Genomic DNA, 57,671 nt, shown 5'->3' with positions numbered 1-57,671 from the left:
CGAGTTTTGGCAAGGCGTCAATCACACGTTCGGGCGTTGCGCCAAACATTGTATCTGCCAATGCACGGGATACACGCCTGCGGGTATCAAGCAGCTTTTCACCCCAACGGCCATCCTTGCGGATTTTGAATTCGCGGGTAATGCGCACAAACTCGGATGCATACCAACGCGCAAGCGACAGAATGTGGGCTTCGTCCTTGCCAGTCACGACACCCTGTTCGATTTCGGTGACGGTTTCTGCCAGCAGATCAATGATCAGATCACCGGTTTCGGCAAGGTTGGTTTTCTCGATCGTGCGATCATCGGACTTGGTCGACAAGACACGGATCAGCTTGAACAACTCACTTGGCCGCAGCAAACGCGCAAGAACCGCAAGCAGAAACATCGGTTCGAAGCCCGGCTTGGCCTTTGAGATCGACATGAACAGATCACGCAGCCACGTCACGTCGTTCTTATCAAGCACCCTGATCGGGGCAGACGGGAAGCGTTCGCGCAATTGGGCGATTTCTTCGCCAACTGTCAGAATTTTACCAACTTCCGCAAAGGCCGTCATATGCACGCGCGACCCCAACCGGGTCGCAAGCGCGCGTTCATGTTTCACGCCAACGAGGGACTCTTCGATCTGTTGTTCAATCGTGCGCGCGCCCAGCTTCCAAAGCGTGCGTTCTGCAATGGCGAGCTTGGCCGTATCACGCGTGATTGCGGCCTTTTCGATTTCCTTCATGGCCTTTTCGAATTCGGGGCCACCAGATTCAACCACGACATTCCATATCGGCATCAATGAAGAACGGCTGATACGGATGCTTTTTTCATTCGGATCGCCAGATGTCAGCAAATCTTCAAACGGATCGCAGAACTGACGCATCGGTGTCGGAAAACGTTCCGGCTTGAGCGAGGCCAGACGCGGACGCAGGATCTGCAAAACGGTTTCGTGCGGGAGGGGCAGCTTGGGATCGGCACGATCGCTTTCGATTGCGCGTGTGAAACGGGCAATCTCGTTGCTACTAAGCGACTCAAACAACTGACCAAGCTGGGAAGCGCCAAGCTTTCCGGCATCTTCAATCTTCATGCCGACTGTCTCCTGAAGCGTTCGAGACGATCCATCACATCGGCGTCAATTTCCCCACTGCCAAGTTTACGCAATTCACCCGCCCAAAGCATCTGGTTCACGCGCACATCAACCCAGAACTGCTGCTCGGTCACGGCAATTTCCGATACCGGCAGAACCGGTGCAAAGCTTGCAACCTCTTCGACGGTTTCGCGCTGTTTGGCGCGATCTGTCAGGGATCGTTTATCCCAGACATCAATCAGTTCCTGCCAACCGTCAAGCAACCACCAAAGATATTCGATGGTCTGACCAATATCCTTCTTGGCGCGCTCCCAGTCGGTCAGAACCTTGCCAAGCTCACTGTTCCAGCTATCGACCTCGGCGATGCGCTTGAGCGCGTGGTCGCTGGTGGAGCGCGTTGCGCTGACGATACGTCCGGCCATAAAGCGGAAATCGGATTGCTCGGAATTTGCCCATTCCTCGATATCCTTGGCAAATTTCTTAAGCCCGTTGGCCAGAACACGCAACTGCCCCTGACAGCCTTCCAGATCGAGGCCAACCGGAGCGATCATCTTGCTCCATTCGCCGAGGCTATCAATGATGGTATCATTGGCAACCTTGTGCTCGGATGCGAAGCGGTTCAGCGCCTTTCGTGCGCGGATCTGCCCGTCAGTGGTCATCAGTTCTTCTTGCTTCATGTCCTTGACGGCAGCCCCGCCAAGTTGACGCAGGGCCTGATGCAGAACCGCCATCTGGCCAAGTTCGCGCGATGCCTTCTCATTCCAGTTGCGCCGCGCACAGACGCGGGCCAGCTCAACACCGCCAACGCCGGTGGCGCCAACCGTACGGCTGTGTTCAAGAACGGTTTGTGGCCGGATTTCTTCAAGCTCAAGCACGCGATCAAAAAACATGCGATCATGAACCGACAGATCAAACACTTCGCGCAAGGTATCAAGCGGCATTTCATAAGTGCCAAGGCCGCCTGAAAGGCCCGGCAGCATGATCATTTTCCGTCCACCCCTGCCAATCGACACGCGGGCATAGCGCAGCGTCTTGGTGGTAAAGGGCGTCCTCACCCCCCGCGCCTCAAAGGTTTGAGGCAAGCACGTCAAGGGGTCTTCCGGCACCTCATGTGGTTCAGGAGTCTTGTGGCTGACGGATTTTACGATCTTCTGCTTATTCATTATTGGCTTTGGTTAACCGTTATCGGCGCTGATGTCTAGCGGCCACCCTGATACCCCTTGAGATCAGGATGTCCGGCGTTAGGAAGTAAAACGTAATAAACGTCTTGTGAATGTACCCAAACTCGGACGGGGCGGTTCAAACCACCCCGACAAGTTGACGATTAGATTAACAACCTTCCGCGAAATTACCACCAACAACTCGCGGCGCCAAACTGCCATTTTTAGCTAAAACCCATCAAGTCCTTATAGCGTTTCTTCGGCCTTTTCCCACGTTTTGACATAAGACTTCCATTCTGCGCCGCCCGGGATCGACTCATCGATGTTCAAAAACACCCGACTGTCGATCATCACAGCCACTTCGTCAGTCTCAACCGGCGCCTTGACCATTTTGTTCTGATAGGCGCTTGGATGCGGTCCATGCGGGAAGCCACTTGGATGGAACGTCGCCATGCCGGCCTTGATATCTCCACGGCTGAAGAACTCGCCGCGATGATAGAAAATGAACTCATCGGCATCTTCATTGGAATGATAGAACGGCACCCGCATGACACCGGACTCACCTTCACCAACCTTCGGGATAAAGGTGCTCACCGCAAAAGTCTCAGTGACAAAGGTGCAATTGGCGGCCGGCGACGAGCGATGCCCATTGCCGCGACGCTTTGTCAGATCACGCCAATTCAGTTTCACGACACAAAGATCACCTTCCCAACCCACGGCATCAAGTGGATTAAACGGATAGGTCAGGGTCGAAACTTGGCCGCTGCGCTTGATATGGATCTCCCAAAAGGCATCATCCTGTTGGGCTACGAAGGCATCATCGATCTTTGGCAGGGTAAAAAGCATGGGATCAATTGCCCCTTCGCCACCAGATGACGGTTCGGGCAGCTTGAAGGCGTCTGAGGTGGCCTCCATCATCATGAATTCCGAAATTTCAGATGGCTCTATCCGCCAGGCGGTCCCACGCGGCAAAAGGATATAATCCCCGTCCCGATAGGGTAGATGTCCGTAGTCGCAAAACAACTCGCCCGCCCCTTCATGGACGAACATCAAGATATCCCCGTCAGCATTGCGTGCCAGTGCATGCATTTTGCTTTCCGTTTTCCAATAACGAAGTTCCATCCGCTCATTATGCAGAATTCGCCGCGCCTGAAGCGGGCAAGCCGGCCCTGATGACAGCTTCGCAAGGGAGAATGCGCGCGGCCTTAATGGCCCCTCAAACGTTGCCCAACCTGCTGGCGGGTGGCGGTGATAAATTTGTGCGGCCGGCCCCTGAAAACCCGCGCGTCCGACTTCGCGCTGATAGGTTTTTTGGTCCCCTTGCCCGTCCGGACGCGAAACGCATTGACCTTCACTGTTCGGAAGCCTGATCCAGCTCGTCATTTTATCCTCCCAGATCGTTTTATGGGGGGCTGCATCCATCATTAAAGTGCACCTCCCCTTTCTAGCGATATGAGAAAGATGCACTTGTTTTTCAAGCAAGACGGATCATCGGCAACGCAGGACAAATGCGTTATCAGAAAGCTTTGATCGCACTGAAGAAGAAAGAGAGATGGTGCGCCCGACAGGATTCGAACCTGTGGCCCCCAGATTAGGAATCTGGTGCTCTATCCTGCTGAGCTACGGGCGCAGTGCCGTTCGGCAGCATTCGATTAGCAGCAAATCCGATGGCGATCAATCCGCGAGGACACGGATATTCCCACCTTTCCGGACCAAACCGGGCCCCAAACGCAAATCAGCCGAGGATGCAATCACTCTCGGCCGATTAAAATCTTTGTCGATGATCGCCTTAGTCGAACAGGCGGTCAATCGGGAAGGAATAGGTCAGAGACAGAATTTCCGTACCCGGGTTCTCGTCGCCGATGCTGGCGTTCGAGATGTGCGAGATACCAAGGCTCAAACGTTCGTGGCTGTCAAAGCGGAAGCCAAGCTCAAGACCGGAACGGAATTCGATCCAGTGACCAAGGTCTTCGCCATTGCCCTGATGGTATGCACCAACAGACGTATAGACGCTGGACACGAAATGCTCGCCCCACAGAACGTCAACAGCAAGACCGCCATAGCCGTGAACGGCACCTTCGGAGGTCACCATCACACCACCAATCGGGCGGGTGACATCAAACATTGCGTGCTGGGCACGGTAGTTCAGACGAAACTCAGCTGCTTCTTCATCCTGAGTGATGTCGACCATACCGGTCGAAAATTCAAGCAGCCCGGAGGCATTATCGTTACCAAGAATTTGCTGCGCATGCGCCGTGCTTCCGAAAGCAAACAGAACGCAAACTGCGAGCAGCTTCCCCAATACCAACTTCATTAACCAAGTCCCCACTAGATCAATCGGTTCGCTATACTAGCCGATAGGTTTTCAAACTCAACAACACATTGCTGTTTGTCTGTTAATTTTACACGAACTTTTTGCCATCAAACCGATTGGTCGCACGCACAAGTTCCCGGATAATCCCCGGCTCACTTGCCGCATGCCCGGCATCATCAACAATCACCAATTCGGATCCGGACCAAGCATTATGCAGTGCCAGAGCCGATACCGGCGGGCAAACGACATCATAGCGGCCCTGCACGATAACGATTGGTGCGTGGGACACAAGCCCGACATTCTTGATCAACTGACCTTCTTCAAAGAAGCAGCGATGCACAAAGTAGTGATGCTCAAGTTTGGCCAATGCCAAGGCGATCTGATCACCTTCAAAATCCTCAACCAGACCATCATCGGGTAACAGCGTGCAGCACGTTGCTTCATAGGCCGACCAGACACGTGCGGCATCAATCGCAGCTTCTTCACCATCCTTGCCAGAAAAAATCTCGGCATAGCGGTCCAGCATCTTCTGGAAGCCCGGATTTTTATCAAACCCGGCGGCATCAAGGAAGCGACGCTCTGCCTCTGGGAAGAACTTCCCCATGCCTTCCATGAACCATTTGATCTCAGGCGTGCTGCCAAGGAAGATACCGCGCAGGACAAACCCGGTGACCCGCTCGGGACATGCCTGGCCATAGGCCAGCGACAAGGTCGAGCCCCATGAACCGCCAAACACCAGCCAACGCTCAATACCGCGTTCTTCACGCAGCGCTTCGATATCGCCAATCAAATGGTCGGTGGTGTTGTTTTCAAGACTGCCGAACGGGCGTGATTTCCCCGCCCCGCGCTGATCAAACAGAATGACGCGGTATTTTTCCGGATCAAAGAAGCGGCGGCTGTTCGGCGAAATGCCGGCCCCCGGACCGCCATGCAGGAAAATGACGGGAATACCGGCCGGATTGCCGACTTCTTCCCAATAGAGTTCGTGACCATCGTCACGCGACAGCCAACCTGATTGACGGGGCGAAATTTCGGGATAGAGCACGCGATGGACCTCTTTGTTTTGATAGCATTAACTCAACTTGGCCGGTGGTGGCGCAGACAAGAAGTCTCATAAACCAGACAAAAAGAACAAGCGTTATTAAAGCCGTCCTTCTTGCCACCGCCTAGCGGGCCATACACAGCCAGGATGGGTCGTGCAGCGCGATGTATGGCCCACCGCGGTTTTCAATCACGCCCCGCACCCGGACCTTTCGGCCAATCCAGTCCTGCATCGCGGCTTGGACGTCACCGTCTTGGCTGAAAACATCGCGCATCGTTGTATCGAGCGCGATGGTGAAATCTTCGCGCCAGTTTGCCCCGAAGTTCAGGTAACTGCGCCATTCCTGATGCTCGATGCTTCTGATCGTGCCATCAATCACAGCAAACCTGCCAATGGCATCTTTGGCCGACGAAATGGTTTCCGATTTTCCATGGTTGGCGTGCACATAATAGCCTGTATCCGGATCACGGTCCGACCACATCCCGACCCGGTTATCGATAGCGCCATCCTCAAGACGGATCAGATCATCGACATCCTGGCCGAGCTCCGGCAACAGCATTGCCAGTCCATCTTCCACAAGCATCCTGCGCCATGCATGGCCGTCGGTATCTTCAATGCGTACCGGCGTGCGGCCAAGAAAGTCAGGCTGATCGGAAAGGGCTTTTATCGTGACATTTTGTGCACTCAGTGCTGACAGCCTTGCCTTTGCCGCAGCCTCATATTCCGGGACAAAAGCGACATCTGCCAGTCGAAACAATGTGTCCGGGGCTTCTGGCGTGCTGAACGCATCAATTGCATCAATGCGAATATCCACGTTTCGCCAGACCTGACCGGGTTCCGATACGGTTGTGTTTACAGGCCCGACGATATGCTCTCCGCACCGCCATTCAGCGGCCTTTGCCGACACGCTTGCGGTAGCGCCAAGCCCGATAAGGATCAGCCACAGCGCACGTGTACCCACCGATGGCAAGGTGGCCCAAAAATCTCCCCATTTTAGAGGCTTGATCGGAACGTGCGAAAAGATTGAATGATCAGAAAACACGCGTTACCAATTCCCGGTTGGTTTCGCTGGAACGATGCTTGGCAGCTTACGCGGCCAAACGACACGAGGAAAGATAACAATGGGCTGGCTGAATTTCCGATCACATAAACATCTTGCCGGTGTGCTTGCTGCGATCGCGCTGAGCACTGCGGTCGCCGGATGTTCGACCAACCGGGCAACGGGTGAGGACAGCTTCACCGCCTTCATGTCGCCCGAGCAGGAAAAACAGATCGGCTCGCAAGAACATCCGAAAATGGTCAAGGAATTCGGTGGCCAATACACGGAAAAGGACCTGCAAAGTTATGTAACCAAAGTCGGAGAAAAGCTGGTCGCGGTTTCGGAAACTCCGAACGAAAAGTTCACATTTACCGTTCTTGATTCCCCGGTTGTCAACGCCTTCGCCCTGCCTGGTGGGTATGTCTATATCACGCGTGGTCTGGCCGCCCTTGCGACCAACGAGGCGGAATTGGCTGGCGTTGTTGCCCATGAAATCGGCCATGTGGTCGCCCGCCACTCTGCCCAGCGATACAGCCGCGGTGTTCTGACACAACTTCTCGCAGGAGGACTGGCCGTTGCAATCGGAAACGGGGCCGGCGATCTGATTGGCCAAGGGGCAAATGCCTATCTCAAAGCCTTCTCGCGCGAGCACGAATTTGAAGCCGACATGCTTGGCATTCGCTATATGACCAAGGCCGGATATGACCCAAAGGCCATGGCATCCTTCCTCAAGAAATTGCGGGCACATTCACGTTTGCAGGCAAAACTCGCGGGACGTTCGCCAGATGATGTTGACCAGTATGACTTCATGGCAACCCATCCGCGCACCCTTGACCGCATCGAGCAGGCACGCCAAAGCGCAAATATCACAGCGGTTGCCAACCCGGAAATTGGCACTGTGCGTTACATGACAGCTATTGACGGCATCCTTTATGGTGATGGCCCGGATCAGGGCTATGTCCGTGGACAGGAATTTGTCCATGTGCCGCTGAATTTCCGCTTTGAAGTGCCCGATGGCTTTACCATGACCAACCAGCCAACCGCCGTCATCGCGCGCGATGGCAAAGGGGCGCAGATCATTTTTGAAGGCGCACCGGGGGCCAAGGACATCCGCCTTGATCACTATTTGCAGAACGGTTTCTCCAAACAGATCGCCATTCGCAATATCGAGATGCTCGATATCGAAGGCCAGGAAGCCGCAACCGGCAGCGCCGATATTTCATTGCAATCCGGCCCGGCGCGCCTGCGCGTGGTGGTGATCCGCCATGGCAGCTCGGCCTATCAGTTCCTGTTTGTCACCCCGCTTGATCAGGCCGTTAGCTATAACCTGCCTCTGCGTCGCACGACCTATAGCTTCCGCCCGTTGACCGACCGGGAAAAGCAGATCTATACCCCGCTTCGCATCAAGGTGCGCGCGGTCAACCCGGAATACAGCCTGCAGACCTTCATTGATGACATGGACGTCGACAAGGCACCGGCAGACGTGTTTGCCACGATCAACGGCCTTGGCAGTGGCCAGCCGCCAGCGGTCGGGTCGCTGGTAAAAGTGGTGAAAAACTAACGCCACAATCAGACATGTTTCCCAAACGACAAAAGGCAGCATCGAAATGCTGCCTTTTGTATTTTTCAAACCGGCTTAGTGCTGATTAGCTACTGGTAAGTTGCTCGATGATGGCGCCCTGAGCATCAAGGGCCACAGCAATCAGATGCCCGCCGCGCCCGGCCCCGCCATCCAGCGACAGGGTAAATTCGCGTTCCTGCAGACCAACCTGCCCTTGGGACGCACCCCGGACAATGCGGGCGCAGTCGTAATAGCGTTCGGTAATGGCTTCAAACATCGACCCACCCCACCAGAAGGTATCGGTCTGACCGGTCAGCGGACGAGATCCATCAAGTCCGGTATGGACAAAGATCAGGCGACCATCCGTTGAATAGGCCGCATGCTTGAGATCGGACAGCAATGCGTTATGGCCGCTATGGCGTCGCACCGCGTCACCGAATGTCGATGTCCATTGTGAAATCGCATGTGCGCCCTGATGCATGGTCTTTTGCACACTGGCCGGATCAAAGCCATAGGCACGCACGGTTCCGGCAATGCCACGGGTTAGCATCCAGTCAAAGACCTCACCCGGATTCGGGGCAAACTGGATCTGTTGCAATTTGGACAGCATCTCTTCGGCCGCACCGCGCAGAAACGCGATGTCGGTAATATCGACACCATCCAGGGCGATGAAGAAGCGGCGGAACAGCAACAGCTCATTGATGGTGGCAACCACGTTTTCGGCGGTGCCATCGCCCCAATAGTTCCCGAGATAGACAAGCCTGTCGCCCGGCTTTACGCGTTGCGCAAGTTTCTGATGAACATCGCGCAGCGCGCCATGATCACCATTAATTGCGCCGACGACCCAGATTCTCTCTGCCGGTTTGATCGGCGCCAGAACTGTACTCATCGCTGTAACCTGCCCAAAACAAAAATAAAACCGGCCCAAGCGTATATCGCGGGCCGGTTTTTATAAATAGTTGTCTGAAGGGGCCTTCGCAATCAGGCAGCCTTCTGCAAAAGCTTTTCAAGTTTGCCAGACGCCTTGTCCTTGTCGATTTTTTCAATCGCGGCAAGCTCGTCTACAAGGCGCTCAAACGCGGCTTCGTAGATCTGACGCTCGGAGAAGGACTGTTCCGGCTGGGTCGCGCTGCGATGCAGATCGCGCACAACTTCAGCAATCGAAACCGGGTCACCGGAATTGATTTTTGCTTCATATTCCTGCGCACGGCGCGACCACATGGTGCGCTTGACACGTGCACGACCCTTAAGGGTTACGAGTGCGGAATCCATCTGCTTTTTCGAAGACAGCTTGCGCAGACCGGAGTTGCCAACCTTGTTCACCGGCACGCGCAAGGTCATGCGGCTGGAGTCAAAGGTAATCACATAAAGGCGTAATTCCTGCCCCGCGATTTCCTGGGTTTCCAGGCCATCAACACAGCCAACACCATGCGCGGGGTAAACAACGTAATCGCCAACAGCAAACGGCAACTTATCCGACATCAAGCATCCTTCCGGCCCAATCAGGCCTGGTCATTCAACTGCAACACTACAGAACCAGCGACGCAAAGAGCTGCACGCGACCAAGCTTTTTGGCAAAGTCGCGGTTCAGACAGGAATTTCAAATACGGAAATTCGACAATTCGGAATGAGCCTGTCGAGCCCTTAGCGCGAATTGTGAACAATAACACAACACGTCATCAGTTTACAGGTATTTTCCCGACACCCTGCTCAATGCTGCCATGCGCAAAACCCACTGGCAGGAGCCAGTGGGTCGAAAATCGCATAGAATTTCGGGAGTTAGTCCGAAAATCAGTCACCTTCACCCGGCGCTTCGGACAGCATTTCGGTCTTGCCGGTTTTGCCGTTCCATTCATCAGCGTCCGCCGGTGCGTCGCCTTTGCGGGTAATATTTGGCCAGACTTCTGCAAATTTCCGGTTGATTTCCAACCAGCTATCCAGATTCGGCTCGGTATCGGGAATAATCGCTTCAGCGGGGCATTCCGGTTCGCAGACACCGCAATCAATGCATTCATCAGGGTGAATTACGAGGAAGTTTTCACCTTCATAGAAGCAATCGACGGGGCAAACCTCGACGCAGTCCTGATACTTACACTTGATGCAGTTTTCCGTCACCACATAGGTCATGGTGTAACTCCGTACAGGTTGCGGGGCCAGATTGCGGCTGCACCCGCTTTCGGCCGTGTTCTCTCTCGGGAATTGGGTTATCATGCACAGCAGTTGTGTGCAACTCCAATAAAACCCTAATTTTTTGCGTAGTATATTCTTTGTGGCGCACCGACAGCTTGTCCGAGCCCTGACGTATCAGGTCCGTGCACGCTGCAATGCAGCGCAGACCATACAGATTTCTTGCCGCTTTTCCAGTTCCTAAATCCTGCGGACAATTGCTTTTGAATGGACAAAGCCATAATCTGCTGCCACGGGGTAACAACACAAGAAACTGTGGGGATCGGATTGCCAGAAAAAGGCCATGATCAACAAAGGCTTAGATGGCGCGACCGCTTGTCTGTCAAACAGGCAAGAATTGCGGTCGGGCTTACTTTGCTGATTGGCCTGCTGTTCAGTGGCATCCAGATTCTTTGGGACCTGCGCGAAGAGCAAAACCTGATTGACCGCACCGTGAACCAGGTTCTGGCGACCTTGCGCGAATCAGCCACCCAGGCGGCCTATGGGCTCGACGAAACACTGGCGGCCCGGGTCGTTTCGGGCATTTTCGAGTATGAACCGGTGTATGAGGCAGAGCTGCGCGACAATTTCAACAATGTCCTGGCGCGCAAATCCGAACAACCGATCAGCTCGAACCGGACCTTCTTGACCCAGATCATGTTTGGGGAAAACCAGGCATATGAAATCCCGCTTCAAACAGACGGGCCGAACGGGCTGGTCGGACATCTCAGTGTCAAAATTGATACCGACCTGATTGCAGATGGCTTTTTAAACCGTGCATCGCGCATTCTGTTATCGGGCATTGTGCGCAACCTTTTGCTTGGTCTGGTGCTGGTGGCATTTTTCTATACCACGCTGACCAAACCGCTTCTGGGGATTGCAGCCCAACTGCGCAAAATTGATCCCGAAAAGCCCGACTCTACTGCCATCGACATTCCAGCCCATCACGCCAGGAACGAACTGGGCATGATCATTCAGACCACCCGTGGCCTGATGGAACGGGTGTCCTCAACCCTCGACAGATTGCTTGAAAGTCAGCAAAAAGTTCGTGATCGCGAAAGCCGCCTCAGTGCCATCGTCCAGAATGTTGCAGACGGCATTCTGACCATCACGCCAAACGGTCGCATTGTCGAATACAATGCCGCGACCAAAGAGATCCTTGGCATGATGCGCGATGAAACGCCAAAGGGGCGGACACTTCATGAATTCCTGTTGCCACGCGCGGTACCACTTCTTGAACACAGTCTTGAAGAACTGGCCGAACATGCACCGGGCGGGGAAACCGTCGAAAAGCGCTTCACGCTGCCCATCGTCCGTGCCGACAAAAAGGAAATTGATGTTTCGATTGCGCTTCGCCTGATCCCCGACAGCGACACCCCACTGATGACCGCAGTGCTCAATGATATCACGGTGCGCAAGCGCTATGAGGAACAGCTGGTCTATATGGCCAACCATGACACGCTGACCAACCTGCCCAACCGCAGCATGCTCGAACACAGCCTGTCAGATGCGCTGCAAACCCACAAAGACAATGAAGCCGTGCGCAGCGGCGCCACCGCGATCCTGTTCATTGACCTTGATCGTTTCAAGCTGATCAATGACAGCCTTGGTCATGATGTCGGGGACCTGTTGCTCAAGGCGGTTGCGCTCAGACTGCAAAAGGTCATCGGTCGGCAAGAAGTTGTTGGCCGTTTGGGTGGGGATGAGTTCCTGATCATTATCCCCGATCTCAAAGAAACACAGGATGCCGTCATCCTGTCGCAAGCCGTTCTCGATGCGCTGAGCCCGGCCTTTGACATCAAGGGGCGCGTTCTGTTTGTCACACCGTCCATCGGGATTGCGCTTTATCCGTCAGACGGCGAAACCTTCCCTGCCCTGATGCGCAATGCCGACACTGCAATGTACAGCGCAAAATCCAGTGGCGGCGGCACCTATCACTTCTTTACCAAGACCATGAACGAAAGCGCGATGGCGCGGCTTGTGATCGAAAATGATCTGCGTGAAGCCCTGGAAAAGGATGAGTTCGAACTGCATTACCAGCCCAAGGTCGATTTGCGCACCAACAAGGTCTGCGGCCTCGAAGCGCTGATCCGCTGGAAACAGCCCGGACGGGGATATATCTCGCCCATGCAGTTTATTCCCGTTGCTGAGGAAACCGGTCTGATTGGCAAGATCGGCGAATGGGTATTCCGTGAAGTCTGCTGGCAGATTTCGCAATGGGATGAACAGTCAATTCCGGCAACGCCGATTGCGATCAACCTGTCGCCACGCCAATTGATCGAAGGCCGCATCACCGAAACCATTTCGCGCATCCTTGCCGAAACCAGCACACCGGCCGCACGGATCGTGCTTGAGGTCACCGAAACCGCGATGATGCAGGAAATCAAAAAGTCCGCGACCATCCTTGAAGAGCTGCGCCATCTTGGCTTGAAGATCGCGGTTGATGATTTTGGTACGGGTTATTCGTCGCTTGCTTATCTCAAGCGCCTGCCGATCAATACCATCAAGATTGATCGATCCTTTGTCCGCGACGTCACGATTGATACTGACGATGCCGCCATCACGCGCACGATCATCGCAATGGGTCATAACCTTGGCCTCAAGGTCGTGGCTGAAGGTGTCGAAACAAATGAACAGATGCAGTTCCTTCGGGAATGCAATTGTGACGAAGTTCAGGGCTTCCTGATTGCCACACCCCTGCCGCCCGGCGAGGTTGTCGAGTATGTTCGACGCCCCTCCGTCGATATCACAACCGAACTCTAACCCGCCGCGCATATCGCACTGATATGGCTTCGGCTCAGCCCCGCACAATCGAGAAGAAAATGCCAGATACCAAATCCGTTTTGCTCGTTGATGACAGCAAGTTCGCCCGCCTTCTAGTCAAGGCCTTCATTTCCAGCAACTTTACAGATTGGCAAATCGACGAGGCCGAAGACGCAAGCAAGGCGCTCGAAATGGTCGATGCCAAGACCTATGACTACATGCTGGTTGATTTCAACATGCCCGGCATGGACGGCCTTGAACTGGGCGAAAAGCTGCGTGCCCGTTTTCCCGGGGCTGTAATTGCGCTTCTGACTGCCAATATTCAACAGGAAATCCAGAACAAGGCCGAAAGCCTTGGACTTGATTTCATTCCGAAACCCCCAACCGAAGAGAAAATTCGCGACTACATCACGTCGCGGGAAGCTGCCCAATGATCGAACTCACCGAACTTGAACATGATACCATCAGTGAACTGATCAATATTGGTGTTGGGCGTGCCGCGTCTTCGCTTTCGGAAATGGTTGAGCAACCCGTCGAACTGACAGTCCCGGCGATATCCTTTGTTGAACGGTTCTCTGACAGTGAATTGGCCAACGCCCCGACCGAAGTTGTTTCTGCTGTCAGCCAAAGTTTCCATGGACCGTTCACCGGCGAAGCCATGCTGGTTTTCCCGGAAGTAAGAAGTCTGGAGCTTGTGCGCAGCCTGCTTAAGGTCGACGTGCCGCTTGATACGCTGACAGATCTTGAACAGGAAGCCCTGATGGAGGTTGGCAATATCATTTTGAACGCCTGCCTTGGCAGCATTTCCAACGTGCTGGGCGAGCCGATCAATTGTTCGATGCCGTCATTTCGCAAACGTGAAACGCGTGCCCTGCTCGATGACGATGCAACAGATGGCAGCGCAGGCACAAATCCCGTTCTGATGATTTTGCATGTACAATTCATGCTGCGTCAGAACGATATTGATGGCTATGTGCTGTTCGTCATGGACCTTGAATCTATCCAGATGTTGCGCGAACTGGTCCGCCGTTTCCTGGCCAACTCCTTTGGGTAACCGGTGAGGTGAATGACAAAACCGCAATCCGATAACAGGGCACAGCCCCAGTCCTTTGATCTGAACCGTGACAGTGATGCTGCCGATCTTTTCGCAGCCCTGCTTGATACGGCAGATACCGGGCTGATTGCGCTTGCGCCGGACGGCACGATTTGTCACTGGAACGAATGGATGCAAAGCCGGTCTGGCAAGGATGCCGATCAGGTGATGGGCAAGGCATTGCACGACGTTTTCCCCGATACCAAGCTTGGCCGTGTCAGTCTGGCGATCGAGGACTGTTTGAAATTTGGCATGCCCGCGGTGATTTCGCCCTCGCTCAATCAGGGCGCGCTGCCCTTGCGCCCCCTGCCGCAATTTGCAGCCAGTTTCGAGCGGATGGAACAATCCATCCGCGTGCATCCGATCAAGACCAAACGCAATGGCACGTTATGCTCGCTGATCATTCGTGATGTTACGCTGGCTGTGCAGCGCGACCGACTTTTGCGCCAACAGGCCTCGGAACTCGCCGACCTTGTCACCCAGTCCAAACGCAGCGAAGGTCGCACACGTGCCATCCTGCAAAACACCATCGATGCCATTCTTGTCGCATCTGATGATGGCAGTATCGAACCGCTGAATGCCCGCGCGCAGGAGCTTTGCGGTCCGACCGGCGATCCGGAACTGCGCAATATCATTCGTTTCCTGCTGCCCGATAGCGAACACACCCCGCTCACTCCGCCACCGCCGAACCGGCTTTTGACCGACCTTGGCACCGGTGTGATCGAAGTTCTGGCCTCCACACTCAGTGGCCGCAACGTGCCGCTAGAAGTCGCAATCAGCCATTTTTCAGCCGATCAGCGCTATCACTACATCATTACGCTGCGTGACATTTCCCAACGCAAACGCCACGAACGCGAAATCCAGCGCACCATGCAGGAGCTTGAGCGTTCAAACGCGGAACTCGAACAATTCGCATATGCCGCCTCGCATGACCTGCAGGAACCGCTGCGCATGGTTTCAAGCTATACCCAGCTGCTGGCACGGCGCTATGAAGGCCAGCTGGATGACACAGCTGACGAGTTCATTCATTACGCGGTTGATGGCACGCAACGCATGCAGCGCATGATTGACGACCTTTTGACCCTGTCGCGCGTTGGCCGCCATGGTAAACCGTTCAATCCCGTCCCGCTTGATAGCCTGTTTGATGCCATTGTCACCAACTTCAGACGTGCTGGCTCGGCGCCCGAAGGCAACATCATCCGCGACGGCGTCCTGCCAACTGTCATGGGTGATGCCAGCCAATTGCTGCTGCTGTTTCAGAACCTGGTGTCAAACGGTCTTAAATACAGTGACCCAAAAGACGGACAGGTCCGAATTTTTGCGTCCGAAACGCCCGACAGTTACCGGATTTTTGTTGCCGATAACGGGATCGGCATCGATCCGCAATATCACGAAACCATCTTCGAAATCTTCAAACGCCTGCATGGGTATGGCGATTATGCCGGTACCGGTATTGGCCTTGCGATCTGCAAAAAGATTGTCGATCGGCATGGTGGCAGCATTGATGTCACCAGCAAACCCGGTGAAGGCAGCACCTTCTGTGTTGAACTGCCAAAAGAATTGGCGATTGTCGCGACTGGCGAAAGCATGTAGCTTTCAGTTTACGTAAGCGTAAAGATGATTGAGCCACCATGAACGACAGCTACACCATCACCGACCTTGCCCGCGAATTCGAAGTCACCACCCGAACCATCCGGTTTTACGAGGATCAGGAACTGATCTCGCCCGAACGGCAAGGTCAGACCCGCATCTATAGCCAGCGTGACCGTGTGCGCCTGCGCCTGATCATGCGCGGCAAGCGGCTTGGATTTTCATTGAAGGAAATTCGCGACCTTCTGGATCTGTATGACGGGGATCGCAGCGAGATCACCCAGCTGACCACCCTCGTCGACAAGGTCAATGAACGGCGCGAAACCCTGCGCAAGCAGCGCGAAGACATTGACGCGACGCTTGATGAGCTCGATAAGCTCGAAGAAACCTGTCAGGAAGAATTGTCACGCAAGAAGGCCGGTTAAGCCCCCGGATTGGTTGGATTTTGCACCTTGGCCAGACGGGCTTCCGAGGGGCGCGACAGGATAAAACAACTGACCGGTATCGCGACGAGAAGCTGAATAAACGCGACCCAGCGGTTTTCAATCAACACCAGCGATGCCGTGATCACCACCAGAAACGCCACCATGGCAAGCATTTTGGCACGGCGGTTGATCACGCCATATTCGTTCCATTGACGGATCGACGTTCCAAAACGCGGATGATTGCATATCCAGTCATGCAGGCGCGGTGATCCCTTGGCAAAAAGCCAGGCCGCCAACAACATGAAGGGTGTGGTTGGCAAAAGCGGCAGGAAAATGCCGATCACGCCAAGACCAACAGAAAGCCACCCAAGGGCCAGATAGATATGCGAAAGGCGCAGCATTGATTTCCTGTTTACACTCGGTCCCGCCCCTGACAGGTTAGGTGAGAGCCGATTACGATGAGCTTGTACCATTTTGCCGAGAGCATTCCTCTGTCCAGCGAGGATAGGATCGCAGAGCGTAGCGGGGCTACGGTCGAGATCTTTGACGCTGCGGGGCAGAGGAATGCTCCGGCCCAAAGGGTTCGGTTTGGCGGTGTTTCGCGTCGTTACACCGCTTGAACGATGCACCACATCGTTCTGCGCGCTGTGCCTAGCCAAACAGTCCGCCGAACACGAACAAAATTGATACAAGCTCATCGTAATCGGCTCTGCGTAATGTAGGCATAGAAAACCGTAAATTCAATCAATAGCCGACCATTGCACTCAGTTAAGTCATCATCTTGAAACGCATCAAGAATCCACTCGGTTTGCCATGCTTGAAATTGAAAATGGCCTTTATCTGGATGAACGCCATCTGAACTTTCAGTTTGTCCGCGCCTCTGGCCCGGGCGGGCAGAACGTCAATAAGGTATCCAGTGCCGTTCAGATGCGTGTGCGCATTGATGATTTGACCGAACTGCCACAACGTGTGCGCAATCGCCTGCGCGAACTTGCTGGCAGCAAACTGACCAATGACGGCGAAATCATCTTTGACGCCCAGCGCCATCGCACCCAGGAACGTAACAAGCAGGATGCCGTCGAACGGTTTCTCGCCCTGCTGCGCAAGGCAGCTGAACGCAAGAAGTACCGCGTCAAAACCCGGCCCAGCCTGTCAGCCAAACGCAAACGCGTCGATTCCAAAAAGAAGCGCGGCGACACCAAAAAGATGCGCCAGAAGCCGTCATACTGACACGACCAACACCACCGCCGGTCTCCCCCAAACATAGGCCCCACCATGACCATTGACTGGAACCATATTTCAGAAGCCGAACTTCCCGCCAATTGCGGATGGAAGGGCACCTATCGTGTGCGCTATTCCGAAATCGGTGACAATGGCAAGGTCATGATGTCGGCACTGGCCGACTATATGCAAGATGCGGCAGGATGGGGCGCCCGTATCCTGAAACTGGCCTATGACGACACGGTTGATCACGGGATTGCCTGGGTGCTGGCACGCATGGTCATTCACATGCGCGACTATCCTGGCAATGGCGAGGATATTCTGGTTGAGACCTGGCCCTCAGGTGTTTCGCGCCGGGTCGCAACACGTGACTTTCGCCTGACCAACAGCAAGGGCGAGGTGATCGGTGTCGCGCAAAGTTTCTGGGTGATGTTTGACCTCATCACCCGCCGGGCAGCCCAATGGCCCGACTGGATCGAGGAACGCCTGCCCGATCCGCCCGGTCCCAAATTGATCGAACCGGCTTTACGGCCCGCCTTTACCAAGGATCATTTGCCCACGGTTGATAACATCAAGGCACGCCCGTCTGATCAGGACCTTTATGGGCATGTCAATAATGTGCGTTTGATGCAGTGGGTCATGGGAGTTGCCGGCCCGGATGGTCGGCCCGACTTCCATCCCGAAAGTCTGGATATCCAGTTTCGCACCGAATGCCGTGTCCATGAACGGGTTGCCATTCGCCACAAGGATGGCTTTGCCACCATCACCCGCGAGGAAGACGGCACCGATCTGGTCCGTGCCCATATCCTGCCGGTGAACCAGACGGCCGTGGCTTAGGCTCAGCGACCAGCCATCATCGCGTCAAACAGATCGGCAATCGGCTTGAAGCTTTTGCGGTGATGTGCCGTGGGGCCAACCTCGCCTAACCCAGCCATGTGTTTTTTAACGCCATAGCCTGCATTGCCTTCCCAGCCAAAGAAGGGATAACGCACGGCAAGGCGCGCCATGGCGCGGTCACGTACTACCTTGGCCACAATGGATGCCGCAGCAATCGATAGCGACTTGCTGTCCCCCTTCACGACCATCTCCACTGCACAGGGCAAACCGGGGTCACGGTTGCCATCAACCAGTGCCTGATCCGGCACATTATCAAGACGATCCACCGCACGGCGCATCGCGACATAGGTCGCCTGCAGGATATTGATCTGATCAATCTCGCGCACCGATGCCGCGCCAATACCAACCTCGGCACAGCTCATGATGATGTCATGGAGCCGGTCACGTTTCTTGGCAGACAGCTTTTTGGAATCATTGAGCTCAGCCACAAGCTCCACCGGCAACCGATCATCGCGGGGCAGGATAACGGCGGCGGCAACCACAGGCCCCGCCAAGGGCCCACGACCGACCTCGTCGATCCCGGCAATCCTGCCGTGATACTGATCTTCGATGGCAAAGTCTGGCATTCTGTTTGGTATCCCTCTCTGCTATTGGTCATAGCAAGCCAAGGGGCGTCGGACAATAAACGAGCTTGCCCCCTAGTCAGGAATTTCACGACACGCTTGCTGCGCCTGATACGCTTCACGCGTCATCACGTGACGCAAATAACCGTCGACCATCTGATCTGCCATCATACCCAGATTTTCGGCAAGCTTTCGCGAAGCTCTGTTGTCTGCATCGATATCAGCAACAATGCAGGGCAGCGCGAGACTGGAAAAGCCATGATCCAGAATGACTGATGCTGCTTCGCATGCAATGCCCTGCCCCCAGTGATCGGGATGCAAGCGCCAACCAATTTCGACCTCTGGCCCTGTGCCGTCCTCGGGGATCAACAATACCCACCCCAGAAACTGATCGGGCCGGGTCTTGTCAAAGATCGACCAATAGCCAAGCCCCTTTCCATAATCTTGCGCGATGCGGGCCTTGATAAAGGCCTTGTGCTGAATTTGATCGTCCCATGGGCCACGAAAAAAGTCGACAACGCCCGGCGCCATGTCCATCGCAAGACAGGCATCAAAATCGTCCATTGTTCTCGGACGCAAAACGAGACGCTTGGTTTCAAATATCATCACTTTGCGGAATCACCACGGTTGGAGTACCGACATCCTAACAAAAAACGGCACCGGTTTCCCGGTGCCGCTCATAAATCTCAAAAGGTAGACCTCAAAGGTCGTTCCCCTTTCAGGTTTCCTTTTCCTGATATTCCTCGCTCGGGTCATAACCCTCGGCCCCGATCGGATCGAATGTCGACCATCCTTCATCCTGATTGCTCGGCGGCAGTTCCGTATTCGGATCCACATTCAGCAGCATATAGGCCTTGGCAATCAGGTTGGCCGTAATCGGCGCTGTCAGGAAAATGAACAGCGTGATCAGCAATTCATGGATGGTGAAGCTTCCGCGTTCCACCCAGAAAAACAGCATCGAGGCAATCAGCGCCCCGCCAAGCCCGACGGTACTGGCCTTGGTCGGCGCATGCAGACGTGTCAGAAGATCACGCAGCTTGATCATCCCGAACGATCCGACCAACAGGAACACCCCGCTGATCACGATCAGAAGCGAGACGATGAGTTCAACAACAAACGGCATCTTATCGCTCCCTTATTCGATGATGTCGCCACGCAAGACGAACTTGCAATAGGCCACGGTTGAAACAAAGCCAAACATCGCAAACAGCAACGCACCTTCGAAATACATCGCCGTTCCCTGCCCGATCCCGTAAAGCACCAGAAGCGCAATGGCATTGATTGCCATCGTGTCCACTGCGAGAACCCTGTCAGCCGTGGTCGGCCCCGCCGTCAGGCGATACAGGTTCATCAGCAGTGCAAGTCCGACACAGATGAAGCCGAAATTCAGTGCATATTCGATCATTCGAAGATCTCCTTCAGACGGCGTTCATAACGGTCCTTGATGTCATCAACCACGCCCTGCGCATCGGGCGCATGCAGACAATGAACCAAAAGACTTTTGGCATCGGCACTAAGGTCAATCGTCACCGTGCCGGGCGTCATGGTAATCGTACCGGCAAGGGTCGTGATTGCCTCGCTCGAGGTCAGGTCAAGCGGAACAACAACACACTTGGACTCAAGGCTTTCCGTTTTGCGGAACAGGATCAGGCCGGCAACGATAACGTTGGCAACCAGAATGTCCCAAAGCACAATCAGCAAATACTCGCAAATCGCATAGACATTGCGAATGCGCGGGCGGCCCGGCCAGAAACTTGACGTGATCAACGGAATGACAATCGCGAGAAGCAGGCCAAAGATCACGGCACCGGCCGAAATCTCGTTCACCAGAAAGACCCAGACGACCAGAAGCGAAAGTGTCAGAAGCGGATGAGGCAGATAACGTTTCATCATGATGATCCTGTCCTTCCCCTTACTGGCCAATCTGTGCAAAGGCATTTTCGCCCAGCACCGCTTCGATATATTGCGATGTATCGAACAACTGTGCCGATACACCTTGCATATAGTCGCTGATCGGCCCGGCAAAGATCGTAAGCGCAATCAAGGCTGCCAACATGCCGCAGCTTGCCACAATCGGCAGAACCGGCCATTTGGCACCTTCAACCGTAATCTCGCCATCGACCGAGGCACTCTTCCAGAACAGGACACTGCCCGCCCGGCCAAAGCCAACGATACACATAAGCGACGTCACCAGGATAATCGACCAGATCCAGACCATCGCATCGCTGTCGCGCGCCGCATCCAGGATCTGCAACTTACCGATAAAGCCACTAAGCGGCGGCATCCCGGCCATCCCGATCGCACCGACAAAGAACAGCACCGCAAGGAAGCCCAACTGATGGAACTTCGGTGCAGTATGCAGGCTGTCGCCATACTGACCGCGGCGTGACACCACAAGATCCGCAATTAGGAACAGGGCAGCCGCCGAGAAGGTCGAATGCAGCAGATAATAAAGACCCGCCGAAATGCTTTCAGGCGTGAACAGCCCGATGGCAATCAACAAGGTCCCCATCGATCCGATCACGGAAAAGGCGATCAGACTGTTAAGGCGCTTTGCCGCCAAAACCCCGGTCATGCCCAGCACCAGTGTAATCAGGGCAGCGGGCAGGATATAGGGCTGCGCAAGCCACGCCATATCACCGGCGGCATCGCCAAAGGCCAGCGAGTAAACACGCAGAACCGAATAGGCCCCGACCTTGGTCATGATCGCAAACAGGGCTGCCACCGGTGCCGGTGCATTGGCATAGGTTCCCGGCAACCAGAAGTGAACCGGAACCAAAGCCGCCTTCACACAGAACACCAGAAGCAGGATCAGCGCACCTGCGCGCAGCAGGGCCGCATCACCAGACGCGACATTGGTCACCTGAATGGCAAGATCGGCCATGTTCAGTGTGCCGGTAACGGAATAGATCATCCCGACACCCACCAGGAACAGGGATGACCCCGTCAGGTTGATGACGACATATTGCATGCCCGCCTTCAGTCGATCCGCCCCCGCGCCATGCAGCATCAAGCCATAGGACGCGATCAGCAGAACTTCGAAGAAGACAAACAGGTTAAAGACGTCACCGGTCAGGAACGCACCATTGACCCCCATCAGCTGGAACTGGAACAGGGCATGGAAATGCTTGCCGCGCTGATCCCATTCGCTGGATGCGAACAGAACAACACCAAGACCCAACAGCGATGTCAGGAACACCATCATCGCTGACAGACGATCAAGCACCAGCACAATACCAAACGGTGCCGGCCAATTCGACAACGCATACATTTCCGGGCCATTGCCGCTGGCAAAGATCAAAAGCGACAGCGTGACCGCCACAAGGGCAACCGTCGCTGTAATCGAAAATACGCGCTGCAGGATAATGTCGTGACGTACCGCCAGAACAATCAGGGCGGCCATCACGGCGGGCAGCACTATGGGAACAACAATCCAGTCACCCATCAGTTTTTATCTCCTGCTTCGGATGGCTCACCAACCGGGCGACCGTCAACATGGTCATTGCCGATTTCAAGATAAGCCCTGATCGCAAGAACCACGATCAAGGCGGTCATGCCGAATGAAATCACAATCGCCGTCAGGACAAGGGCCTGGGGCAACGGATCGGTATATTCGGTCACACCATCACGAAGGATCGGCGGCATGTTGATGGTCAAACGGCCCATCGCGAAAAGGAAAACGTTCACGGCATAGGACAACAAAGCCAACCCGATCACCGCCGGGAAGGTCCGCCCGCGCAGCAACAGATACGTGCCACACGTTGTCAGAAGCCCGATACTACTTGCGACAAGAAATTCCATATCAGGCCTCCTTTTCCGGCGTTGCCACCGGTGCAGACGGATCGTGATCCATCGGCTCGGCATTTATGTCGACATGTTCTGCCATGCGTTCGATCTGTGAAAGCTTGGCCAGTGCCAGCATCACAGCCCCGACCACGGTCAGGAACACACCAAGGTCAAAGCCCATGGCAGATGCCAGTTCAAACTCGCCAACAATCGGCAGATGAACATGGGTAAAGCCACTGGTCAGGAACGGAAGCCCCGCAACCCAGGCTGATGCCCCGGTGATGGCTGCAGCAATCACACCAAGGCCGATCATGCCATGGTAATGCACCTTCATGCGGTTCTGGGCCCAGCCAAAGCCAGATGCCATATACTGCATGATGAGCGCCACAGACACGACCAGACCGGCGATAAAGCCACCGCCCGGCTCGTTATGCCCCCGCAGGAAGATGTAAACCCCCACCATCAGTGAAAGCGGCAACATCACGCGGGTCGCAACAACCATCATCATCGGATGGCGGTTCGGCGACCGGCGACGTTCGACCACCCAATCGGCCAGACGCCGTGCGGCATCGCCCTTGGTGACCGTTTCAACCAGCGCAAAGATCGAAAGCGCTGCGATCCCCAGAACGATGATCTCGCCAAAGGTATCAAAGCCACGGAAGTCAACGAGGATGACGTTCACAACGTTGGTCCCGCCGCCTTCGGTCTTTGAATTCGCCAGATGATAGGACGAGATCGTGTTGGGCAGATCACGTGTCATGATCGCCCAGATCGCCCCGCCAATACCAAGACCAGCCGCAATCGAAACAATACCGTCGCGCATTTTGCGCCCCGGCAGGCTTTCCTTCGGCGTTTCCTTTGGCAGGATGTTAAGGGCCAGCAGCATCAGAATGACCGTGACCACCTCGACCGAAATCTGCGTCAGCGCAAGGTCCGGTGCGGAAAGATAGATAAAGCCAAGCGATACGATCAGGCCAACCACACCGACCAGAAGCAAGGTCAGCAAACGGTTGTGATGCATGAAGACCGCCGCAACACAAGTCACGACCAGCAACAGCCAGCCAATCGCCGCCGGTGGGGAAACTTCAAGAAGTTCACGCGTGCCCGACTGGAAGTCCGGCTTGGCAAAGAAGCCCGAAAGCCCGATGCCAATCGAACCGATCACCATGATCGCAAGATAGCGCTGCAGCGATCCGTTATGCAGATTGTCCGAAACCAGTCGGCTTACTGCGACGGATTTGGCAATCGCGCAATCAAACATTGCCTTGGCATCCGGACGCGACAGGTTGGCGGTTGCCGACATCAGGCCACCATGGCGCATCAGCAACAGCGAACCACCAATCAGCGCAATCACACTCATGCCAAGCGCCGGTGTCAGGCCATGCCAAAGTGACAGATGATATTCCGGCAACTCATCCCCGGTAACAGCACCCGCAGTCGCCGCCACCAGCGGCCCTGCGATGGTTGCCGGGAACAGACCGATCAGAACCACCAGGATCGTCAAAAGCGCGGGCGGTGCCCACATGCCAAACGGTGGGTCATGCGGATGATGCGGAAGGTTTTCATCGCGCGGCTTGCCCAGCCAGACATGGAAGATAAACCGGAAAGAATAGGCAACCGAGAACAGGGCACCAACAGTTGCCAGAAGCGGCACGACCCAGTTTTGATCGAACCACATGGTGTGCCATGCTTCTTCAAGCATCATTTCCTTGGAAATGAACCCGTTGAACGGAATGACACCGGCCATCGAGGCCGCAGTGATGATCCCGATGGTGCCGGCAATCGGCATCAGGTTCAACAAACCGCCAAAGCGGCGAATATCACGGGTCCCGGTTTCATGATCAATGATACCGGCCGTCATGAACAGGGCCGCCTTGAAGGTCGCATGGTTAATGATGTGGAAGACACCGGCAACCGCAGCCATCGGCGTTCCAAAACCAAGCAGCATGGTCACAAGACCAAGATGACTGACCGTTGAGAAGGCCAGAAGCCCCTTAAGGTCATGCTTGAAGATCGCAATCCATGCGCCCAGCACCATTGTCACCAGACCGGCCGTCGCAACGATATAGAACCATTCCGGCGTGCCCGAAAGAACCGGCCACATGCGGGCCATCAGGAAGATGCCCGCCTTCACCATTGTGGCCGAGTGCAGATAAGCCGAAACCGGTGTCGGGGCCGCCATGGCATGCGGCAGCCAGAAATGGAACGGGAACTGCGCGGATTTGGTAAAGCAGCCCAGCAGGATCAGGATCAAGGCCGGCAGATACATCGGCGATGCCTGGATCAGATCGGCGTTCTGCAGGATGACGGTCAGATCATACGACCCGACAATATCGCCAAGGATCAGCATCCCGGCAATCATCGCCAGACCACCTGCCCCTGTGACGGCAAGCGCCATGCGCGCGCCCTGACGACCAGCCGGAAGATGTTTCCAATAGCCGATCAGAAGGAACGAGGACAGCGACGTCAGTTCCCAGAAAATCAGCAGCAGCAGGATGTTATCAGACAGAACGATGCCGACCATGGCCCCCTGGAACAGAAGCAGGAACACATAGAACCTGCCCATCGGATCGTCCTTGGAAAGATAGAACCGCGCATAAATGATAATCAGCAAGCCGATGCCAAGGATCAGGGTCGCAAACAGCAAACCCAGCCCATCAAGGAAGAAGGTCACATTCAGACCCAGTTCCGGCAGCCAATTATAACTGACCTGAAAAACCTCGCCGGCAATGACCGCCGGGGCCTTTGCCATCAGCAGGATCAGGGCGAGTAACGTGACAGAACCGGTCGCTGTCGCACATGCGTTGCGCCCGGCCCTGATCATTATGGCGGGTAAGACCGCCCCAATGAAGGGAAGCAAAACAATGAGGGTGAGACTCATGAAAGACCCTTATTTTTGGATATTCGCCACATCGCCCCCAACGCGAGGCAGCAAGAAAATTCCGCGAGAAGTTAATATTAGTATAGATAATGGTCAAGAAAACCCAAACAGCGCAGCTTTTTACCTTGCAGCTGTCAAGTGAAGACGATCACCTGAAATTACAACCGGGCGCAGTCAAAAAGTCACTTTTTGCCACCGGCGAGCTGTATGGCTTCTGGCATCATGCGCAGCCGGATCATGGCAATTGTCCCCATGACCGGCCCAACCGCCAGCATGGCAAACGCCCCCCACCAACCGGTATGATCGGCAATCACCGGCACAAGATGGATCGAAACAAGCGCAATCAGGAATCCGATGGCATTTTGCAGGGTCAATGCCGTGCCGACCTGATGCGGATCGGCCAGTTCAATCACGCAGGACGAAAACTGCGCAGAGTCTGCGACAACCGAAATTCCCCAGACAATACAAATCACCAGAAGCATGACAAACGGTGCATCCGCCAAGCTACCGGCAATTAGCGCACAGGCCCCACTGACAACCATGGCCGCAATCGTCACTGTGGTGCGCCCGATCCGGTCCGCATAATAGCCACCCGCCAAAGACCCGAACGCCCCGACACCGACAATGGCAAAGGTCGAAAGTGCCGACCAGACACCGGGATTATCAACCAGGCGATCAGAAAAGGCGCCATACAGGAACAAACCGATCCAGCCCCACATGGCGTAAAGCTCCCACATATGGCCGAAATAGCCATAGCACGCGTGACGCAGCGCCTTGTTCGACCAGATCTTGCCCACCATTTTCGGATCAAAGCGTGGCGATCGTCCCGGTGTGCCGCCCAGATGCACGAGCAAGATGGCAATGGCTGCGATATAGGCTGTGACACTGGCGGTAATGATCACGTAGCGCCAATCAAGGGGCACGGCCACAGCAAACAGATGTGGCATGGCCGACCCCATGGTCAGTGCGCCCACCAGAAGCCCGACCAGAAATCCGGTATCGCCGCGTGACCAGGTCGCCACCATTTTCATGCCGATGGGATAAATCCCCGCCATGCAGACGCCCGTGATCAGGCGCAGAAAAATCACGACAATGCCGTCGACCGGGACCACAAGGATCAGGATATTGGCCGTCGCGGCGATGATCGCCGACGCCGCCCAGTAACGCCGCGGTTCAATGCGATCTGCCAGACCAAGGGTTGCACTGATCACAGTTCCCAGAACAAAGCCCAGCAAGACCGAGCTTGTAAACAGCGACGACTGCAAAGCCCCGATACCAAACTCGCTGCGCAATTGCGGCAGTACAGCCGTTGCGGAAAACCACAAGGCAAGCGCCATCAACTGACAAATCGTGATCATGGATACGGCAAAAGTCTTGCCAGTCCTTGCCATTATTTCCCCAGTGTCATCCGGTCACGATGGTCCCATCGTGAACAACCACAATCAAAATCCTAAGATGCAATCGCATCAACAATCGGCAGCAGATCCCGCCACAATTCATCGGGATCTTCCAAACCAATACTGATCCGCAAGATCAGATTGGTATTGCCGGGCCATGGGTAGGTTCTATCTGCTGCAACCGTCATCGGTGCCAGCAAACTATGCGTGCCGCCCCACGACGCCCCGATCGAGAAGGTTTTGGCACAATCGATCGCCGCAGTCACTACTGATACCTTGTCGTCCGGGATGACGATGCTGAACACGCCACTGGCACCGGAAAAGTCACGTTTCCAAATTACGTGCCCCGGATCATGCGGCAAGGCGGGATGCAGCACCAGATCAGGCGATATTCGGTCACACATCAGTTGTGCAAACTCCAGGGCGGTCTTTTCCGCATGACGCAAGCGCAATGGCATGGTTTCAAGACCACGCAAGACAAGCGCGCAATCGTCGGGCGACACCCCCAGCCCCATCATGCTCATCATTGTTTTCAGTGATAGAAACCAATCGCGATTGCGAACAGAAACCGATCCCATCAAAACGTCGGAATGACCGCCCGGATATTTGGTAAGTGCCTCAACCACGAAATCAACGCCGACCGAAACCGGCTTGAAGTTAAGCGGCGTCGCCCAAGTGTTGTCACAACCGACCAAAATGTCACTGGCATGCGCCTTGGCAACAAGTGCTGAAACATCGCTCATTTCCATGGTGGTTGAGCCAGGTGTCTCGACCCAGAACAGGCGCACGGTTTCGTCAAACAACGCCGCTATTTCTTCAATTGATGCGCGCGGATTGTAAACACGGTGATGTATGCCCCGAGGTGTCAGAAAGTTCTCACAGAAGGACCGCACCGGAGGATAGGCACAGTCAGGGATCAGGACAGTGTCGCCGGGCTTTAAAACCGACACGAAGACCAGCATGATTGCGGCCTGCCCGGATGGCAGTAACAAGGTACCCTGTGCCGTATGGAGTTGATTGATTGCGGCTTGCAGCTTTCGCGTGGTCGGCGTGCCACTTAACCCATAGCTATAGCCGTCTGCCCCGCGCTCGGCCCGATTGGCATAGGCCGCACTATCGGGAAACACGATGGTCGATGCCCGATGAACAGAGGGCGCCAGACTGGCATAGCCGTCTTCACTGATTTCCGGGGCCCGAACACAGGTTGTTTTATCACTCATTCGAGCCACTCCTTTTGGCTGTCACACGCTGCTTGTTACTACCCGCAGTCCGGGTATAGAGCGACGATCTTTCTAACGTGTCCAGATAAAAGACCTGTCACTAAGCAAACATACATGGATGTCGCTGCCTGCCAATATTGGAACTCTTCTCGTTTGCAGACGTTTGATCACTATCCCGACATTTATAGACGCAGGAAGGCCACCGATGGATTTCCTTGATCAGTATTCGAACGGCGTGATCACAGCACTTGGCTTCTTCTGGAACGCGCTTTGGGCGTTTGTTCTGGGCTACGCGATCAGTGCGGCCATTCAGGTTTTCGTGCCCAAACAACGCCTGACCGCCCATATGGGGGATGCCGGGATTGGCAGTGTGTCGCTTGCCGGTCTTTTCGGTGCGATATCAAGTTCCTGCTCGTTCGCAGCCCTTTCAGCAGCACGCTCCCTGTTTCAGAAAGGCGCGCATTTTATCGCCACGGTCGCCTTCATGTTTGCCTCGACCAACCTGGTTATTGAGCTTGGCGTTCTGATCTTCCTGTTTCTGGGCTGGCAGTTTCTGGCCGCCGAAATCATTGGCGGCATCCTGATGATCGCCATTTCTGCTGTTCTGATCCGTGTCACATATCCCAAAGACATGATCGACGCTGCCAAACAGCACGCCGACGAAGAAACCGGCAGCGAAGAAGATGATTTCGACTGGAAACAACGCATCAAATCCAGGGAAGGCTGGCAGCAGGTCGGCAACCGCTTTGTCATGGAATGGCAGATGGTCTGGCGTGAAATCCTGATTGGTTTCACCATTGCCGGCTTTATTGCCGTCTTTGTCCCCGCCGAATTCTGGCAGACCTTGTTCCTTGCAGGGGATGGCACCGGAAATGCCGCAGACTTGCCGTTCCTGACCGTTCTGGAAAACGCGCTGATTGCCCCGTTTGTGGCCGCGGCGACCTTTATCGGGTCGATGGGGAATATCCCGTTGGCCACGGTTCTGAGTGCCGGGGGTGTCAGCTTTGCCGGGATTATGGGCTTTATCTATTCCGACCTGATGGTGCCGCCGCTGGTCAAGGTTAATGCACGTTATTATGGCTGGAAGACCGCGCTTTATATTGCAGGCATCATGTATGCCAGCATCGTCGCCACCGCCCTTGTCCTGCACTACGTCTTTGTTGCGTTGGGCGCCCTGCCCGAAAGCAGCCGCGACATCGCCGAAGTCAGTGCGTTTGGCGTGAACTACACGCTGTTTCTCAATATCGCGGCCTTTGGCCTGGTTGGCGTTCTGCTGTGGCTAAGGCGCGAAGGCCAGAAGGCCGAAAACAGCGCCCATGCGCATGGCGGGCATGATCACGGCGGACACGATCACGAACATCACCATCATGATCATGGTGGCGGGTCAGTCCTGTCGCTTAAAAACGTGATTGTTGCCAGTGCTGGTGCATTGCTGGCCGGTGGCCTGGCGCTACAGGCCGCCAGCCTGATGTAAGACATAAAAAAGTGCCGCCGGCAAAGCCGAGCGGCACAGGTTTCCCGAGCGGGAATGAAACATTAAGTCAGTTAACTTAATCAGCCATGATCGCGCTGATCATCAATCACCTTGCCGTCATTGGGCAGGTTGCCGGTTTCGGCCGCCACAACCGTACCGCGCAGCTTGCAAACACTGGCAAGTGTCTCGGAAATCGCATCGATCTGGCTGGCATCAACGCCCTCGCAGCTGAGCGTCATGACGTCATTGTCGTTTTCGCGCGTGACCACAAGGCGGGCCTTGGTGATCCCGTCGTGGCGTTTGACGATTTCAGCAACCTGTTGCGGATGAACAAACATGCCCTTGATCTTGGTGGTTTGATCCGCGCGCCCCATCCAGCCCTTGATGAGGTGGTTGGTGCGCCCGCAGGCACTTTGGCCCGGTGCAATCGCCGAAAGATCGCCGGTCGCAAAGCGGATCAGGGGATAGTCCATATTCAATGTGGTGACGACGACTTCACCGACCTCGCCTTCTGCCACCGGCTCACCAGTGCCCGGACGGACGATTTCAAGAATGATGTCTTCGGCAACAATCATCCCATTCTTGGCGTCACTTTCATAGGCAATCAGGCCAAGGTCGGCACTGGCATAGCATTGCAGCATGGCAATATCGCGCTCGGCAAACCAGGAACGCAGACTTTCCGGCAGCGCCTCGCCCGATACCAGTGCGCGTTTGATCGACGAGATATCAGCACCGAGTTCTTCGGCCTTTTCGATAAGGATTTTGAGGAAAGAAGGTGTCCCGCTATAGCCCGCCGGTTTCAGGTCGCTGATCGCCTTGACCTGGGCTTCGCTTTGTCCAACCCCGGCCGGAACCACAACGCAGCCGCAAGCGCGCGCGCCATTGTCAAAGATAAAGCCACCCGGCGTCAGGTGATAGGACAGGCAGTTATGCACGATATCGCCCGGGCGGAAGCCCGCAGCAAAGAACGCGCGGCCCATCCGCCACCAGTCATCGCCCTTGCCCTGCGGATCATAAATCGGACCGGGGCTTTGAAACAGGCGCGCCATCGCCGGGATCGGCGTTGCGTTCAGGCCGGCCAATGGCGGTTCCTTGGCCTGCGCATCGATCAGATCGGATTTTCGCGTCACCGGCAGTTTTGCAAGTGCTTCGCGGGTGGTGATGGTCTGCGGATCGACATCGGCAAGCAACCGACCATAGGCCGCCGATTTTGATTTGGCATGATGCAAAATACGCGGCAAGGCGGCCATCAAACCGGCCTCGCGGCTTTCCTGGCTGCGCGTTTCGCGTTCATCAAAATAAGTCTTAAGCATCATACCCGTCTTTCATTCAAAGGCGCCAACCACAGACATGGATGTGGTTGGCGTATTCACCCTAAAGCCAACGTTTACGGCGTTTGTAGGACTTGATGTTCTTGAAGCTTTTGCGTTCTTCAGAACCACCGCCCAGATAGAACTCCTTGACGTCCTCGTTATTGAGAAGCTCGTCACGGGTCCCATCCAGAACAACCTTACCGCTTTCCATGATGTAACCATAGTCGGCAACTTTCAGCGCAAAGTTGGCGTTCTGTTCAACGATGAGCATGGTGATGCCCTGTTCGCGATTGATCTTTTCAATGATCCCGAACACTTCCTTGACCAAAAGCGGCGACAGGCCCATCGACGGTTCATCCAGCAGGATCATCTTGGGACGCGCCATCAATGCACGACCAATGGCGAGCATCTGCTGCTCACCACCTGAAAGGTAGCCGGCAAGACCGGTACGTTCCTTAAGGCGCGGGAAATATTCAAAGACCATCTCGATATCGTCTTTGACCTTGTTGTCCTTACGCGTATAGGCCCCCAGACGCAGGTTTTCGATACAGGTCATGTCCTCGATGATACGGCGACCTTCCATGACCTGAAACAGGCCGGAGCGCACGATATCCTCGGGGCTGCCATTGGCAATCTGGTTGCCCATGAAATTGATGTCACCGCGGGTGACTTCGCCGTCTTCGGTTTTCAGCAAACCCGAAATCGCTTTTAGCGTCGTGGATTTGCCAGCACCGTTCGGGCCGAGCAAGGTCACGATCTTGCCTTGCGGAACCTCAAGCGAGACGCCACGCAGGACCAGAATCACCTCGTCATAGACGACTTCGATGTTATTGACCGACAGCATCGGTTCGGCGGTTTCTATTTTGCGGGCGGGCTCTGCCATGGTGTCCCTTTCGAATGTTCGTCTTATAATCTCCAGCTGCCGGAGACAGGGCATCTTGCGTCTTGTGCCCGGCCTCCGAACAGTCTGGGAGACATTCGTCTTACTGGATGGTCTTAGTAACCAAGCCAGTCGTCGCGGCGCGGCAGCGTTACAGTCGTTACTTTTTCGACCGTTGCATCGCCACCTTTGGCGCTGCCGTTATAGATGTTGACGGTGTTGATGCCGCGATGGTCCTCGGCGGTCCAGGTTGCTTCCATGCACACGCCTTCCAGACCAGCAGGTACCCAGTTCTGGCGGGCATACATGCCGGCCTTGATGTTTTCACCGGTAATGCCGCCGTTCGCCTTTGCCCATTCCATGGCTTCTTTCATGTAGTAGGCTGAGCAAATGCCACGGATATAGTGGTGGGTGCGGAACTCTTCGCCGGAGCTGTCCGACATTTTCGAGACTTCACGCACCAGATCCATGCCCGGAACACCTTCATCGGTCCAGAAGCTTGTCATCGCCGGGAAGACGTAGTTTTCAACGTCGCCGATGGTTTTCAGCGTCTCGTAGTCACCCGCCCAGATGTTGGCGAGCCATTTCGGGGTCGCACCAACCGTGTCGCAGGACTTCACCAGCGACACCACCGACGGGCCTAGGTTGCCAAGGTAACCATAGTTGGTCCCGGCTTCTTTCAGGGTCAGGCACTGCGCCTTGAAGTCACCCGGCTTCATCGAAACAACGACCGGTGCGGTCACCTCAAAGCCAAGCTCGGTGGCATATTCTGCGCAGGCTTCTTTCGGGGCGTTTGGATACGGGTGGTTATCGCCGATATGCGAGAAGATCGGCTTGCCGGAACCACCGGACTCTTTCCAGTCCTCAGCCGCCCACTGAACCAGCGCACGACATGCATCGGAATAGGATGCGCCATAGAAGAAGTTATAAGGTGCCGGCTTGGCGGTTTTCGGGTTTTTGCCGGTCGGGTCGGTCAAATGACCGGAATAGGACGCGGAATAGACCGGGACTTTATCCTTGGCGACAAAGCTGATCAGGGCTTCGGTGTCGCCCGTACCCCAGCCTTGCATTGCAACCATCTCATTGCGCGAACGCCATTTCTTGTAGTTGGCAATCGCTTGCGGAACCTTATAGGCATAGTCAATCGATTCTGAATCCATCACCGTGCCATCAATACCGCCATGGGTGTTGATGTATGACAGGGCATCGCGCACACCATCGGCATAGAATTTGCCGATGAAGCCGGTCGGGCCGGTGATATCCATCAGATGGCCGACAAAGACCATATCGTCATCTGCTTGCGCTGCCGAGAATGACAGTCCGGTTGCAACCATCGCGGTTGCGGCAATCAATTTCTTCATAACGACGTCTCCCTTGGACGTTTTCATCAAAGATAGCCTCCCAGTCTCCCCGTTTTATTCCCGGCCCTTTTGTTTTTTAGAAGCGGGCCGGGTTCGGGGTTTTAATCAGTACGAGAAGGGATAAAGCTTCCAGTACGCCCTGATCTGCTGCCAGCGATGGGCAAGCCCATCCGGTTCAAAGATCAGGAAAAGGATGATGGCCAGACCAATTGCCATCTCCTTGATGTAAGCCAGCCCGTCAGTCACAGCCGTTGAACTGGCCCATTCGAATACGCTAAGCGCGCTGACACCGCTTTCCATAACTTCGGGCAGAAGCACCATAAACACCGTGCCCATCAGCGTCCCTTTGACCGAGCCAAGACCCCCGATAATGATCATGCCTAGGAACTGGATCGACAGCAGAATGGTAAAGCCCTCGGCCGAGACAAAGCCAAGATAGTGGCCATACATCGCCCCGCCGACACCGGCATAGAAAGACGAAATCGCAAAGCTCATCAGGCGATATTTCGTGAGGTTGATGCCCATGATTTCAGCCGAAAGGTAATGGTCACGCACCGCCACAAAGGCACGACCATCACGGGTCCGCATCAGGTTGGTGCCCAGTAGATACATCACCACCAGGAAGAACAGGCACACATAAAAGAAACTGAAATCATCATAGATTTCATAACCAAACACATTTACCGGGTTGGCTGCCGCACCGTAAGAACCGCCGGTAAACCACTCGGCACGGGCAAAGAAATCTTCAAGAATGAACTGGGCGGCCAATGTGGCAATCGCCAGATAAAGCCCCTTGATGCGGGCGGCTGGCAACCCAAACAGCATTCCGACAGCCGCTGTCATCAACCCGGCCAGCGGGATCGACAGCAAAACCGGAATGCCGGTGGTGTTGTTAATCCAGGCCGAGGCAAAAGCACCAAAGCCAAAGAACGCGGCATGGCCCAGCGAAATCTGCCCGGTAAAGCCCACCAGAATATTCAGTCCCAATGCCGCAATCGCGAAATACGAGATCTGAATGAACAGGTTGACGTAATAGCCATCCAGAACAAACGGGATCATGGCAACGGTAAAGATGCCAAGGATCGCAGCATTGCGGATACATGTCGTATCAAAGATGCGGTTATCCTGACGATAGGTCGTACGGAAGTCACCGCAAGGACGAAGCGAAAATCCAGCCATAATTCTTTCCCTTGTCCCCTAAATACGTTCGATGTCTTTGGTGCCAAACAGGCCGTAAGGCTTGATGCACAGGATAATGATCAGCACATAGAATGGCGCGATCGAGAACAGGTTGCCCCAGTGCAGATACTGGCCATCGACAAACTCTGCGGTGTTTTCCAGAAGACCGATGATCACGCCCCCGACGATTGCGCCAACAATCGAATCAAGCCCGCCCAGGATCACCGCCGGGAACACCTTGATGCCGATCACTGACAGGGCCGAGGACACACCATTGACCATGCCGATCACGATGCCTGCGACACCCGATACAAGGGCCGAGATCGCCCAGGACATCGCAAATACGGTTTTGACGGAAATACCAAGACTTTGGGCAACCTGCTGATCAAAGGCGGTTGCGCGCATGGCCAGGCCAAGCTTGGAATATTTAAAGAACCAATAGAACCCGGCCATGATGAACAACGAGATCACGAAGCTCATGATATAGGCCGTCTCGATCTGCATCCCCAAAAGGTTGACCGATCGGGTTTCAAACACCTGCGGATAGGTTGCGGTCGTCGCCCCGAAGATCCATTTGGTCGCCGCCTGGAAGAAGATTGAAAGCCCGATGGTCACCATGATGACCGAAATGATCGGCTCGCCAATCATCGGTCGTAACACGACCATTTGCAGGACAACGCCAAACGCCATCATGAACAGCAAGGTAAACAGGAAACCCAGCCAGAAGGGCATTTGCATTTCGACAAGGAATGCATAACACACCCATGCCCCGATCAGCAGAAACTCACCCTGGGCAAAGTTGACGATCTGGGTCGATTTGTAGATCAGGACAAAGCACATGGCGACAACGCCATAAAGTGTCCCGACAATCAAACCGTTCAGCAGAAGCTGGAACAGAAGTTCGAAATTCATGTTGCCATCCCTGTAATGGCGGCCCGCGTGCCGGATGTTTCCCGGCCGGGGCCACAGTTATGCTGCTGCCTTATTCGGCGGCTTTCGGGGCCGTCTGTGCGACCTTGTCATTTTCGAGATCGACGACCTTCACACTCGTCTGGATGCGGGTTTTCGACCCGTCCTGGAAGGTGATCATGGTGTCGATATCAACCTTGTCATTGCCGGCATAAACCGCATCAATGATGTCGGCGTATTTTTCGGCAACCACACCACGGCGCACTTTGCGCGTCCGGGTCAGTTCGCCGTCATCGGCATCCAATTCCTTGTAAAGCAACAGGAACCGCTTGATCCGCTGGGCTTCCGGAAGAGTTTTGTTCACTTCGCGGATTTCCTCGGTGATCATGTCATAGACCTGCGGCTGCGCTGACAGGTTGGTATAGTTGGTAAAGGCAATGCCGCGCTGCTCGGCCCATTTCGCCATGATCGAATACCGAATGCAGATCATGGTCGACAGGAACGGCAGGTCCTTGCCAAGGATCACGGCCTCGGCAATGAAGGGCGAGAATTTCAGTTTGTTTTCGATAAACTGCGGCGAATAGCGCACACCGGTGGATGTTTCCGCCAGATCCTTCATACGGTCGATCACCACAAGGTGCTTGTTCTCGTCCTTGAAATAACCGGCATCGCCCGTATGCATCCAGCCGTCTCTGACATCCTCGTCATAGGCGTCCTGGTTTTTGTAATAGCCGGTGAACATGCCCGACGTACGTGCAACAATCTCGCCGACACCATTTTCATCGGTGTTGATCACCTTGATCTCGGAATTATCAAACGCAACACCGACCGTATCGAAATCAATGTCTTCGGGCTGATGAATGGTATAGGCGCCACACAGCTCGGTCTGACCATAAAGCTGACGCAGCGGAACCCCCATCGCATGGAAGAACTTGAAGGTTTCCGGTCCGATCGCCGCACCACCGGTGGCAGCCGATCGCAAATTGGAAAAACCAAGCCGGTCTTTCAGCGCATTCATCAGGATCACATCGGCCATTTTCGAATGACCGCCGCTGTCCATAGCGGTACGCGCCAATGCCATGCCGAAATCAAACATCTTTTGTTTGAAGGGCGTGGAATCCATCATGCGGGCACGAACATCAGCCGCAATGGTTTCCCAAACGCGCGGCGCAAGCAGCACGAAGTTCGGACCAATTTCGCGCAGGTCGGCCATCATGGTTTCCTGCTCTTCGACGAAATTGACGATCTGACGGCTGATCAGCGACTGACCCACGACATAGACCTGCTCCATGATCCATGGCAGCGGCAGGACCGAGACATAATTATCGCCGGGATATTTCGGGTCAGCGCGAAGATACGCTGCGCAGTGATCAAGAAAATCACCGGAATTAAGCATTGCCATTTTCGGCTTCGACGTCGTCCCTGACGTGGTGCAGAGAATGGCACATTCATCGCCACGGGTATCGGCGACCATCTGGTCATAGGACCCCGCGTTCTGTTCCTCGAATATGCGACCAAGCTCATAAAGCTTTTCGACATCCATCAGACGCGGATCGTCATATTTGCGCATCCCGCGCGGGTCACAATAAACAATGTGCTCGACGGTCGGGATATCATCACCAAGCTCAATAAGCTTGTCGCACTGTTCTTCATCTTCGGCGATCAGGATACGCGCCCCTGAATAGGTAATCAGATAGGCGACTTCTTCGTGCAGGCTGTCCTGATACAGACCAACCGACATACCGCGCAGCGCATGGGCGGCGATTTCGGCCCAGACCCATTCCGGGCGGTTTTCACCGATGATGCCCACAACATCACCCTGACCAAGGCCAAGGGCGCGCATGCCAAGCGTCATCCATTTGACGCGGTCGTTATAATCCTGCCAGGTGAATTCCTGCCAGATGCCGAATTCCTTTTCGCGCATGGCGACTTCTTTGGGCCAGTTGCGCGCGTTGTAGGCCAGCACTTTCGGGAAAGTATCCAGCGACTTGGTGTCGGCATATTCCGGGATATTGCTGCTCATGCTTAGGCCACCTGCTCGTCTTCGTCCGTTTCGTCGTCTTCTTCGCCGAGATAGGCTTTCTTCACATGCTTGTTGGCCATCACTTCATCGGGCAGGCCTTCGGCAATCTTGCGACCGAAATCAAGAACCATCACCCGGTTGGAGATGTCCATCACGACCCCCATATCGTGCTCGATCATCACGACAGTCATGCCCCACTCTTCATTGAGGTCGATGATAAAGCGCGCCATGTCCTCTTTTTCTTCGAGGTTCATGCCCGCCATCGGCTCATCGAGCAGGATCAGATCCGGGCGCAGCGCCACGGCGCGCGCCAGTTCAACACGTTTGCGCAAACCATAGGAAAGCGTGCCGGCCGTTGCCTTGCGGATGTGGGAAATTTCAAGGAAGTCGATGACGTCTTCGCAGAAACGGCGATGTTCCAGCTCTTCCTTCTGCGCCCCGCCAAGCCAGTAAAGCGGACCATTAAGGAAGTTGTTCTTCAGCAGGTGGTGACGGCCGACCATGATGTTATCAAGCACATTCATGTGCCCGAAAAGCGCAAGGTTCTGGAATGTGCGACCAATGCCGAGTTCAGCACGATCATTGGGCTTGAGCCCCGTAACATCCTGCCCCTTAAAGGACACCGTTCCCATGGTCGGGGTGTAACGCCCCGATACGCAGTTCAACATGGATGTCTTGCCGGCACCATTCGGGCCGATAATCGAAAAAAGCTCGCCCGGCTGAACGGAAAAGCTGACATCACTCAGCGCACGTACACCGCCAAACACAAGCGACACGTCGCTAATCTGTAGAATAGGACTCTGTGACGTCATGCCGTCGCATTCCTCCCTGACTTGGGCCACAAATGCCGCAGAACCGCATTTCGGGTTCTCACGCGTCTAAATTTGCAAACCGCTGTTCAGTTTCCCTGATGATGTGTCGGTTTATTTTATGACCCTGACCTTACGGAAACCGGGCGTGACACATTTAATAGGCATTTAAGTACCAATTTCAGCATATCGCGTCAATGCAATGATTCTCAAGGGGTTGGGAGTTTTCTATAAATTCGCACCGCACAATTATTTGCGAGCAGAAAACACCACCCATTCTACCCTTGATTACGTAACGTTATCTGGCGAACTGACCAATTCGCACCATCAACAATCACCGCATTGCAAAAATTATTCGCAATCATGCACCGCACAATCTGTGACCCGGCAATCCCGCCCCGGCGCGAACACTTCGCCGGGCGACACCCCGACTCCATAGCGGAGTCGGCGCAACTGGCGGCCAAATCAACAGCACCCGACAGGCTGTCGATCTACGATCATAAACATGTCACGGAAAAACAGACTCCGGCCCACCCCCATCCTATTGAAAGGCCGGAGGCCACAGCACATATCGACTAGAGGTTTTTTATCGCTTGTTGGACTTTGCCAATATGCTGTGATCAACGGGTTTTCCCCAATACCCCTTTTCGGGGTCTGGACTTTCGCAGGGAATTGTGGTGTAACCCCGTTGCACATAGATATGTAGCCGTGACCCGCGTCACGCAACACAGATAGCCCACCGCTCGGCGCTCCGACGGTCGGGGTGTCTTGTCACGACAAGCCCTTTTAACCACCTTGAGGAGGGTCTGATGTCCATTTGTGGCAAAGACAACCTGAAAACGCGCCGCACGCTGAAAGTCGGGGACAAGTCCGTCGACTATTACAGCCTCAAAGTTGCTTCCGAGAAATTCGGCGACGTTTCAAAACTTCCCTTCACGCTGAAAGTCGTTCTTGAGAACCTTCTGCGTTACGAAGACGATTTCACCGTTAAAACCGACGATGTCAAAGCTGTTGTTGACTGGCTCAAAGAGCACAAGAGCAGCCACGAGATCAACTATCGTCCGGCCCGCGTTCTGATGCAGGACTTCACCGGCGTTCCCGCCGTCGTTGACCTTGCCGCAATGCGCGATGCCGTCGTCAACATGGGCGGCGACGCTCAGAAGGTGAACCCGCTGTCACCGGTTGACCTCGTCATTGACCACTCGGTCATGATCGACTTCTTCGGCACCGACGACGCACTCGACAAAAACATGGAAGTCGAGTTCGAACGTAACGGCGAACGTTATGGCTTCCTGCGTTGGGGCCAGAACGCTTTCAACAACTTCCGCATTGTTCCGCCGGGCGCAGGTATCTGCCACCAGGTGAATGTCGAGCATCTTGCAAAGGTCGTCTGGACCGGCGAAGACGCAGACGGCAAAACCGTTGCCTATCCGGATACGCTGGTTGGTACCGACTCCCACACCACCATGGTGAACGGCCTTGCTGTTCTGGGTTGGGGTGTTGGCGGTCTGGAAGCCGAAGCAGCGATGCTTGGTCAGCCGATCTCGATGCTGATCCCGGAAGTCGTCGGCTTCAAACTGACCGGCTCCATGAAAGAAGGCATCACCGCAACTGACCTTGTTCTGCGTGTCGTTCAGATGCTGCGTGAAAAAGGCGTTGTCGGCAAATTCGTCGAATTCTATGGCGATGCGCTTGACCACATGAGCCTGCCGGACCGTGCGACCATCGGTAACATGGCACCGGAATATGGTGCGACCTGTGGCTTCTTCCCGATCGATGACGAAACGCTCAACTACATGCGTTCGACCGGCCGTGACGAAGACCAGATTGCCCTGGTTGAAGCATATGCCAAAGAACAGGGCATGTGGCGCGAGCCGGGCTTCGAAGCAGAATACACCGCAACGCTTGAACTTGACATCTCGACCGTCGAGCCGGCCCTGTCGGGTCCGAAGCGTCCGCAGGACCGTGTTCCGCTTAAAGACGCCGTTTCGAGCTTCAACAAAACCTTTGCCGAAATGGCACCGGGTGTTGACACCGACCGCTCCGTCCCGGTTTCGAATGAAAACTTCGAAATGAAAGACGGTAACGTCGTGATCGCTGCGATCACCTCTTGCACCAACACCTCGAACCCGAGCGTTTTGATCGCAGCAGGTCTTCTGGCGAAAAAAGCTGTCGAACTTGGCCTGCAGAGCAAGCCGTGGGTGAAAACCTCGCTCGCACCGGGCTCGCTGGTTGTTGCCGACTATCTCGAAAAAGCCGGCCTTCAGGATTACCTGGATCAGCTTGGCTTTAACGTTGCCGGTTTCGGTTGCACCACCTGTATCGGTAACTCCGGCCCGCTGGCCGGTCCGATTGCCGGTGCCATCGAAGATAAGGACATGCTGGTCACGGCTGTTCTGTCTGGTAACCGTAACTTCGAAGGCCGTATCAGCCCGCACGTGAAGGCAAACTACCTTGCCTCCCCGCCGCTGGTTGTTGCCTACGCACTTGCCGGTAACCTGAAGATCGATCTCGACAAGGATCCGATCGGCACCGACAAAGATGGCAAAGACGTCTTCATGAAAGACATCTGGCCGTCCAACAAAGAGATCGCTGACACCATTGCGTCCTCGATCTCGGCTGCGATGTACAAAGATCGTTATGACAACATCTTTGCAGGTCCGAAACCGTGGCAGGCAATCGAAGTCACCGAAGGCGAAACCTTCGCATGGGATGGCAAGTCCACCTATGTTCAGAACCCGCCTTACTTCGTCAACATGGCGAAAGAACCGGGTGACTTCTCTGAAGTCCATGGTGCACGTCCGCTCCTGATCCTGGGTGACTCTGTCACCACCGACCACATCTCCCCGGCCGGTTCGATCAAGGAAGAAAGCCCGGCAGGTGAATACCTCAAGGCAAACGGCGTTGCAGTTCGTGACTTCAACTCCTATGGCGCACGTCGTGGTAACCACGAAGTCATGATGCGCGGTACCTTTGCCAACATTCGTATCCGTAACGAAATGGCACCGGGCACCGAAGGTGGTGTTTCGGTTCATTATCCGTCGGGCGAACAGGGCTGGGTCTATGACGTTGCAATGCGTTATCAGGCCGAAGGCACCCCGTTGGTCGTCGTGGCCGGTAAGGAATACGGCACCGGTTCTTCGCGTGACTGGGCAGCAAAAGGCACCAACCTGCTTGGCGTCAAAGCTGTTCTCGCGGAAAGCTTCGAGCGTATCCACCGTACCAACCTAGTCTGCATGGGCGTTCTGCCGCTGCAGTTTAAGGACGGTGAAGGTCGTGCGACCTACAAGCTGGACGGCTCGGAAACCTTTGATGTTCTGGGCATCGCTGACGGTATTGAACCGCAGCAGGATGTCACGGTTCGCATCACGCGCAAGGATGGCAGCACCGAAGAGTGCATCGCCACCTGCCGTATCGATACCGAGAACGAGGTTCTCTACTACCAGAACGGCGGCATCTTGCAGTTCGTTCTGCGTAACATGATGAAAGCTGCCTGATTTCCTTATTGAAATCTCAGGCCGACCTGTTGACACCCCACCGGTTTTCCGGTGGGGTGTTTTTGTTTTGTCTAACTAAAAAACTGACCGCGCGTCGGTTATAACCCGCACACTTGATCCAGAACAATTCTCAAAAGAGCCGAACCTGTTAGGTATGGCGCAAACGAGTCACCCCTTAAGAATAATAGCGAACAAGAACAATCCAACAGAGCAAACCCGCATGATACGCCCCACATCCTCAGACGGACGCCCGTTTGGTCTGACGGTCGGTACACTCTCACCCGGAACGGTCTTAAGCTGTAACCCGCAAGCAACCCTTGGCGAAGCGGTTGCAAAGATGCGTCATGCCAACAGCAGTTCCATTATTGTGGTTGTATCAAACAAGCCTGTGGGGATTGTCACCGAGCATGATTTGCTCTCGCTGCCGTCCGCAACATCCGCTGCATTTTCCGAACCGGTTTCGACGCGCATGTCAAAACCGGTTCATACCATTTCGGTCCACGCCACGGCGCAATCGGCCATTGTGCGCATGCGCGACCGCGGCGTGCGTCATCTGGTCACCATTGACGCGGACGGGTGCCTTGTCGGGATTGTCAGCCAGACCGATCTGATCCGCCATGTCGGCGACAAAAAGCCATTCATTGCCAATGACGTTGCCGATGCCGTTCGCCAATCAACCGTGTTTGCCGACAAGGACATTCGCGTTTGGGAACTGCGTCAGCGCATGCATGCGGAAAAATGTGACAGCGCGATCATTTCCGGCTTTTCGGACAATCAACCGCCAGAAATGCAAACCGGTATCATCACCGAACGCGACATCCTGCGCCATCTGGCCGATGAACACGAAAACCTGACCGCTGGCGACATTGCCACCCGTCCGGTGACGTTTATTCAACAGGACATGAACCTTGATGACGCGCGCAAAATGATGATGCGCGACAATTTCCGTCATCTTGTGGTTCATAACCACCACGGCGAGACCATCGGTGTTTTGTCCTTTGCCGACCTGCTTGAATTCATCGAACAGGATTACCTGATCCATCTGAGCAGCCTCGCCGAAGACAGCGGCAGCGAACTGACCAAGGCCCGTCAGTCACTGGCACTTGCCAACAAACTGATCGAAAATTCGCCCGACTGCGTGATGATCTGCAATGCCCAGTCCGAGATCGAGGCCGTCAACCCTGCCTTCACGCGCGTGACCGGCTATCAGGCCGAAGAGGTCATTGGCAAGACACCGGCCATTCTGAAATCCGGGCGTCAGAACAAGGCGTTCTATGACAAGCTCTGGTCGGACCTGACCCGCACGGGAAAATGGGAAGGCGAAATCTGGAACCGCCGCAAATCGGGCGAGATCTATGCCGAATGGCTGTCGATCATGGCGGTGCGCGACGGCGAAGGCACTGTAACGCATTACGCGTCGATCTTTACCGACATCAGCGGTCGTGAAAAAAACCGCGAAGATGTGCTGCGCATTGCCTTTACCGATGAACTGACCGGCATGCCCAACCGCCGCCGGTTTTCGGAACTTCTATCACTGCATATCGGGCGGGCGCGCCGGATCGGCCGCCCATTGACCATCGCCATGCTGGATCTTGATAACTTCCAGCGTGTGAATAACGCCCTTGGCCACAATATCGGGGATGATGTTCTGGTCGAAGTATCGCGCCGCATCAGCCGGGAACTCGGTCACGATGCGGTTGTCGCACGCGTCGGTGCTGACGAATTTGCCGCGATCCTGCCGCATGTGAATACCGAACAAGAAGCCTTCGAGATCTCAGAAAAACTTCTCGGGCGCCTCGGCGAAGCCCACATGACGCGCAAGGGCGAGGATGTCTATCTATCGGCAAGCATTGGTATTGCCTCCTTCCCGGAAGACGCCAACGACACCAGCAACATCATCCGCTGTGCCGAACTCGCAATGGTTCAGGCCAAGGAACAGGGGCGCAACCGCGTCGGGCTTTACAGTGTTAATCTGCACAGCCAGAAAGGTGCGGACCTGGCCCTTGAAACCGCCTTGCGTCGCGCAATTGATAACGAGGAACTCCACCTTGTTTATCAGCCGCAATTTGATGCCAAAACCGGCGAAATCGCCGGGGTCGAGGCCCTCCTGCGCTGGACGACGGCCGATGGCAAAACCATTCCGCCCTCGACCTTCATCCCGATTGCCGAGGAAATGGGTGTCATCGGCGAACTGGGGCGTTGGGTCATCCGCACCGCTTGCAATCAGTTGATCGCATGGCGTCAGGAAGGCCTGCATAATCTGCGCCTTGCGGTGAATGTGTCCGTGCAGCAGTTCTATGGGTCGATGGATTTTGCCGAACAGCTGCGCTCCATCATCGTCGACAAGGGTGTCGCCGCTGACCGGCTGGAAATCGAAGTCACCGAAAGCCTTTTCATGCGCAATATCGACGATATGCGTACCAAGCTGCAACGCCTGCGTGATCTCGGTGTACGGATTGCGCTTGACGACTTCGGCACGGGTTTTTCCAGTCTCAGCTATTTGCGTACCTTGCCCTTTGATGTCATCAAGCTTGATCGCAGCTTTGTCTGGGACATCGAAGACGGCCCGGATGGCGAGACCTTGCCAATCACCATCATCAATATGGCGCAGAACCTTGGCAAAACCTGCGTTGCCGAAGGTGTCGAGAACGAGCATCAGCTTCAAGTGCTGCGCCACGCCGGTTGTGACCTTATTCAGGGGTACCTTCTGGGGCACCCGATGCCCGCAGAACAGGTTTCCGAACTGGCCAAAGCCAAAATCGCTGCTGCGTCATAGGTCCTGACCCTAAAAAAGCACAACAAGATCATCGCATTCTGGCGCCTCGCCTGGCTTTCAACGCCTTGTGATTGGTCGGTGATGGTGCTTTTCAGGCATGATCAGGGGCATGAAAAACCCTCGCCCCCTTTTAAGTGCGCTCGCACTGTTGCTCATGACCGTATCCGCACCGGCAGACGCGCGCGAAAGCGTTTTGCCCCGCGCCGTGGTCGAACTTTACACATCCCAAGGATGCAACTCCTGCCCGCCCGCCGATCAGGTTCTGCATGACATGGCAGATCAACATGATGACCTGCTGTTGCTGTCCTATCATGTGGATTACTGGAACTATCTTGGTTGGGAAGATCCGTTTTCCGATGCCCGCTATAGTGCGCGTCAGCGCGACTACGCCAATCGCATGCGCGAACGCTACGTCTATACCCCGCAAGTCATCATCAATGGCGACCACGTGGTGCGCGCCACCGCCAGACAACAGATCGAAACCACAAGCACGACCATCGCGCCTCTGGACGACATTGCCAACATCCACCTGAGCACGACAGACGAAACGCTGCCAGCCAAAGGCACCATCTCGCTCCGCGCTGTTGGCAGGGCTTCTCCGGGCCGGATCGCACAAGTCTGGTTGATCGGCTTTGATCGCGAACATCAACGCGACGTATTGTCCGGGGAAAATGCCGGCAAGCGGTTGGTCAATGCCAATGTCGTGCGTGAAATGGTCAGCCTCGGTCAATGGGATGGCAGCAGTCAGCAGAAAATCCCCTTTGCCATGGCAGATGCCTATGACGGCGGGATCGCGGTTTTGATCCAGAATGGCCGTGGCGGCCCGATCAGTGGCGCAGCCATGGTGCGTTTCGCAGACTGAATCCCCACTTGATCTCTACTTGATAGTGAATTTGGATTGATTTGAAACAATGCCAACCAGACGATTGTCGGTTATTGCATGAATAATCCGCTGGAACGCGTTATATCATGACGTGTTGCAGAATGAATTTCAGACAATCTAACGGGTTATATGGCTGATTTTAGCGGTTCTGATCTGACCTGCCTGCGCGGCGAAAGACTGGTATTTGGCGGCCTGTCCTTTTCGGCCAAATCCGGTGATGCCGTGATGCTGCGTGGTCGAAATGGCGCCGGGAAATCAAGCCTGTTGCGCCTGATGGCCGGTCTTCTCGCACCGCGCTCCGGCGGCCTTTTCTGGAAAGGCGAAAACATTGCCGATGATCGCGCCGCCCATCATGCCCGCACCCATTATCTGGGTCATCAGGATGCCATCAAACCCGTCCTGTCCGTGCGCGACAATTTACGCCTTTGGGGGCAGCTGCGCGGGGTGCGTGATCTTGATGCCGCCATTGACCGCGCGCTCAATGCACTTCAGATCCACCACCTGTCGCGCATCACCGGTCGCTACCTTTCAAGTGGCCAGAAACGCCGTACCGCCCTTGCCCGCATCCTGATCGGTGAAAGCAATCTTTGGCTGCTTGATGAACCGACCGTGGGTCTGGACCGCGAAAGCTGTGCCGAACTGGCGCAACTGATCGCCGCGTTTCGCGCCAATGGCGGTATTGTCGTCTATTCGACCCATATCGATCTGGATGTCGAAAACCCGACCATTCTCGATCTTGATGACTTCGCCATCCCGATGGTCGAATGGCTGGCTGAGCAGGACGATATCGAAGATATGGCGCAGGCCACGCGCGCACCGTCATCGCAGGAGGCCGCGCAATGAACGGCTTTATAGCAATCCTGCGCCGTGACTTGAGCCTGGCCCTACGACAGGGGGCCGATTCCGTCATGGTCGTGGCCTTCTTTATTGTCACCACAACCCTGTTTCCGTTCGGCGTCGGGCCGGAGGTCAATATCCTGGCGCGCATCGCATCAGGTGTGATCTGGGTCTCAGCACTGCTGGCCGCCATGCTGTCGCTTGAACGTGTTTTTCAGACTGATTACGAAGACGGATCGCTTGAACTGTTGACCCTGTCACCCGTGTCGCTTGAACTTCTGATTTTGGGCAAGGTGCTCGCACATTGGCTGACAACCGGGCTTCCGCTGATCATTGCGGCCCCGCTTATGGCGGTAATGCTCAATATGGACCAGGACGGTTTTGCCATTCTGATGGTCGCCATGTTACTTGGAACACCGGCACTCAGCCTGATCGGGGCGATTGGCGCGGCGCTGATACTTGGCGCGCGACGTGGTGGTGTCCTTGTATCACTTCTGGTTTTACCACTATATATTCCGGTACTGATATTTGGCGCCGGTGCCGTTGAAGCCGCCCTGCTCGGAATTTCGGCCACCGCACAATTACAGATCATGGCTGCGATCCTGCTTTTGACACTGGCAGCAGCCCCATTTGCGACCGCCCATGCCGTACGCCAGGCCATGGAATAGAACAAGAAGACGACACAAGATGACCCTTTGCGGATTTCCGCACCAAGGATAAGAAAAATGCATCGCTTTGCTAAACCAAGTGTGTTTTTGAAATTCACAGCCCCGATCCTGCCGTGGCTGTCGGTTCTGACCGTGATCCTGATCGCGGCCGGGCTTTATTTTTCCCTGATCGGGTCGCCGGTTGATTACCAGCAAGGCCACACCGTGCGGATCATGTATATCCATGTTCCAGCCGCATGGATGGGCCTGTTTTGCTATGTCGGCATGGCGATCTGCGGCGCGATGAGCCTGATCTGGAAACACCCGTTGGCCGATATTTGCGCGCGCGCCACCGCACCGGTTGGCGCAACCTTCACCGCCCTTTGCCTGATTACCGGATCGCTTTGGGGCGAACCGATGTGGGGTACTTGGTGGGTGTGGGATGCGCGCCTGACATCGATGCTGATCCTGTTGTTCCTTTATCTGGGCTACATGGCGCTTGTGAATGCGTTTGATGATCCCGAACGCGGATCAAAGGCCGGTTCGGCCCTGGCACTGGTCGGCGCAGTCAATGTGCCGATTGTCAAATTCTCGGTCGACTGGTGGAACACGCTGCATCAACCGGCCTCGATCGTGCGCATGGATGGCCCGGCGATTGATCCCAGCATGCAATTGCCGCTTGCCCTGATGATCCTTGGTTTTACCTGCTACTACTTCGTTGTTCTGATCCTGCGTGTGCGTCTGGAGCTCAATGAACGTCGCATTCGCGCCCTGCATCTGTCGGGCATGTTTGATGAACGCAGCACCCCGGAACCGGCCAAGGATCAGAGCTATGAAGCCGGTCACAATGCGGAGGCCAAACAATGAGTGAATTCTTCTCAATGGGCGGCTATGGCAGCTATATCTGGGCAAGTTACGGCTTAACAGCGCTGGCCATGATCGTTTTGCTGATCGCCACCCTGCGTGGTCTGCGCAGCAGCCGTATTGAACGCGATCAGCTCGAAGCCGTCTTGCAAGCACGGCGCCCGCGCCGCACCAAACAGACCCAAAAGGCATCCTGACGGAGAACGACTGTGTCCCTTTCCCGCGCAAAAATCCGCAAACGCCAACGCATGTATGTCATCGGCGCCATCCTGCTCGCCGTTGGGGGTGCTGCGGCCCTGATGCTGACCGCGTTTGAAGACTCGGTCGTGTTTTTCTTCAGCCCAACCGAAATCGCCGAAAAATCTCCCATCGACCCGGATCAGCGTTTGCGCATTGGCGGTCTTGTCGTCGAAGGATCGGTTGCAAAGCAGGATGACGGCCAAACCATTGCCTTTGCCGTCACCGATATGGCGGAAACCGTGCCGGTTTCCTATCGCGGCATTTTGCCGGATCTGTTTCGCGAAGGTCAGGGCGTGGTTGCCGAAGGCCATATGAGCAGCGAGGGCACCTTTATCGCGTCTGAAGTTCTGGCCAAGCATGACGAAAACTACATGCCGCCCGAAGTCGCCGAATCGCTTAAGAAAAGCGGCTATTGGGAAGAAATAGAAGCCAAAAACGCCGAAGAGATGCGCAATTAAGCCACATTCTGCCGCCATAAAGCCCGACCATACGCGCAAGAAGAACATAGCCGCGACCATTGCCCCTTGATCCGTGCCCCACAGATCAGGCAATAGATCGCAGGGGAACTTATTGGGGAAGCCTTAGACGCACATGCTTGCAGAGTTAGGACATTTTGCCCTGCTTCTGATGGTGGTCACCGGGATCGGACAGGCCGTCCTGTTCAGTCCGCTGTGGCTGCACGCGTCCCTGCGCACGCTCACCCCGAAAATCCCCAAGGCCACCCCCGCTGGCAGCCCCGACGTTTCACCTGATGATGACGGGGCCACCTTTGGCCCGGTGGCAAGACCCGCCAATCTCTTTTTGCTGCCCGCAACCATCCTTCTGCTCGGCCTTCTGGCCGAGGCCGCATTGCTGAACGCCTTTATCGTCAGCGACTTTACCCTGCCCATCGTCACCGATGTAAGCCATTCATCCACACCGCTGCTTTATCGCATCGGGGCGGCATTCACCCCGGACGGCGGGGCGATGTTGCTGTGGCTTGTGGCGTTGTCTGTGGTGAACCTGCTGCTGGCGTTTCAATTACATAAACGATCAGAAACCGTTGATGATCGATTTGGCCGCAACGCGCTGTCGATTGTGGGGCTTCTGGTTGCCATACTCGGTGTTATCACCCTGATCGATGCCAATCCGTTCTTGCGCGCGGGCGTGGTACCGCTTGACGGGCGGGGCATGAATCCGCAAAGCCAGGACGTGCTCAAAATTCTCCGCGAACCGTTTCTTTACTTCGGTCTTGCGGGCCTTGCCGGGGTCTTTGCTCTGATATTGGCTGGGCTGTTTGATCGCAGGATCGATCGTAAGCTTGCGGAAACCATGCGATCCTGGACCATCGCATCCTGGGTTTGTCTGGGTGCTGCGATCGCAATCAACGCCTATCGCTCTTATAGCGAACAGGCTTGGGGGGGCTGGTGGTATTGGGACACCGCCGAGAACAGCCTGCTTTTGCCATGGTTGCTGGCCACGGCCCTTTTGCATTGCCGCGCGGTCCTGGAAAAGACCGAAGCCCTTCGGGGCTGGACAGCATTTCTTGCGATCACGGCTTTGGCGGTTGGCTGGTTCGGGGTGTACCTGACCCGTTCTGATCTTTTCGCCCCCTTGCCCGAAACCCAACTTTTGCCCAGCGACAGTACCGGACTTCTGGTCGGGTTCTGTGTGGTCTTCGGGCTTTCCTATTACCTGTTCTGGCGATCGGTCGAACAGATGGGTATGGGCCGCTGTTTCGAGTTGATTTCGCGCGAAAGTGCGATGTTCCTCAACAGTGTCATGTTGTCCTTGATCGGGGCCGTTGTCCTGATTGGCACCATCTATCCGCTGGTGTTGAAGTGGATCACGGGCGAACCGATCACGGTTGGCGCGCCTTTTTATGTCGATGTCCTGATCCCCATCGTTGTCCCCATGCTGTTTCTGATGGCCTTTGCCCCGGCTCTGCGCTGGCGACAGGATGAAGTATGGATGATCGGGCGGCGCATGAAACTTGCTGCCATCCTGTCATTGATCACGGTTCTGTTTGTTTCGATCCGGTTTATCGACATGTCCCCGGCCCCGCTGATCGGCATCGGCCTTGCCGGGTGGGTTCTGACTGCATCGATCAGTGACCTTTGGGCGCGGCTTTGGCGTCACCCGGAACATGGCGAAAGCAAATATCGCAACCTTCAGCTTCTTGGCCCCCGCTATGTCAGCATGACACTTGCCCATATCGGTCTGGCGGTTCTGATCGCCGGCGGATCGGCGAGTAGCATCTGGGAAGAACAGGTTGTCGTTTCAGCCCGTGCCGGGCAAAGCATTCAGGCGGGCCCCTATAACCTGCAGTATGAAGGCGTCTCGCTTTTGGCAGGTGAAAACTACGCCACCCGTCAGGCGACCTTTATCCTGTATCGTCACTCCCTGCCGGTCACAGAGCTTTTCCCGGAAATTCGCTATTATCCGATCCGTGGTGTCGAAACCCGCGAAGCTGACATCTGGCATGGTCGGGATGGTGATTTGCATGTTTCCATCGGCGACCGCGATGATGATGGTGGCCGGGTTGTCACCGTGCATTACTTGCCGATGATGCCCTGGGTTTGGGGTGGCATGCTATTGATGTTGATCGGGGGATGTTTCAGCATCCTCACGCGCGTAATCCTGCGCCTTAAGAAGTTTGGAGTTCCCGCTTCATGAGATTTTCGATCGCCATAATCCCGCTGGTTCTGTTTGCCGCACTGGCCGGGGTATTTTTGTTAAACATCGACAAGGATGCCTCCGTCGTGCCATCGGTCCTGATCGACAAACCGGCCCCGGAATTCTCACTCCCGCCCCTGCCGGGACGCGAAGATGGCCTGTCACGTGCCGACCTGACACAGGGTGAAGTCTCGGTTCTAAATGTCTTTGCCAGCTGGTGCATTCCCTGTCGTGCAGAACACCCGCTGATCAAGCGCCTTTCCCGTGAAGCCGACGTTCCGGTCTATGGCCTGAATTACAAGGAAAAGGACCCCGAGGACGGTGTCAAATGGCTCGATGAGCTTGGCGATCCTTATGCCGCTGTTGGCATGGATATTTCCGGGCGCACCGGCATTGATTTCGGCGTTTATGGTGTTCCTGAAACCTTCATCATCGATGGCAATGGCCAAATCAGATACAAGCATGTCGGCCCGGTGACGGTCGAAGTCCTTGAAAAAGTCCTGCTGCCAAAAATCGGGGAGATAAAGGGATGATCAGACGCTTCAAACTCGTTTTTGGTACCCTTGCCATTCTGGTTCCGGTGATTGCGTCCAACCCGGCCTTGGCTGTCAATCCGGACGAAATGCTGTCCAATTCGGTTCTCGAAGAACGTGCACGTGAAATCAGCAAGGAACTGCGGTGTCTTGTCTGTCAGAACCAGTCGATTGACGATTCCGATGCCGAACTGGCGCGTGATCTGCGCGTGCTGGTGCGCGAACGACTGGTCGCTGGCGATGAAAATCAGGAAGTCATCGACTATATCGTTGCGCGCTATGGCGACTATGTTCTGCTGAACCCGCCGCTAAAGCCCGAAACCTATATTCTGTGGGCAAGTCCGGTCGTTCTGGTGGTTCTCGCCCTTCTGGCTGTTTTTGCCTTTTACCGCCGCAAGCAACGCGATGGATCGAGCGCCTCGGCATCCCTGTCAAAGGATGAACAGGATCGCCTCGATGAGCTTCTGGGCACTTCAAAGGACGACGGCAAAGCCTGATGAACAATGATCGCCTGACATATCGCCATCCGATCGGAGGCATCCGGTGATCTGGATCGGCTTGACTGTTCTGGCACTTTTGGCGGGTGCAGCCCTTTATGCAAGCCTGCCGAAATCAGCAAACCACAGATCACGTGCGCGTCGCGTGTCATTCTCTGCCTTGCCGGTCATTGCCGCATTGGGGCTTTATGCCATGCTGGGCAGCCCGAGCCTGCCCGCGCGCCCCTATGCCGAGCGAGCCGGCGAACGCAACCTGGCTGCGGCCGCCGCCGTTGCCGATAACGCCACGGATCCCGATTTCAAAACCGATCAGCAAATCCGGCGATTGCTTAATCAGATTGTCGTCTCGCTTGAGGTCAATCCACGCAACCTTCAGGGCTGGGTGGCGCTTGCGCGTGGGTCTCTACGTCTTGGAAATATCGAACGGGCGGTTGCCGCCTTTGCCCAGGCCTATGCCCTGTCAGGTGAGAACCCGTTGCTTGCCATCGAATATGCCGATACCCGCATCACGGCTCAGGATGGCAAGATCGACAATACATCGCGGGATCTGGTCCTGCATGCCCTGGGCCAGATGCCCAACCATCTGTTGGCGCGTTACTATTATGGCATGATGCTCAAACAAAATGGCAAACCGGAACAAGCCCTGCGGGTGCTCAGCGACCTCTATCGCGACCTGCCCAGTGACGATCCGCTGGGCAATGCCACAAAAAGCGAAATCGCGGCCCTGCAATCGAGTGACGACAGCGCACAGTAAGTTGCAGCCTGGCTCTTAGGCCGAAAACAGATACAACACCCCAAGCAGCACCCCCACAATCAGCAACAATGTCCCGCCAAGTGCGACCAGCTTCATGACCGGATGCAGGTTTTCAAGCTCCCCGGTGTGACGCGCGTTTTCAGAACCGGTTTGAGATGCATGACCCTCGTCAAACCGGCGCAGGGCTTCTTCGCCGCTCATGGGCGGCATCTTGATACGATCAAGGACCGTCCCCTGTTCCGGGGCACGGTCCTTGTGATCTGTTTTGGGCTGTTGCGCGCTATTGCCGTTATGGGCTGTCATCGCAGGTGACGGACGCTTAGCGCTGCGCTGTCAGGCCGCGGTCCGTATCCTGATCCTGCGGCTGATAGGTTGGCCATTCACCAGCTGCCAGAAGATCAAGCGACGGCGTTTCCTGACCGAACCGGGAACGATACATCCAAAGATTGGCCATCACGCGTTCGATGAACAAACGGGTTTCACGCGACGGGATGCTTTCGATGAAATAAAGCGGATCGACATTGTCCTTAAGCGCCTTCTGCCAGCGACCAAGATTGCCAATGCCACCGTTATAGGCCGCCATCAACTGCAGGAAGCCGTTATCAACGCCATTCTGATCAAGCAGATGATCAACATATTTCTGTCCAAGCGACAGGTTGATTTCCGGCTGATACAGCTCGGCGCGCTTGGCACCGCGATAGCGCGTATTGCCGATATAGCTTGCCGTGGCCGGCATCAGCTGCATCAGGCCACGTGCACCGGCATGGCTGCGCGCATCGGTGTTGAAACCTGATTCCTGACGCATGAAGGCATAGATCACCGCTCGGTCAACTTCATAGCCACCTTCCGGCGCCCATGGCGGAACCGGGTACAGCGCGTTGACAAACACATCACCGGTCTTTTGCGCGATATAGCTGCCAAGACGCATGGTCAGGGATGCAAAGTTTGCGGTATCGGTCAGGGCCAGAACAGCCCGACGCAGCGAATCGTCATCCTTGGCCGCGGCCTTGCGCAGTTCACGTTCGGCTTCATCGCGCTGACCAACCTGCATAAGCGACAATGCCCGACGCCCATGCGGATCAAGTTTCAGCTTGTTGGCACGGTTTTCATCAAGCTCAAGGCTGTCCCAGTCAAAGACGTCATCACGCCCCAGCGCACGCATCGCCAACTGGCCATAGAAGGAGCGCGGATATTCCGCCGCCCGGTTCAACATGACATCGGCTTCATCAAACCGGCCGGCAGCCAAGTCAATCCGCGCCGCCCAGAAGGCCCCCGCCGTGCGGGTCCAACTTGACGCATATTTGTTGATGCTCAGTGCTGCGAAATGGGCGTGCGATTCATCCATCTTGCCAAGGCGCCACGCGGTCAGGCCCGCGGTCCAGTGTGCTTGGGGCAGATGCTTGCCCGAACGCTTTGCCGCTTCGCTGGCATATTTCAACGCAAGGTCCGGTTTGCCAAAGTAATAGTAACCCGATGCAATCGCGGCCTTGGCATAGTCCTGCTCATAGGCGTCAAAAATGCGCTGTGCTTCGTCGCTGTTAAGAACTTCAAGCGCCCCGGTCGGCCAGCCATTGCCAATGCGATGGCGAATACGACGCTTCAGGGTCGAAACGCGCGAACGCTGCTTGGACGACAGTTTCTTTGTCGACTTGTGATAGTACGGGGTGATGTTCTCGTAATCATATCCGGCACCGGAGACGTAGCTGCCAACCGGCTTTTTCGGATAGTTGGCCGTGCCACGACGTTTCAGCGCAAGTTTGTAGATGCGCGGTGCCTGCGGATGATCGGCATATTTGGCAAGCCAGCCCTTCAATTCCTTGTAGCGCGACCGATACGCCGTCGGGTGCAGATAACGCTGCGCCATCACATGCCCCATCAGGACATCATCGGACAGGCGCGAAATCAGGCGGTCGGCATCTTGCCACCGGCCCTGTTCCTGAACGGCAAAAATCTGTTCGTAAAGTTCGGCATCACGCTCGGAAAGCGGCTTTGGGATCAGGGTCGAAAGCGCGTCATCAAGCACAGGATTGCTCAGCGCAGCCTGTTCCTGCGTGCTGGCAGCAGCAGGTGACGCGGCACCCATAACCGTCATGGTGCCAAGAAACGCGAAGAAGAGTCCCTGCCTTACGGTGCTTTTGACACCCGGCAGGCGTGTTCTTATTGCTTCGATCAAAATCAGTTTCCCCAACGAGGCTTGTTTTCAAGCCGCGTGTTTATCCCGAAGCAGTTTGGTCTCGCAACCCGTTGCCGTCGGTGTTCCCCCTCGTACAACGGCGTTCCTTATAACAGGAAACACCCAAACCGCGAAATCATTTATCTGGAATCAATCACTTGGCGCGAACCAAGCAAACCCGACCAAACGCATGCATATCTCCCATGCATACAGTGACTTTATTGCCAATTCCTTAGGGGCAGATTTAAAGCTTGTGCGAGATCGCGCGCAGATCACGCCAGGCGAGGCGCTTTTGTTCCGGTGTCCGCAGAAGATAGGCCGGATGGAACATCGCGGTCAGGGCCGCATTTTTGCCATCGGCAAAGGAAATCTCCTTCCATGTGCCGCGCAAACGCGTGATGCCACGATCTTCTTCCATCAATGTCTTGGCCGAACTGCCGCCAAGGCACACGACAACCTTCGGCCTGATCAGCTCAAGATGACGGCGAATGAACGGCTCACACACCGCGATTTCCGCCGTGGTAGGCTGGCGGTTCCCCGGCGGGCGCCAGGGCAGAATATTGGTGATATAGGCTTCTTCACGCGCAAGCCCGATAGACCGCAGCATCGCATCGAGAAGCTTTCCACTCGGCCCGACGAAAGGCAGTCCCTGACGGTCCTCTTCGGCCCCGGGCGCCTCGCCGACCAAGACCAGCTTGGCTTCGACATTGCCGGCGCCAAAGACCGTATTACTGGCCGACTTTTTAAGCGCGCAGCCTTCAAACTTTTCAATCGCGGCCTTGAGCTCGTCAAGGCTGTTTGCCGCGGCCGCCGCATCGCGTGCGGATTGGCGGGCTTCGTGCGGCGTATCAGACAACAAAAACCCGCCATCGGCGCCAGCTGGCATCGGTGTCGCCCCCGGTCCCCCGGGTTGGGCCGGGCGGGCTGGGCCACCCGCCGGACGTGGTGCGCCCGGACGCGCATTCGCGCCAAATCCCTGACGGTTGGCCGCGTTCTGGCGCAGGCTTTCAGACGCCTTGAAACGGTCAAGCGGTTCGTCAGCGATGGCCTCGTCCGCGCCCATTTCAAATTGCCAGACAAGGGCCTCGAACGGGTCGAGATTATTTACATCAAAGTCTGTAATTGGTTTGCTCATCTACACAAAGGCGATGTATGTTGCACCGCGAACGGGATCGCGGGCACTGCTTGGGAAGACCTTATACGATTTTGGGTCCTTTGTGCCAGAGTACAAACGCGACACCGTTCATGACTATGGATTGTCAACCGATCCCATGATCGGTATAGCTTTATCCAGTGAGAATTATCTGAGAAATCAGGGCTTGGGCGAGACCCTGAACGGTGAATACCGGCTCACGGCCAACGAACGGGAACAGTTCGATACGGTCGCCAGCCAAAGGAGAGAGGCCAAATGGAACGGGAATCCATGGAATTTGACGTGGTCGTTGTTGGCGCCGGTGTATCCGGTCTGTCAGCGGCCATCAAGCTGATGCAACTCGCCCAGGAACAGGAAAAAGAAATCACCGTCTGTGTGGTTGAAAAAGGTTCCGAGGTCGGCGCACATACCCTGTCGGGTGCCGTGATGGAGCCGCGCTCGATCAATGAACTTTTCCCGGACTGGCAGGAACGCGGCGCACCACTGAATGTGCCCGCTGGCGAAGACCAGTTCCTGATGCTGAGCGAAACCGGTGCGAAAAAGCTGCCGACCCCGCCGCAGATGCACAACAAGGGCAACTATATCGTCAGCCTCGGCAATGTCTGCCGCTGGCTTGGCGAACAGGCCGAAGCACTCGGTGTTGAAGTTTATCCGGGCTTTGCCGCTGCCGAAGTTCTGTTTAACGATGACGGTTCGGTCAAGGGCATCGCCACCGGCGATATGGGCCTGCAGCGTGATGGTACGCCGGGTCCGAACCACGAACCGGGTATGGAACTGCACGCCAAATATACCTTCTTTGCTGAAGGGTGCCGTGGCTCACTGTCCGAACAGCTGATCAAGAAATTCGATCTGCGCAAGAATTCCGATCCGCAGACCTATGGCATCGGCATCAAGGAACTCTGGGAAGTCGATCCCGAAGTCCACAAGGAAGGCCTTATTCAGCACACCGTTGGCTGGCCGCTGAACAAGGACACCTATGGTGGGTCGTTCCTCTATCATCTTGATAACAATCAGGTGGTGGTCGGCTTCGTGATCGGTCTTGATTACGAAAACCCGCATCTCAGCCCGTTTGATGAATTCCAGCGTTTCAAGACGCATCCGGAAATCCGCAAGATCTTTGAAAACGGTCGTCGCATCTCGTACGGCGCACGTGCGCTCAACGAAGGCGGCTTCCAGTCGATCCCGGATCTTGTCTTCCCGGGTGGTTGCTTGATCGGGTGCTCGGCGGGCTTCATGAACGTGCCGAAGATCAAAGGTTCGCACACCGCGATGAAGACCGGCATGCTGGCTGCCGAAGCCGCATTCGAAGCCCTGACCAAGGACGAAACACCGGCACAGATGGACAGCTACCCGCAGCGTCTCAAAGACAGCTGGGTCTATCCGGAGCTGCACAAGGTGCGTAACATCCGTCCGAGCTTCGCCAAATGGGGCTTCTGGGGTGGCATGGCCTATAGTGCGGTTGACACCTATCTGTTCGGTGGCAAGGCGCCTTGGACCTTCAAAAACCACGAAGACCATTCCTGCCTGAAACCGGCAAAAGACATGCCGAAGATCGATTATCCGAAACCGGATGGCAAAGTCAGCTTCGACAAGCTGTCATCGGTCTTCCTGTCAAACACCAACCATGGTGAGGATCAACCGATCCACCTGACGCTGAAAGATGACAGTGTTCCGGTCAACACCAACCTTGCCGTTTATGACGGGCCCGAAGCCCGCTTCTGCCCGGCCGGTGTTTATGAATTTGTCGAAGACGAAGAAAACGGTGGTAACCGTCTGCAGATCAACGCGCAGAACTGCGTGCATTGCAAAACCTGCGACATCAAGGACCCGACCCAGAACATCGTTTGGGTCGTGCCCGAAGGTGGCGGCGGGCCAAACTACCCGAATATGTAAGCCTTTCGGCTTTCCTCATACAAAAGGCCCGCTTGATGCGGGCCTTATACTTTGAGAGGCAGAAGGATTTGTTATGATCCTTCTGCCTCTTTTGTTTGAACGGGTGGTGGCCACCACCCGTTCACGGTGCACAG

The 57,671-nt window shown here is 55.4% G+C and carries 52 protein-coding genes and 1 tRNA gene (1 of these 53 running past the window's edge); 22 read left to right on the top strand and 31 right to left on the bottom strand.

Annotated elements, in window-relative coordinates; genetic code table 11:
* From ACXAIA_RS11635 to ACXAIA_RS11605, 7 genes are all read right to left on the bottom strand, one after another.
* Positions 1-1,069, bottom strand: the 5' portion of a protein-coding gene (locus ACXAIA_RS11635) for a hypothetical protein (RefSeq protein WP_475349466.1). Its footprint begins 383 nt before the window's first position; the window shows 1,069 of its 1,452 coding nt (coding positions 1-1,069); its start codon is at positions 1,067-1,069; the stop codon falls past the left edge of the window.
* The gene (locus ACXAIA_RS11630) at positions 1,066-2,055 is read right to left on the bottom strand and encodes a hypothetical protein (RefSeq protein ID WP_475349465.1); all 990 of its coding nucleotides are present in this window, start codon (positions 2,053-2,055) and stop codon (positions 1,066-1,068) included. The genes ACXAIA_RS11635 and ACXAIA_RS11630 overlap by 4 nt, the downstream gene beginning before the upstream one ends.
* A 420-nt stretch (positions 2,056-2,475) precedes the next feature.
* Positions 2,476-3,351 carry a homogentisate 1,2-dioxygenase gene (locus ACXAIA_RS11625; RefSeq protein ID WP_475347194.1) on the bottom strand — a complete coding sequence of 292 codons (876 nt, stop codon included), beginning with the start codon at positions 3,349-3,351 and terminating at the stop codon, positions 2,476-2,478.
* Positions 3,352-3,782: 431 nt separating this feature from the next.
* Positions 3,783-3,859, bottom strand: a tRNA-Arg gene (locus ACXAIA_RS11620).
* A 159-nt stretch (positions 3,860-4,018) separates the two neighbouring features.
* Positions 4,019-4,543 (bottom strand): acyloxyacyl hydrolase, encoded by a 525-nt coding sequence (locus ACXAIA_RS11615; RefSeq protein ID WP_475349464.1) that lies wholly within the window; start codon positions 4,541-4,543, stop codon positions 4,019-4,021.
* 88 nt (positions 4,544-4,631) lie between these two features.
* Positions 4,632-5,588: a prolyl aminopeptidase gene (pip, locus tag ACXAIA_RS11610; RefSeq protein WP_475349463.1), complete on the bottom strand. Its 957-nt coding sequence runs from the start codon at positions 5,586-5,588 to the stop codon at positions 4,632-4,634.
* Between the two features lie 121 nt (positions 5,589-5,709).
* Positions 5,710-6,555 carry a hypothetical protein gene (locus ACXAIA_RS11605; RefSeq protein ID WP_475349462.1) on the bottom strand — a complete coding sequence of 282 codons (846 nt, stop codon included), beginning with the start codon at positions 6,553-6,555 and terminating at the stop codon, positions 5,710-5,712.
* Positions 6,556-6,706: 151 nt separating this feature from the next.
* Here ACXAIA_RS11605 and ACXAIA_RS11600 point away from each other — a divergent pair, with 151 nt between their 5' ends.
* Entirely contained in the window at positions 6,707-8,185 is a 1,479-nt protein-coding gene (locus tag ACXAIA_RS11600; protein WP_475349461.1) for a M48 family metalloprotease, read from the top strand.
* Between the two features lie 85 nt (positions 8,186-8,270).
* On the opposite strand, the gene ACXAIA_RS11595 is transcribed toward ACXAIA_RS11600, so the two are convergent.
* From ACXAIA_RS11595 to fdxA, 3 genes are all read right to left on the bottom strand, one after another.
* The gene (locus ACXAIA_RS11595; RefSeq protein ID WP_475349460.1) at positions 8,271-9,074 is read right to left on the bottom strand and encodes a hypothetical protein; all 804 of its coding nucleotides are present in this window, start codon (positions 9,072-9,074) and stop codon (positions 8,271-8,273) included.
* A gap of 92 nt (positions 9,075-9,166) precedes the next feature.
* Entirely contained in the window at positions 9,167-9,667 is a 501-nt protein-coding gene (locus ACXAIA_RS11590) for a CarD family transcriptional regulator (protein WP_475346972.1), read from the bottom strand.
* A 309-nt stretch (positions 9,668-9,976) separates the two neighbouring features.
* Positions 9,977-10,312, bottom strand: coding sequence for a ferredoxin FdxA (gene fdxA, locus ACXAIA_RS11585; RefSeq protein ID WP_475349459.1), 336 nt, complete (start codon positions 10,310-10,312; stop codon positions 9,977-9,979).
* A gap of 375 nt (positions 10,313-10,687) precedes the next feature.
* Here fdxA and ACXAIA_RS11580 point away from each other — a divergent pair, with 375 nt between their 5' ends.
* The 5 genes from ACXAIA_RS11580 to ACXAIA_RS11560 are packed head-to-tail and all read left to right on the top strand — an operon-like array spanning position 10,688 to position 16,222.
* Positions 10,688-13,114 (top strand): putative bifunctional diguanylate cyclase/phosphodiesterase, encoded by a 2,427-nt coding sequence (locus tag ACXAIA_RS11580; protein WP_475349458.1) that lies wholly within the window; start codon positions 10,688-10,690, stop codon positions 13,112-13,114.
* Positions 13,115-13,173: 59 nt separating this feature from the next.
* Complete coding sequence (locus ACXAIA_RS11575) at positions 13,174-13,548, top strand: response regulator transcription factor (protein WP_475349457.1); 375 nt, start codon at positions 13,174-13,176, stop codon at positions 13,546-13,548.
* Positions 13,545-14,168: a chemotaxis protein CheC gene (locus ACXAIA_RS11570; protein WP_475349456.1), complete on the top strand. Its 624-nt coding sequence runs from the start codon at positions 13,545-13,547 to the stop codon at positions 14,166-14,168. The genes ACXAIA_RS11575 and ACXAIA_RS11570 overlap by 4 nt, the downstream gene beginning before the upstream one ends.
* A 12-nt stretch (positions 14,169-14,180) precedes the next feature.
* Entirely contained in the window at positions 14,181-15,800 is a 1,620-nt protein-coding gene (locus tag ACXAIA_RS11565) for an ATP-binding protein (RefSeq protein WP_475349455.1), read from the top strand.
* A 38-nt stretch (positions 15,801-15,838) separates the two neighbouring features.
* Complete coding sequence (locus ACXAIA_RS11560; protein WP_475346967.1) at positions 15,839-16,222, top strand: MerR family transcriptional regulator; 384 nt, start codon at positions 15,839-15,841, stop codon at positions 16,220-16,222.
* Here the strand turns inward: ACXAIA_RS11560 and ACXAIA_RS11555 are convergent.
* Positions 16,219-16,623, bottom strand: coding sequence for a YbaN family protein (locus tag ACXAIA_RS11555; protein WP_475349454.1), 405 nt, complete (start codon positions 16,621-16,623; stop codon positions 16,219-16,221). The genes ACXAIA_RS11560 and ACXAIA_RS11555 overlap by 4 nt on opposite strands.
* A gap of 412 nt (positions 16,624-17,035) precedes the next feature.
* On the opposite strand from ACXAIA_RS11555, the gene arfB reads away from it, so the two are divergent.
* Positions 17,036-17,452 carry an alternative ribosome rescue aminoacyl-tRNA hydrolase ArfB gene (gene arfB / locus ACXAIA_RS11550; RefSeq protein ID WP_062956623.1) on the top strand — a complete coding sequence of 139 codons (417 nt, stop codon included), beginning with the start codon at positions 17,036-17,038 and terminating at the stop codon, positions 17,450-17,452.
* 45 nt (positions 17,453-17,497) lie between these two features.
* Positions 17,498-18,280 (top strand): acyl-[acyl-carrier-protein] thioesterase, encoded by a 783-nt coding sequence (locus tag ACXAIA_RS11545; protein ID WP_475349453.1) that lies wholly within the window; start codon positions 17,498-17,500, stop codon positions 18,278-18,280.
* A 2-nt stretch (positions 18,281-18,282) separates the two neighbouring features.
* On the opposite strand, the gene ACXAIA_RS11540 is transcribed toward ACXAIA_RS11545, so the two are convergent.
* From ACXAIA_RS11540 to ACXAIA_RS11495, 10 genes are all read right to left on the bottom strand, one after another.
* Positions 18,283-18,906 carry a ribonuclease HII gene (locus ACXAIA_RS11540; protein ID WP_475349452.1) on the bottom strand — a complete coding sequence of 208 codons (624 nt, stop codon included), beginning with the start codon at positions 18,904-18,906 and terminating at the stop codon, positions 18,283-18,285.
* Between the two features lie 72 nt (positions 18,907-18,978).
* Positions 18,979-19,467, bottom strand: a complete 489-nt coding sequence (locus tag ACXAIA_RS11535; RefSeq protein ID WP_475349451.1) for a GNAT family N-acetyltransferase — start codon at positions 19,465-19,467, stop codon at positions 18,979-18,981.
* A 154-nt stretch (positions 19,468-19,621) separates the two neighbouring features.
* Positions 19,622-20,026, bottom strand: a complete 405-nt coding sequence (locus tag ACXAIA_RS11530; RefSeq protein ID WP_475346962.1) for a Na+/H+ antiporter subunit G — start codon at positions 20,024-20,026, stop codon at positions 19,622-19,624.
* 12 nt (positions 20,027-20,038) lie between these two features.
* A complete protein-coding gene (locus ACXAIA_RS11525) occupies positions 20,039-20,308 on the bottom strand; it encodes a K+/H+ antiporter subunit F (protein ID WP_475346961.1) in 270 nt (89 codons plus the stop codon).
* The gene (locus tag ACXAIA_RS11520) at positions 20,305-20,796 is read right to left on the bottom strand and encodes a Na+/H+ antiporter subunit E (protein WP_475346960.1); all 492 of its coding nucleotides are present in this window, start codon (positions 20,794-20,796) and stop codon (positions 20,305-20,307) included. The genes ACXAIA_RS11525 and ACXAIA_RS11520 overlap by 4 nt, the downstream gene beginning before the upstream one ends.
* Before the next feature lie 19 nt (positions 20,797-20,815).
* The gene (locus ACXAIA_RS11515; RefSeq protein ID WP_475349450.1) at positions 20,816-22,348 is read right to left on the bottom strand and encodes a monovalent cation/H+ antiporter subunit D; all 1,533 of its coding nucleotides are present in this window, start codon (positions 22,346-22,348) and stop codon (positions 20,816-20,818) included.
* Entirely contained in the window at positions 22,348-22,704 is a 357-nt protein-coding gene (locus tag ACXAIA_RS11510) for a Na+/H+ antiporter subunit C (protein WP_044827705.1), read from the bottom strand. Before ACXAIA_RS11510 ends, ACXAIA_RS11515 begins: the two co-directional genes overlap by 1 nt.
* 1 nt (position 22,705) lies before the next feature.
* The gene (locus ACXAIA_RS11505; protein ID WP_475349449.1) at positions 22,706-25,570 is read right to left on the bottom strand and encodes a monovalent cation/H+ antiporter subunit A; all 2,865 of its coding nucleotides are present in this window, start codon (positions 25,568-25,570) and stop codon (positions 22,706-22,708) included.
* 182 nt (positions 25,571-25,752) lie between these two features.
* The gene (locus tag ACXAIA_RS11500) at positions 25,753-26,961 is read right to left on the bottom strand and encodes an MFS transporter (RefSeq protein WP_475349448.1); all 1,209 of its coding nucleotides are present in this window, start codon (positions 26,959-26,961) and stop codon (positions 25,753-25,755) included.
* 59 nt (positions 26,962-27,020) lie between these two features.
* Positions 27,021-28,187 carry a trans-sulfuration enzyme family protein gene (locus ACXAIA_RS11495; RefSeq protein ID WP_475349447.1) on the bottom strand — a complete coding sequence of 389 codons (1,167 nt, stop codon included), beginning with the start codon at positions 28,185-28,187 and terminating at the stop codon, positions 27,021-27,023.
* Positions 28,188-28,392: 205 nt separating this feature from the next.
* On the opposite strand from ACXAIA_RS11495, the gene ACXAIA_RS11490 reads away from it, so the two are divergent.
* A complete protein-coding gene (locus ACXAIA_RS11490) occupies positions 28,393-29,661 on the top strand; it encodes a permease (RefSeq protein ID WP_475349446.1) in 1,269 nt (422 codons plus the stop codon).
* A gap of 80 nt (positions 29,662-29,741) precedes the next feature.
* On the opposite strand, the gene ACXAIA_RS11485 is transcribed toward ACXAIA_RS11490, so the two are convergent.
* From ACXAIA_RS11485 to ACXAIA_RS11455, 7 genes are all read right to left on the bottom strand, one after another.
* Complete coding sequence (locus ACXAIA_RS11485; protein WP_475349445.1) at positions 29,742-30,977, bottom strand: phenylacetate--CoA ligase family protein; 1,236 nt, start codon at positions 30,975-30,977, stop codon at positions 29,742-29,744.
* Between the two features lie 58 nt (positions 30,978-31,035).
* A complete protein-coding gene (locus tag ACXAIA_RS11480; protein WP_064788239.1) occupies positions 31,036-31,818 on the bottom strand; it encodes an ATP-binding cassette domain-containing protein in 783 nt (260 codons plus the stop codon).
* 152 nt (positions 31,819-31,970) lie between these two features.
* Positions 31,971-33,215, bottom strand: a complete 1,245-nt coding sequence (locus ACXAIA_RS11475; protein WP_288349334.1) for an ABC transporter substrate-binding protein — start codon at positions 33,213-33,215, stop codon at positions 31,971-31,973.
* A gap of 105 nt (positions 33,216-33,320) precedes the next feature.
* Positions 33,321-34,394: a branched-chain amino acid ABC transporter permease gene (locus tag ACXAIA_RS11470; protein ID WP_475349444.1), complete on the bottom strand. Its 1,074-nt coding sequence runs from the start codon at positions 34,392-34,394 to the stop codon at positions 33,321-33,323.
* Between the two features lie 18 nt (positions 34,395-34,412).
* Complete coding sequence (locus ACXAIA_RS11465; RefSeq protein WP_044827699.1) at positions 34,413-35,306, bottom strand: branched-chain amino acid ABC transporter permease; 894 nt, start codon at positions 35,304-35,306, stop codon at positions 34,413-34,415.
* A 70-nt stretch (positions 35,307-35,376) separates the two neighbouring features.
* Entirely contained in the window at positions 35,377-37,326 is a 1,950-nt protein-coding gene (locus tag ACXAIA_RS11460; RefSeq protein ID WP_475349443.1) for an AMP-binding protein, read from the bottom strand.
* A gap of 2 nt (positions 37,327-37,328) precedes the next feature.
* A complete protein-coding gene (locus tag ACXAIA_RS11455) occupies positions 37,329-38,138 on the bottom strand; it encodes an ABC transporter ATP-binding protein (protein ID WP_064787476.1) in 810 nt (269 codons plus the stop codon).
* 806 nt (positions 38,139-38,944) lie between these two features.
* Here ACXAIA_RS11455 and acnA point away from each other — a divergent pair.
* The 12 genes from acnA to ACXAIA_RS11395 all read left to right on the top strand — a co-directional run bounded on the left by acnA (position 38,945) and on the right by ACXAIA_RS11395 (position 52,318).
* Positions 38,945-41,632, top strand: a complete 2,688-nt coding sequence (gene acnA, locus ACXAIA_RS11450; RefSeq protein WP_475349442.1) for an aconitate hydratase AcnA — start codon at positions 38,945-38,947, stop codon at positions 41,630-41,632.
* A 220-nt stretch (positions 41,633-41,852) separates the two neighbouring features.
* Positions 41,853-44,408 carry an EAL domain-containing protein gene (locus tag ACXAIA_RS11445; RefSeq protein ID WP_475349441.1) on the top strand — a complete coding sequence of 852 codons (2,556 nt, stop codon included), beginning with the start codon at positions 41,853-41,855 and terminating at the stop codon, positions 44,406-44,408.
* Positions 44,409-44,517: 109 nt separating this feature from the next.
* Entirely contained in the window at positions 44,518-45,270 is a 753-nt protein-coding gene (locus ACXAIA_RS11440) for a DUF1223 domain-containing protein (protein WP_475349440.1), read from the top strand.
* 150 nt (positions 45,271-45,420) lie between these two features.
* Positions 45,421-46,134, top strand: coding sequence for a heme ABC exporter ATP-binding protein CcmA (gene ccmA / locus ACXAIA_RS11435; protein WP_475349439.1), 714 nt, complete (start codon positions 45,421-45,423; stop codon positions 46,132-46,134).
* The gene (gene ccmB, locus ACXAIA_RS11430) at positions 46,131-46,796 is read left to right on the top strand and encodes a heme exporter protein CcmB (protein ID WP_475346947.1); all 666 of its coding nucleotides are present in this window, start codon (positions 46,131-46,133) and stop codon (positions 46,794-46,796) included. The genes ccmA and ccmB overlap by 4 nt, the downstream gene beginning before the upstream one ends.
* Positions 46,797-46,853: 57 nt before the next feature.
* The gene (locus ACXAIA_RS11425; RefSeq protein WP_475346946.1) at positions 46,854-47,642 is read left to right on the top strand and encodes a heme ABC transporter permease; all 789 of its coding nucleotides are present in this window, start codon (positions 46,854-46,856) and stop codon (positions 47,640-47,642) included.
* Entirely contained in the window at positions 47,639-47,836 is a 198-nt protein-coding gene (gene ccmD / locus ACXAIA_RS11420; RefSeq protein WP_475349438.1) for a heme exporter protein CcmD, read from the top strand. Before ACXAIA_RS11425 ends, ccmD begins: the two co-directional genes overlap by 4 nt.
* A gap of 12 nt (positions 47,837-47,848) precedes the next feature.
* Positions 47,849-48,337, top strand: coding sequence for a cytochrome c maturation protein CcmE (gene ccmE / locus ACXAIA_RS11415; RefSeq protein WP_475346944.1), 489 nt, complete (start codon positions 47,849-47,851; stop codon positions 48,335-48,337).
* A 133-nt stretch (positions 48,338-48,470) separates the two neighbouring features.
* Complete coding sequence (locus ACXAIA_RS11410; protein ID WP_475349437.1) at positions 48,471-50,534, top strand: heme lyase CcmF/NrfE family subunit; 2,064 nt, start codon at positions 48,471-48,473, stop codon at positions 50,532-50,534.
* The gene (locus tag ACXAIA_RS11405; RefSeq protein ID WP_475349436.1) at positions 50,531-51,067 is read left to right on the top strand and encodes a DsbE family thiol:disulfide interchange protein; all 537 of its coding nucleotides are present in this window, start codon (positions 50,531-50,533) and stop codon (positions 51,065-51,067) included. Before ACXAIA_RS11410 ends, ACXAIA_RS11405 begins: the two co-directional genes overlap by 4 nt.
* Positions 51,064-51,564 (top strand): cytochrome c-type biogenesis protein, encoded by a 501-nt coding sequence (locus ACXAIA_RS11400; RefSeq protein ID WP_475349435.1) that lies wholly within the window; start codon positions 51,064-51,066, stop codon positions 51,562-51,564. Before ACXAIA_RS11405 ends, ACXAIA_RS11400 begins: the two co-directional genes overlap by 4 nt.
* A 46-nt stretch (positions 51,565-51,610) precedes the next feature.
* Positions 51,611-52,318 carry a tetratricopeptide repeat protein gene (locus tag ACXAIA_RS11395; RefSeq protein WP_475349434.1) on the top strand — a complete coding sequence of 236 codons (708 nt, stop codon included), beginning with the start codon at positions 51,611-51,613 and terminating at the stop codon, positions 52,316-52,318.
* A 15-nt stretch (positions 52,319-52,333) separates the two neighbouring features.
* Here ACXAIA_RS11395 and ACXAIA_RS11390 read toward each other — a convergent pair whose 3' ends face one another.
* From ACXAIA_RS11390 to ACXAIA_RS11380, 3 genes are all read right to left on the bottom strand, one after another.
* On the bottom strand, positions 52,334-52,621 hold the full coding sequence (locus ACXAIA_RS11390; RefSeq protein ID WP_475349433.1) for a hypothetical protein: 288 nt from the start codon (positions 52,619-52,621) through the stop codon (positions 52,334-52,336).
* Between the two features lie 16 nt (positions 52,622-52,637).
* The gene (locus ACXAIA_RS11385; protein WP_475349432.1) at positions 52,638-54,491 is read right to left on the bottom strand and encodes a lytic transglycosylase domain-containing protein; all 1,854 of its coding nucleotides are present in this window, start codon (positions 54,489-54,491) and stop codon (positions 52,638-52,640) included.
* A 244-nt stretch (positions 54,492-54,735) separates the two neighbouring features.
* A complete protein-coding gene (locus tag ACXAIA_RS11380) occupies positions 54,736-55,626 on the bottom strand; it encodes a uracil-DNA glycosylase (protein WP_475349431.1) in 891 nt (296 codons plus the stop codon).
* A 273-nt stretch (positions 55,627-55,899) separates the two neighbouring features.
* Between ACXAIA_RS11380 and ACXAIA_RS11375 the strand changes: the two genes are divergently transcribed.
* Positions 55,900-57,537 carry an electron transfer flavoprotein-ubiquinone oxidoreductase gene (locus tag ACXAIA_RS11375; RefSeq protein ID WP_475349430.1) on the top strand — a complete coding sequence of 546 codons (1,638 nt, stop codon included), beginning with the start codon at positions 55,900-55,902 and terminating at the stop codon, positions 57,535-57,537.
* The last annotated feature ends 134 nt before the right edge of the window (positions 57,538-57,671 follow it).

It is taken from the genome of Thalassospira sp. ABL2_045 (assembly GCF_056161285.1).
Note: the sequence above shows the minus strand (reverse complement) of the source record. Positions and strands in the feature narration are given on the sequence as shown.

Excerpts from the sequence above, each read along its gene's own strand:
- ACXAIA_RS11510 (WP_044827705.1), bottom strand. The coding sequence starts at position 22,704 with ATGGAATTTCTTGTCGCAAGTAGTATCGGGCTTCTGACAACGTGTGGC.
- ACXAIA_RS11480 (WP_064788239.1), bottom strand. The coding sequence starts at position 31,818 with ATGCTGTCGGTCAATAACATCGAAGTCGTCTATGACGAGGTGATTCTG.
- ACXAIA_RS11410 (WP_475349437.1), top strand. The coding sequence starts at position 48,471 with ATGCTTGCAGAGTTAGGACATTTTGCCCTGCTTCTGATGGTGGTCACC.
- ACXAIA_RS11525 (WP_475346961.1), bottom strand. The coding sequence starts at position 20,308 with ATGATCGAATATGCACTGAATTTCGGCTTCATCTGTGTCGGACTTGCA.
- ACXAIA_RS11425 (WP_475346946.1), top strand. The coding sequence starts at position 46,854 with ATGCATCGCTTTGCTAAACCAAGTGTGTTTTTGAAATTCACAGCCCCG.
- ACXAIA_RS11545 (WP_475349453.1), top strand. The coding sequence starts at position 17,498 with ATGACCATTGACTGGAACCATATTTCAGAAGCCGAACTTCCCGCCAAT.
- ACXAIA_RS11595 (WP_475349460.1), bottom strand. The coding sequence starts at position 9,074 with ATGAGTACAGTTCTGGCGCCGATCAAACCGGCAGAGAGAATCTGGGTC.
- ACXAIA_RS11500 (WP_475349448.1), bottom strand. The coding sequence starts at position 26,961 with ATGGCAAGGACTGGCAAGACTTTTGCCGTATCCATGATCACGATTTGT.
- ACXAIA_RS11455 (WP_064787476.1), bottom strand. The coding sequence starts at position 38,138 with ATGACGTCACAGAGTCCTATTCTACAGATTAGCGACGTGTCGCTTGTG.
- ACXAIA_RS11530 (WP_475346962.1), bottom strand. The coding sequence starts at position 20,026 with ATGCCGTTTGTTGTTGAACTCATCGTCTCGCTTCTGATCGTGATCAGC.
- arfB (WP_062956623.1), top strand. The coding sequence starts at position 17,036 with ATGCTTGAAATTGAAAATGGCCTTTATCTGGATGAACGCCATCTGAAC.
- ACXAIA_RS11380 (WP_475349431.1), bottom strand. The coding sequence starts at position 55,626 with ATGAGCAAACCAATTACAGACTTTGATGTAAATAATCTCGACCCGTTC.
- ACXAIA_RS11615 (WP_475349464.1), bottom strand. The coding sequence starts at position 4,543 with ATGAAGTTGGTATTGGGGAAGCTGCTCGCAGTTTGCGTTCTGTTTGCT.
- ACXAIA_RS11560 (WP_475346967.1), top strand. The coding sequence starts at position 15,839 with ATGAACGACAGCTACACCATCACCGACCTTGCCCGCGAATTCGAAGTC.
- ACXAIA_RS11390 (WP_475349433.1), bottom strand. The coding sequence starts at position 52,621 with ATGACAGCCCATAACGGCAATAGCGCGCAACAGCCCAAAACAGATCAC.
- ACXAIA_RS11465 (WP_044827699.1), bottom strand. The coding sequence starts at position 35,306 with ATGAATTTCGAACTTCTGTTCCAGCTTCTGCTGAACGGTTTGATTGTC.
- ACXAIA_RS11630 (WP_475349465.1), bottom strand. The coding sequence starts at position 2,055 with ATGATCATGCTGCCGGGCCTTTCAGGCGGCCTTGGCACTTATGAAATG.
- ACXAIA_RS11520 (WP_475346960.1), bottom strand. The coding sequence starts at position 20,796 with ATGATGAAACGTTATCTGCCTCATCCGCTTCTGACACTTTCGCTTCTG.
- ACXAIA_RS11375 (WP_475349430.1), top strand. The coding sequence starts at position 55,900 with ATGGAACGGGAATCCATGGAATTTGACGTGGTCGTTGTTGGCGCCGGT.
- ACXAIA_RS11440 (WP_475349440.1), top strand. The coding sequence starts at position 44,518 with ATGAAAAACCCTCGCCCCCTTTTAAGTGCGCTCGCACTGTTGCTCATG.
- ACXAIA_RS11470 (WP_475349444.1), bottom strand. The coding sequence starts at position 34,394 with ATGGCTGGATTTTCGCTTCGTCCTTGCGGTGACTTCCGTACGACCTAT.
- ccmB (WP_475346947.1), top strand. The coding sequence starts at position 46,131 with ATGAACGGCTTTATAGCAATCCTGCGCCGTGACTTGAGCCTGGCCCTA.
- ACXAIA_RS11400 (WP_475349435.1), top strand. The coding sequence starts at position 51,064 with ATGATCAGACGCTTCAAACTCGTTTTTGGTACCCTTGCCATTCTGGTT.
- ACXAIA_RS11495 (WP_475349447.1), bottom strand. The coding sequence starts at position 28,187 with ATGAGTGATAAAACAACCTGTGTTCGGGCCCCGGAAATCAGTGAAGAC.
- ACXAIA_RS11445 (WP_475349441.1), top strand. The coding sequence starts at position 41,853 with ATGATACGCCCCACATCCTCAGACGGACGCCCGTTTGGTCTGACGGTC.
- ACXAIA_RS11540 (WP_475349452.1), bottom strand. The coding sequence starts at position 18,906 with ATGCCAGACTTTGCCATCGAAGATCAGTATCACGGCAGGATTGCCGGG.
- ACXAIA_RS11405 (WP_475349436.1), top strand. The coding sequence starts at position 50,531 with ATGAGATTTTCGATCGCCATAATCCCGCTGGTTCTGTTTGCCGCACTG.
- ACXAIA_RS11505 (WP_475349449.1), bottom strand. The coding sequence starts at position 25,570 with ATGAGTCTCACCCTCATTGTTTTGCTTCCCTTCATTGGGGCGGTCTTA.
- ACXAIA_RS11590 (WP_475346972.1), bottom strand. The coding sequence starts at position 9,667 with ATGTCGGATAAGTTGCCGTTTGCTGTTGGCGATTACGTTGTTTACCCC.
- ACXAIA_RS11555 (WP_475349454.1), bottom strand. The coding sequence starts at position 16,623 with ATGCTGCGCCTTTCGCATATCTATCTGGCCCTTGGGTGGCTTTCTGTT.
- ACXAIA_RS11575 (WP_475349457.1), top strand. The coding sequence starts at position 13,174 with ATGCCAGATACCAAATCCGTTTTGCTCGTTGATGACAGCAAGTTCGCC.
- acnA (WP_475349442.1), top strand. The coding sequence starts at position 38,945 with ATGTCCATTTGTGGCAAAGACAACCTGAAAACGCGCCGCACGCTGAAA.
- ACXAIA_RS11565 (WP_475349455.1), top strand. The coding sequence starts at position 14,181 with ATGACAAAACCGCAATCCGATAACAGGGCACAGCCCCAGTCCTTTGAT.
- ACXAIA_RS11460 (WP_475349443.1), bottom strand. The coding sequence starts at position 37,326 with ATGAGCAGCAATATCCCGGAATATGCCGACACCAAGTCGCTGGATACT.
- fdxA (WP_475349459.1), bottom strand. The coding sequence starts at position 10,312 with ATGACCTATGTGGTGACGGAAAACTGCATCAAGTGTAAGTATCAGGAC.
- ccmD (WP_475349438.1), top strand. The coding sequence starts at position 47,639 with ATGAGTGAATTCTTCTCAATGGGCGGCTATGGCAGCTATATCTGGGCA.
- ACXAIA_RS11570 (WP_475349456.1), top strand. The coding sequence starts at position 13,545 with ATGATCGAACTCACCGAACTTGAACATGATACCATCAGTGAACTGATC.
- ACXAIA_RS11600 (WP_475349461.1), top strand. The coding sequence starts at position 6,707 with ATGGGCTGGCTGAATTTCCGATCACATAAACATCTTGCCGGTGTGCTT.
- ACXAIA_RS11485 (WP_475349445.1), bottom strand. The coding sequence starts at position 30,977 with ATGATGCTTAAGACTTATTTTGATGAACGCGAAACGCGCAGCCAGGAA.
- ccmA (WP_475349439.1), top strand. The coding sequence starts at position 45,421 with ATGGCTGATTTTAGCGGTTCTGATCTGACCTGCCTGCGCGGCGAAAGA.
- ACXAIA_RS11490 (WP_475349446.1), top strand. The coding sequence starts at position 28,393 with ATGGATTTCCTTGATCAGTATTCGAACGGCGTGATCACAGCACTTGGC.
- ACXAIA_RS11515 (WP_475349450.1), bottom strand. The coding sequence starts at position 22,348 with ATGGGTGACTGGATTGTTGTTCCCATAGTGCTGCCCGCCGTGATGGCC.
- ACXAIA_RS11475 (WP_288349334.1), bottom strand. The coding sequence starts at position 33,215 with ATGAAGAAATTGATTGCCGCAACCGCGATGGTTGCAACCGGACTGTCA.
- ACXAIA_RS11625 (WP_475347194.1), bottom strand. The coding sequence starts at position 3,351 with ATGGAACTTCGTTATTGGAAAACGGAAAGCAAAATGCATGCACTGGCA.
- ACXAIA_RS11535 (WP_475349451.1), bottom strand. The coding sequence starts at position 19,467 with ATGGACGATTTTGATGCCTGTCTTGCGATGGACATGGCGCCGGGCGTT.